The following is a 44004-nucleotide window of genomic DNA, read 5'->3' on the forward strand; positions in this document are numbered from 1 at the left end:
AATCCTCCGATATGGGCGAAGAACGCAACTCCGCCTCCCGACGAAGTGTTTACGCCGATGGAAAAAATGCCGTTGAAAAGCTGCAGCACGAACCACAACGCCAGCACCGACCACGCCGGCCATTCAGAAAGCCGCGAAAACAAACCCAAAGGAACGATGCCCTGCACTCTTACGCCAGGGAACAACACCAGATAACTTCCCAATACGCCAGCGATCGCACCGCTTGCGCCAACGAGAGGAACAGTCGATGAGGGACTGGCCAGAATCTGCGCAATCGCCGCTGTGAATCCGCTGGCGAAATACAAGAACAGGTACATGATTTTTCCCAACCGGTCTTCGACGTTATCCCCAAATAACCAGAGGTAGAGCATGTTACCGATCAGATGCGCCCAACCGCCGTGGAAAAACATGCTGCGCAGGATGTCCAACAATGATTCGGTACTGAACGGCGCAGCCGCAACTTGAGCCGGCACGACGGACAAGTTCATGAACATCGATTGCAGTTGGCCCTTGGGGAGACTGTCCTCCCACAAGAAAATCAAGACGTTCATGGCGATCAAGGTATAAGTGAGGATGGGAAAACGACGGGTGGGATTTATGTCTCGCAATGGGAGCATCTACAACCTCGCATCAGTCTTCGATCACGTGATGCCTGAAATCCGAAATGCGCAGCGGAATCACATTCCTCTTAATCCATTCTAACCGACGCCCAGCTGCGCATACAAGCTCTCGCACTTCGATTGCGGCGAAACTACACGAGATGGCACACCAGACCCTTCAGGTAGCGGCCTTCCGGAAAATGAAGCAATACGGGATGATCCTCTGGCTGATTCAACCATTTTACGATTTGCGCCGAGATCGCCGCATCGATTGCTGCACCTGCGACGATTTTTTCGAACAACGCCGGAGATACGCCGCCGGAACACGAAAAGGTGATCAGCGTCCCGTGCTGCCGCAGAAGCTTGAAGGCCAACAAGTTGATGTCCTTGTAGGCGCGCGCTGCCCTCTGTTTCGTCGAAGCCGTCGGCGCAAAGCGCGGCGGGTCGAGAATGATGGCGTCGAACGATGCCCCTCGATCCCGGAACGCACGCAATTCGGTGAACACATCAGCCTGTATCCAATCCCATTCACCCGTGGAATATCCGTTCAGTGAAACGTTCCGCCGAGCCAACGCCAGTGCATTTTCCGAAGAATCGACCGAAATCACGTGCTTTGCCTCTCCCGCCAACGCGGACACCGTGAAACCACCCGTGTAGCAAAAACAATCGAGCACCTCCTTCCCGCGTACGAGTGAGCGAACGATGCGTCGATTTTCACGCTGGTCCAGGTAAAATCCCGTTTTTTGCCCTTGGCGCACATCGACGAGAAATTGCAGGCCATTTTCCAGGATGACCGTTTCTTCGACCGGTTCATCCCCGAACGCCGCGAGTGTCCGCTGCAGCAGTCCTTCCTTCTCACGCGCCTCGCTGTCTGAGCGTTCGTAAATGCCGGCGCACTTGCCGTTGGAGGCCAATATCGAAACGATCGCATCCCGCCAAGCCTCGACGCCGGCCGTCAAGAACTGCACAACGCGAAGATCAGCGTAGCGATCGACGATCAGACCCGGCAGCCCATCCGATTCAGCATGGATTTCTCGATAGGCGTTCACGTCGGAGTCGTCGCGAAGGGCGCTGCGTGCATTAACGGCCGCATCGATCCGATGTTTGAAAAACCCTTCGTCGATACGCTCATCTGCATTCCAGGTCCAGATTCGAGTCCGAATGCTTGAAACAGGAGAATATGCGCCCCTTGCCAACCACGCGCCCGCGTGATCGAACACTTCGACCGTATCGCCGGATTGCGGATCCCCTTCGACGCGATCGATCGCTCCGGAAAATATCCACGGATGCCTGCGCATTACAGAACGTTCTCGGCCGCGCTTCAATCTAATTCTTTTCATCAGCGTATACACAGGGAGACAGGTTGGATCCTACTGCGCGGAGGGCATTCTTGCAGCAACCATTCCTCCTCGAAAACAGGAAACCTGCATGCTCCGGGCGCTTAGAATGCTGTATCAATCCTCTTTCAGCAAGGCTTTCAATCCATCTTCATCGATGGTGGGAATTGCTAACGTTTCCGCTTTCTGGAGTTTCGATCCCGGCGATTCGCCCACGACCACGTAGGACGTTCGTTTGCTGACGCTGCTGGTGACTTTTCCGCCCTGGCTTTCGATCAACGCCTTTGCTTCCTGCCGCGTCAACGACGGCAGTGTTCCGGTTAAGACGAAGGTCATCCCCTCCAACGGTGTCGGGCCGGATGGTGCGCCGGTCTCGGTCATCTCCGGCCAAACGCCTGCACGCCGGAATTTTGCGAGCAGTTTCTGGTTGGATGGTTCATGCATCCAATCGACGATCGCCGTGCCGATGTTGGGGCCTATGCCTTCGATCCGCTCGAGTTCATCGACCGTCGTTTCGGCGAGCGCATCAACGTTCCGGTAACGCCGGGCGAGATCCGCAGCGACGACCTCTCCAACACCGCGGATTCCTAAAGCGTTGATCAAGCGATCGAGTGATTGGTCCTTCGAAGCTTCGATGGCATCGAGCAGGTTATCGACTCGTTTTTCGCCAAATCCCTCGAGCGCCAGCAATGCATCTCGATCCAACGTGTAAAGATCTGCCACGTCGCCGACGAAACCTTTTTCAACCAACAACGCCGCGACTTTGATTCCCATGCCCTCGATGTCCATCGCGCTTCGGGAGACGAAGTGCTCCAGGTTGCGGATTAATTGCTCCGGACAGGCTGCGTTGACGCAGTAGACTCCAACTTCTCCCTCGACGCGTTCCAGCATCGCTCCGCAAGATGGGCAACGCTTGGGAATCGAATAGGGAACCTCATCCCCGCTGCGTACATCGGTCATCGGTCCAATCACGTAGGGAATGACGTCCCCGGCACGTTTCAGCAATACCCGATCACCGATGCGAATGTCCTTCTCTTCGATGAAATCGAAATTATGCAGCGTGGCCTGGCGCACAGTAACTCCCCCAACCACCACAGGCTTGAGAATGGCATACGGTGTGATCACCCCGGTTCGCCCAACGTTGATTCCGATGTCCTCCAGGCGCGTGGTAACGACCTGAGCCGGGAATTTGAAGGCGATCGCGCCGCGTGGATCTTTGCCTACCACACCCAGACTTTCGGACAGCTGCAGGTCATCCAATTTGATCACAGCGCCGTCCGCCTCGTAGGGCAATGTGTTGCGAATCTGCGCCAGATGTTCGGCGGCCGCAACGGCTTCCTCGATGTCGTCGCAATGCGAGATGTTCACCGCCACGGGGAATCCCAGTTCGCGCAGCATTTTGAGGGCTTCCCATTGGGAATTCGGAACCGGACCGTCCGCCTCCACCACGGCATAACAACGTAAACTGATCGGCCGTTTTGCGGTGAGACTCGAATCCAACTGACGTAAGGCGCCGGAAACCGTGTTTCTCGGATTCACGTACGTCCGTTCTCCCGCTTGTTCCAGACGTCGATTGAGTTCCTCGAAATCGGAAACCAGGATAATCGCCTCGCCGCGGACGACCAGGTTCCCAGGAACGTTTCCATCGTAACCCTGGACGGGTATACGCAGCGGCAGACTGCGGACGGTTCTCAGATTGGCAGTGATATCCTCGCCAATCTCACCGTCGCCGCGTGTGGCACCGAGTGTGAAGAGACCATCGCGGTAGTGCAGGACGACGGTCAAGCCGTCGAATTTCGGTTCGACGGTATAGGCTGCATCCTGCACCCGCGCGTCCAGTTTACGTATTCGCTCGTACCAGGCACGAACCTCGTCCGCATCAAACGCGTTCGCCAGACTGAGGATGGGCCGCGGATGCGGAACCCGCCGAAAGCCTTCCGCCGGCGTTCCGCCGACGCGTTGGGTCGGGGAATCCGGAGATTTCAGCTCTGGGTGCTGCGCCTCGAGATCCTCCAATTCACGTATGAGCTTGTCGAATTCGGCGTCACTGATGATGGGCGAGTTGAGCACGTAGTAGCGATAATTGTGCATGCGTATTTCTTCTTTAAGCTTCGCTACCCGCTTGCGAATGGTTTCGTCTGCCATCGATGTATTCCTTATTCCAATACTATCAAGACACAGTCAACGGGGGAACTTCGTCCGGCCAGATTGGTAGAAACATGAGCCATTCTCCGGGCCGCTCCCGGATGTAATCCTCGATGAGATCGATGTATCGCTGCGCCAGATGGAGGACATCCCGTTCGCGATCCCCGGTAATTACGGGCTCGATCGGCGGGGTTGCCACCGCGCGATATTTATTCGAGCCCATCGTCTGGATCATCCCGACGAGAACCCGGGATCCGGTGGCAACGGCAAGACGCGCCGGACCGATTGGTAAGATAGCCTTCCGCCCGAAGAAAACCAGCTCGTCGCCGCCCACGTCGGGGCGATCCGCCGCAGTCATGACCAGTCCACCGTTATTTAAACGCCGGATGGCTTCTTTGAGCGACTTCGGAGAGATGGGAGTCAGATTCAAGCCAAAACGCCGCCGGACGGCATTGTCGACGTGTACCCCGCCTTGCACGTTGGCGTAGGAAAGCGCCTGGATCGGATAGCCAAAAGCGCCCAATGCCAGGAGCATAATATTGAAGCTGCTCATATGCGCGCCGACGATCATCAAGCCGCGCTTTTCGATTTGGGCTTGATTAAAATATTCAACGAGTTGGGGATCGATGTCGATGGACGCTTTCACCGCCTCCGGACCCCCGTGCGTGGCCCGATACCAATCTGCGTAACCGCGGGCCGCATTTCGTATGACCTCATATACGGCATCGTCAAGTTCAGGCGCATCGAAAGGCAGCCCACGGATCACGGCCTGATTCGAACGGACGGCACGGATCATGCTCGAATCCCTTTGCGATACCAGCCGGCGGGCTACCCAGTCGGCGAAGCGATAACTCTGTTCCTGATTGAGGATTTTAACTATCAACAGCCCCAAAACGGGAGCCATCCTCGTACTTAAAAACGATATCAAGTTCATGGGCAATCCATCCGAATCGTCAATAAAATCTTGTTGTAAATCATGGCGCAGTAACAATTATACGTGCAATTAAGCCGGTTTCACCCCGCCGCTGTTTCGGCGCATGCGGTATGCGAATCCGACCATCTTCAAGAAGCGCAGCGAATCGTGCCATGGATGGAAATAGCTCTTTTTCCCAGTACCATAAATCGTGCGGATATCGACCCAGTCCAATTGGAATCCTTTGCAGACCGCCGTAACGAGCAGTTCCACTTCAAGTTCGAATCCCGTCGCCTGCAGATCCAGGGACTGCAGCAGTCGCCGGGTGTGCAGGCGGAATCCACTCTGATTGTCGAATATCCGCTGGTGCAGGGCCAGTGAAAGTAGAAATGAGCCGATACGGTTGGCGAAATTGTTGGGAAATGGCATGCGGCGGAAGTCACGCCGCCCGATGATCAAATCCGCACCGTGAAGCTCGTACCTGTCGATGAAATTAGGGATTTCCCGGGGATCGTGCTGGCCATCGGCGTCCAGGGTAATGACCAGATCGTATCCGTTGTCGATGGCCCACTTGAATCCGGTGACCAGGGCAGTGCCCTTGCCCATGTTCTTCTCGTGACTGACCACCGTTGCGCCCAATTCTTCCGCGACTTGCGCCGTAGCGTCCGACGAACCGTCGTCCACGACGAGCAACGGGAAATTTGATACTGTCGCGGAAACGATGGGTGCGATAAAATCCACCTCGTTCCATGCTGGAATTAGGGCCAATACTTGCAAGTTTGCCAAGGGGAAACCACCTGTCGTTGAAACGCCTGCATCGGGAGAAATCTTTACAAGCTGTATCATTCTAGCGTAGTCGGGCTGGACGTCAAGCCTGCCGTCGAGTGGGTATCATGACAAACCCAGACAAACGTCTATTGTCTCGGAACGCATGATTTGCTAGACTGAGGCAGGTCATCCGAAAGAGGGAGGCAGCATGTCTTCAGGAAAAATCATAGCGTACATCGCGGCAGCGATACTGATCTTCTTCGGCGTTCTTTTTCTCCTGGGTTCCGGCGCCAGTTCTCAAGGCGTACTCTGGATCATCATCGGCGTAATTCTCGTCGCCAGCGGCTTCGGCCTGATCTGGTTTGCCGGCCGGGCAGATAAACAAAAAACCGAATTGATTCAAAAAATCGAACTCTCGGGGGACATCAATTTGGAAACACTCACATGCCGAAGCTGCGGCGGTACGCTCACGGCCGACAACGTGAAATTGCTCGCCGGCGCTCCGGTCGTCACCTGCCCGTACTGCGGCGCGAGCTACCAGTTGAGTGAAGAACCAAAATGGTAAGCACCCTGTCCTTTTCCCGATTGTGAGGTAAATCGTATGCGACGTCTTCATAAGATTCTCCGACTTGCGCTGCTAACTGCCGTTCTTCTCGTTCCCCTATCTGCATATGCGCAGACCTACTCCTTTAGTCTGGACAAAATGGACGTTGACGTTTTTTGGGAAGATGACGGTAGTATGCGCCTCGAATATCTAATGGTATTTACGAACGATGCCAATGCTTCCCCGATCGACTACGTCGATATCGGGTTGCCGACGCAGTATTACAATCTCTCCAGCGCAGAGGCCAGCGTGGATGGACATCCGATCGGACACATCGCGCCTTCTGCTTACGTTGATTACGGCGTCGAACTGGGCCTTGGTGAGAATGCAATCCGGCCAGGCGACACCGGCACGGTTCATTTCACGATATCCGGCATACAGGACGTTCTATATTACGACGATGATGACAGCGAATACGTCAGCGCAGTTTTTTCGCCGCATTATTACGACCGTGACGTTGTACACGGCACTACGGATCTGCTCGTCGTGTTCCATCTACCACCCGGCGTTCAACCGGATGAGCCGCGTTGGCACAAATCACCTTCGGGATGGCCATACGATAGCCCCTACACCGACATCGACTCTCAAGGGCGAGTTGTATACGCCTGGGAAAACAAAGACGCCAACGGGTATACCCAATACAAATTTGGCGCTTCGTTCCCCCGCAAATACGTCCCCCAGGACGCGATTCTCACACCGAGTATCAGCTATCAATTGGGAATTTCCGAGGAGACACTCTACGGCGGTTTGTGCTGCGGCGGCTTCGTTCTCGTTTTCGGCGGCTTCATCGCACTCGCTACGGTCTTCGCCCGCCGGCGAAAGCTCGCCTACCTGCCGCCCAAGATCGCCATCGAGGGCCACGGTATCAAACGCGGCCTCACGGCCATAGAAGCGGCTGTTTTGCTCGAAACACCACTGGATCGAGTACTCACCATGATCCTGTTTGCCACCATCAAAAAGAACGCCGTGCGCGTCGTTAAAGAGGATCCCCTTGAACTAGAACGCTTGACGCCGAAACCGGAAGGTTTGCGTCCCTACGAGGAAGAATTCTTGAAAGCCATGATCGACGAAAAACCTCGCAAACGAAAATCGGCGCTCCAGAAATTGATGATCGATCTGGTCCAGGCCGTTCAGAAGAAGATGAAGGGTTTCAGCCTGAAGGAAACCCGCGATTATTACAAATCGATCATGGAAAAAGCCTGGAAACAGGTCGAGCAGGCCGAGACTCCCGAAGTTCGATCGCAGCGTTTCGACGATGGGTTGGAATGGACGATGCTCGATCGCGACTTCGACGACCATACACGCCGCACCTTCCGTACGGGGCCCGTATTCGTACCTATCTGGTGGGGCAATTACCGTCCATCATACCGGCCTGCAGGAACGAGCGTCCCCAGCACTGGACGCGTGCCGAGTGCGGCACCTGGCCGAGGGATGACCTTGCCCAAGCTGCCGGGTTCGGAATTCGCAGCCTCGATCGTAAACGGCGTACAGAATACGGCGAAAAACCTGGTTTCCAACGTCACCTCGTTCACGGACGGTGTCACCAAGACGACGAATCCACCGCCGCCGCCTTCCCGCTCCACCCGCAGCTGGTCCTCCGGCGGTGGCGGGGGAGGCAGCAGCTGTGCCTGTGCCTGCGCATGCGCCTGCGCGGGCTGCGCTTGTGCGTGCGCCGGTGGTGGCCGATGATGTTGTTCCGACGCGCGGCTTCCGGAATCGGAAACAACGACCCGAAACCGGACCTCTATGACTATACGAATAGGCGTGGTCGGGATCGAGTCCGCATTCACCTGCGCGTGCACCCAGACGGCAGCGGTCTGCTGCTCATCAACGCCCAACGCGCTTTTCATCTCAACCCCACCGCAGCATTCATGGCGTGGCTGCAGCTCGAGGGCTTCTCACAAGACGACGCTCTCCACGCCCTGCGTAAACGCTACCGGGTTGGCCCACGACAGGCGCTGCAAGATTTCTGCGACGTACGCGCCATGATCGACCAGATCATCGATCCAAACGGCGCCTGCCCGGTCTGCGATCTCGAACTCGATCTGCTGCCGCCTTTCTCCGAAATACCCTCCGCCCCATACCGCATGGACCTGGCGGTCACGTACCGCTGCAACGCCAACTGCGCCCACTGCTACAACGCAAGGCCGCGCAACTATCCCGAGATCGATACGCAAGCCTGGTTCTCCATCATCGACCGCATCCACGAGATCGGGATTCCCCACATCTGCTTCACGGGCGGCGAGGCCACGCTGCGCGAAGACCTGCCGCAGCTCATCCACCGCGTGCAATCCCACGGCCAGATTGCAGGTTTGCTCACGAACGGCCGCCGTCTGGCAGACATGGCCTTTCTCGATCGACTCATCGACGCCGGCCTCGACCACGTCCAGATCACGCTCGAATCACACATTCCGGAAATTCACGATCGCATGGTGCGTGCACCGGGCGCCTGGAACGACACAGTTCGAGGCATACGCAACGCCGTGGATCGGGATCTCTACATCATGACCAACACGACGCTGCTGCTGGATAACGCCCCACGGATCGGCGAGACCATCGCTTTTTTGTCCGAATTGGGCGTACCGACCGTTGGATGCAACGCCTTGATCTTGTCCGGCCGCGGGAAACAGGTCGGTACGGGAATCCCGGAAGACCAACTCGTACCCTTGCTGGAGGAAGCCCGCGAACGTACGCAGCGCTACGGGCAGCGGCTCATCTGGTACACACCGACACAGTATTGTCATTTCGACCCCATCCAGATGGAACTCGGCGTCAAAGCATGCACGGCGGCGATGTACAACATGTGTGTCGAACCGGACGGCGCGGTGATCCCCTGCCAGTCCTTCTACCAATCACTCGGCAATATGCTCGACGACTCCTGGGAAAGCATCTGGGAGCACGAACTTGCCGTGTGGCTGCGCGAACGGCGCTATGCGCCGGATAAATGCCAGGTCTGCGACGTATTCAACGAATGCGGCGGGGGCTGCCCTTTGACGCTGCTGCACGAGGAACAAACCCCCATGCCTCAGAATCTCGAGGCACCCTTCGTGCTGCTGAAAAATGAGTCTTGACGGAAAGGAACACGCCGATGAATTCGATTCTTGAGCGTTTCTTTGCACCCGCTGCAATCCCCGAACCATTAAAACCCGGGCTTTATCAATGGAAAACGCCCGACGACGCACCCGTTCAGTATCGCCTTCACCTGCGCATCGAAGATGAGGGAATGGGCGTTTTGATCGTCAATGCGGCGACGGTCCTGCACCTGAACCAGACGGCCACCGAACACGCATACCTGCTCGTTCAAGGCGTCAGCGAAGAGGAAGCCGCCCGGGTTATATCCGAGCGCTACCGCGTCAGCTACAAGCAAGCACTCAAGGACCACCGCGAGTTCCGGGATCAAATCGAAACCCTGGCGACCAATCCCGAAGTCGATCCGGTGATGTTCCTCGATTTCGACCGTAAAGAGCCGCTCGACGTAACGCCCTCCGCACCGTACCGCATGGACCTTGCGTTAACCTACCGCTGTGACGCCAGCGGCAAAATCGATCCCCTTGCCAAACACCGTGTGGATCGAGAGTTGACGACGGAAGAATGGGAGTCGATCCTGGATAAAATCTGGGATGCCGGCGTGCCCCACGTCACCTTCACGGGTGGAGAACCCACGTTGCGGGATGACCTGCGCGAATTGATCGCCCACGCTGAAAAACTCGGTCAAGTCACCGGGCTGCTGACCGATGGGAAACGTCTGGCCCAGGCGGCGTATCTGGAAGACCTCGCGCAGGCCGGCCTGGATCACATTCTCGTGGCCATCGATCTTTCCGATTCAAAGAGCGAAGCGGGACTGCGAAACGCCGTCGCTTCGGATGTCTACACGGCCGCACACCTGACGATCACGCCCGAAAATTCCGCATCTATCAACGACAATCTCAAACACCTGGCCGATCTCGGCGTGCCGGCGGTTTCTCTCTCGGCATCGGATCGAAGCAAGGAGCTGGCCAATGCATTGTCCAGAGCGCGCGATCATGTCGCCATGTTGGGATTGGATTTGATCTGGGATCTGCCTGCGCCGCATTCCGCCACGAACCCGCTCGCACTCGAACTGGAAGCCCCGCCGGAAACCGCCGGACATGCATATCTATACGTCGAACCGGACGGGGACGTCCTTCCCGCGCAAGGTTACGAAAAAACCATCGGCAATTTACTGACGGATTCCTTCGACAAGATTTGGGCGCACGAAGCATAGATCGAACGGCATGAAGCACGATCCCGATCTCATCGAAATCCACAACCGCTACCTGATTCAAGCGAGGTGGACGGCCGCGATTCGCACGCAGTGGCTCGAGCGATTGGCGCCGCGGGCCTCGCAGCGCGTGCTGGAAGTTGGATCCGGAACCGGTGCGATCATTTTCGAAATCGCAGATGGATACAACTGTTCCACCTTCGGTTTGGATATTGATCCGCACGCTTCCCACTTCGCCCAGGCACACGATGCCAAAACCCGTTATACGATCGGCGACGGTATGGAATTGCCTTTCCCCGAAGCAACTTTCGACTTCACGATTTGCCACTTCCTTCTCTTGTGGCTCGAATCGCCCGTCCAGGCTTTAGCGGAGATGAGACGCGTGACCCGTCCCGGTGGTTGGGTGCTTGCCCTGGCCGAGCCGGATTACGGTGGGCGTATCGATTATCCCGATTCGCTTGCCGAAGTCGGCGCGCTTCAGGAACAAGCGCTGCAGCAGCAGGGATGCGACACACGCATCGGCCGGAAACTGAGGCGCTTGTTCCACGAACTTGATTTGACGGATATCTGCGTCGGCGTTCTCGGCGGCGAATGGCGTGCGTCGACGATAGCCGAGATGTTCGAATCCGAACGCCAGACGCTGGTCCACGATCTCGAGCCGATCCTTCCTCCCCATGAGATCGAAAGGCTTCAGCGGATCGATCAGCGTGCATGGCACGATGGCCAACGCCTGCTTTTCGTCCCAACGTTTTATGCCGGAAGCCAGGTTCCGAAACCGGAACTGTGACCGTATTCTTCCAGGCGATCTGGTGAGAGAAACAAAAAAACATCCCGGTGGCGGATCGTCACCGGGATGTTTCGTGATACGTGAGTTCCGCTTTTAGAACAAACCGACGATCTTGCCGTCATCCAGATCGAGGTCGATCGCCATGTACGCCGGGTAGGTAGTAAGACCGGACCTCGCGAATGGGCACGGTAAAACCGGTCGGTACGCCCTTTAGCGTTGGATCGTGGCTGAAGCTCAAGTGGGTCTTCGCCATACACATCGGCAGTTTCCCGAATCCCGCCTTCTCGTACGATTCGATTTGCTCTTCCGCCAAAGGCTCGTAGCTGACGCCGTCCGCGCCGTAGAATTCCTTGCAGATGTATTCGATCTTCTGCTTGATCGACCAATCCAGCGGATACAGAAACTGGAAGTTGCTCGACTGTTCGCATGCGTCGACGACCGCCTGGGCGAGTTCTTTCGATCCGGCGCCGCCGTCCATCCAGTGCGTGCTCTTCACGGCTGCGAAGGCGCCTTTCTCTTCGGAGTATTTACGCACCATTTCCATTTCAGCGGCCGTGTCGTCCTTGAAACCATTGACCGCGACGACCACCGGAATTCCGAATCGCAGGGCGTTCTCGATGTGCTTGCCGAGATTGGGCAGCCCGGCCTCGAGCAGCTCGAGATTTTCTTCCGTGTAGGCGCGATCGAGCGGCGCTCCGGGCGTCACTTTAGGGCCGCCGCCGTGCATCTTCAGAGCCCGCACGGTCGCCACCAGGACGACCGCATTGGGAATGAGTCCCGAATAACGGCACTTGATGTCGAAGAACTTTTCCATGCCGATGTCGGCGCCAAATCCGCTTTCCGTGACGACGTAATCCGCGAGTTTCAAGGCAATCTGATCGGCGATGATCGACGAGTTGCCGTGGGCAATGTTGGCAAAGGGTCCGGCGTGCACGAAGGCAGGTTGGCCTTCGAGTGTCTGCATCAGATTCGGCATGAGCGCATCCTTCAGCAGCACCGTCACTGCGCCGGCCACACCGATGTCTTCCAGATTCACCGGATCGCCCTGCTTGTTCAGACCCACCACGACCCGGCCAACGCGCTCGCGCAAATCCCTCAAGCTGGTGGCCAGAGCCAGGATGGCCATTAATTCGGATGCGACGGTGATATCTTCGCCGGTCGCACGCGGGAAAACCGGACTGGGCGAACCATCTTTCAATTTGGCGTCGTTGAAGCCGATTTTGATGCTGCGCATGCTGCGGTCGCAGACGTCGACGACGCGGTTCCAGGTAATCGTTTCGGGATCGACGTCGAGACGCGCGAAACGAGTGATCTCGTCGTCCGTCAACGAGTCGGGATCCGTCTTCTTGATTCCCAATTTCTCCAGGCGGCGCAATTGGGTCGGAAGGAATTCACGCTTGCCGTCTTTTTCTGGGACCAATCGCTTGTAAAGACCGTGATCCGATTGGCGGGTTTCATGATACATGCGGGTATCCAGCGCTGCGGCGACGAGGTTGTGCGCCACGCTGATGGCGTGAATATCGCCGGTGAGGTGCAGGTTGAAATCCTCCATCGGAATGACCTGACTGTAACCGCCGCCTGCGGCGCCGCCCTTGATGTTGAAGGTCGGTCCCATACTGGGTTGGCGGATACAGACGATCACATTCTTATTTAAGTGCGTACCAAGCGCCTGAGTTAAACCGAGGGACGTCGTTGTTTTTCCCTCTCCCAGCGGTGTGGGCGTGATCGCGGTGACATCGATGTACTTTCCCTGTGGGCGATCCCCCAGGCGCTCGAGCACATCCAGGTGTACTTTGGCCTTGTATTTTCCAAACAGATCCAGATCGTCTTCAGTGAGGCCGATTTTGGCAGCGATCTCCTTTATCGGGCGAATATCTGCTTCCTGAGCGATCTCGATATCCGATGGAACGGGCCGCTTCGGTTTAAGCACCATAACGCATCCTCCTATGAGTCTTATCACGACAGTACGATTGTGAAGGTTCGTACTAAATAGTGTGCATCGGTTGACGAGAAAAGGCAAGCGACATTTTTCACAAACGCCTATGTCATCCATAACAATCACATTGGATGCGGTGAAACGCAGTCTTCAATATAAAGACATCAACGCGGATAAAATCTGCAGATTGAGATCAAATGAAAACTGGGGTAGATTCGTACGTAGTCGAACCCATAGAATAATGCCAGCGCCTCATCGTATTGTGGCGCACGATTTCTAACCAAGCTGCTCACCTGGGGTATACAACGATGAAACGTATGAAACTGAATCTCTCCGCTCAATTGGTACTTGGTTTTGTGGTCCTGGCATTGCTTACAACCGTTGCTATCGGAATACCCGCAATCCAATTACTCGACGAACGCCTGGAGCAACAAGCCTGGGCCCAGGTCGACCAGGGAGCGAGGGCGTCCAAAGCCTTATTATCGGCCACGGAAAACGACGTTCAAAATCTGGCCAGATTGACAGCACAACGCCCCACCCTATTGGAACTCCTCGCAGAATCGGAGCAAGCAGCTTTATCCGAATACCTCAACACGTTACGGCTTACGACCGGCCTGGACATGATTCTCCTTTGCGACAACGAGAATCGCTTGCTAACGATGAATGAGGACTTCGCCCTTTTTCCCCAATGCGAGGACATCATCCTGCCGGGTTACCACGTTCTAACGAGCACTGGAAATCCAGATGTGATGCTGACGGACACGAGCGTCGTATATTCAGGAGAGCATGTAATCGCCAGGGTGGTCGTGGGAATGCAGATGGATACCGCATTCATGGCAAGGATGAAATCCCAAACGGATATGGAACACTTGCTCTGGGTGAACGGCGTGTTGGCCGCGACCAATTTCCGGGTGGTGGACGAACGATCTGAGTTTAACAGCCCGAGGCAAGACGATGGTATTGCCCAGGATGGTTTTCGAACCAGCTTTTCATTAATGGACAATCTCTACTACGCCACTTCCTATACCATCCAGCAGACTCAATTGGAAATGGAAGTCGCCCTCGATGTAACCGACATCCTCACCACCCGCCGGCAGTTGGTGTGGAGTTTAATCGGCATTATTTTCGTCATCGCGGCGATAGGTTCAACATTGGGAACGATTCTGGCCAGAGGCATAGGAAAATCGTTTCAAAATCTTGCCGCTGCTGCCGCAAGGATCAGTGAGGGCGATCTTTCAACCCCCGTGCGCTTCGAATCTCACGTGCGGGAGGCGGCACTCGTTGCACAAACGCTGGAAAAAGCTCGTCTGGATCTAAATCGAACCGTGACGGAATTGCGTGCCGAAAAAGCCTGGGGCGACCATCTTCTGGAAGCGATCGTGGAAGGGATCGTCACGCTGGATTCGGACAACAACATCACCTTCTTCAGTTCGGGCGCGGAGAAGATCTCGGGCTGGTCTGCAGGAGAAGTACTCGATCGCCAATGCGACATGTTCTTCAAACCCATCGATCACGATCAGACCTTCACGGAACTCATCCCATCTCCCGGTCAACGTCGCCGGTTTCGCGTCGAAATGGCAGCCAACAAGACTGCCATGCTGGCGATTTCAGGCGCCAGGCTCGCTCCTTCGGAGGCGCACGGCGCCGAGGTCGTCTTCGTGTTTCGGGACATCAGTGAGGAGGATTCGGTTCATCGTTTGATGGGGCACTTCATGGCCAACATATCTCACGAATTTCGTACGCCCCTCACAGCCGTAGCGGCTTCGGTCGAACTCCTTTTAGAAGAAGCTGACGATCTTAGTCCGGGCGAGCTGCAGCAGTTGCTGAATTCCCTTCACCTGGGCCTGTTGAGTCTGCAAACTCTGGTCGACAATCTCATCGAAAGCGCAAGCATCGAGACCGGACATTTCCGTGTGTCACCCCGTGCTGCAGAACTCTCGAATATCATCGGGGAAGCCGTGGCGATAATGCGACCCCTTCTCGAGAAGTACGAACAGAGTCTTGACGTTCAACTTCCTCCCGATCTGCCACTGGTGAGAGCCGACCCACGGCGGTCTACGCAGGTCATCGTCAACTTGCTGTCGAATGCCAATAAATACGCGCCGACCGGATCGCATATCGATCTGCGGGCGACCGAGGAGGGAAACCACATCAAAGTCGAAATTGCCGATCGCGGCCCCGGCATTCCGGATAAATATCGAGATGGAATTTTCCGACGATTTGCCTACCTCGTCCAGGACGATCAGGCTTCAGCGCAATACGGAGCTGGCCTGGGCTTATCCGTGGTGAAGGCGATCGTCGAAGCACAAAGCGGCGCCACCGGCGTCGCAGACAATCCCGAGGGAGGTTCGATCTTTTGGTTTACGCTGCCGATCCAGGAGGCGATTTGAACGTGCCGATTTTCGACCACGATCGTGAGACAGCCGAAGTGAAACCCTTGATCCTGCGGTGGGAAAACACATAAACCGTTCGAGTCTAAACCGGCAAATTGACATTGATGCAAGAATAGAAGCACCATTCGGTCCCATCATTTGAGATAAAATCCCATTCATTTTTGTTACCGCGTCGTTACAACTTCGTAACGCTTCTTATCACCACCTTCGCCAACAATTCTTAAAAAGGTACAACGGTGGTGATATGACGAAATCGCAAGCGTTAGATTTCCCCAACATCACCCTTGACGATTTTGAAGTGGATCTGCAATTGGTCCGCAGATACCCTGCCGATCTCGCTTACCGTTTCCACAGCATCCCGATTGCAGAGACGGAAGATCATTTCACCGTCGTCATGGCGGAACCCGAAAATCGAGCTGCACGCGCCGCGATCCAAAAAGCTTACCGCAAGCGTGCACATCTGCTGCGCGGCGATCCGGAAATCGTCGATGCATTGATCCACAAGTACATCCCCAAAACCCGGAATGGTCGAATCCTAATTTGCTGTGGTGCGGATCGAACGCCCAGCTTGGACGAATACGCACACACATTCGACCCGATAATCGAGGCCGAGATCGTCGACCATTGTCAAATCGAATCTACGGCCGGCCTGACGGATGAATTCATTGACAACGCCAACGGTTACCAACTCGTCTTTCTTTCCACACCGCCATCGTCGTTATCCGAAAGGATCGTGCACGGATCGTGGGAACTGCGTGCAATAGAACGTCTGAACACTTCCTGCCTGATTCCACGCTCGCCGCGCCTGCCCATACGATCGCTCATGGTCTTGCTGCACTGCGGTGACGACGTGGTCGCGACTGCGGATCTCGTCGGACGTATCGCCTCCTCGACAAACGCCGGGGTCGTCATTCTCGTCGTGCTGCCGCAGGTGCCGCTGATGTATCGGGGCTTGAGCAAAATGAGATTGTCCCTGTCGGACATCCTGCAATCGCAGTCCACACTCGGCTGCCAACTGCGGGAGATTTCAAGAATACTGTGCCAGGAGCCGATCCGTGGAGAGATACGCCTGCACCAAGGACTGCCCGATCACGCAATTCAGGAGGAAATTTCGGAGTCGAAAATTGATCTCATCGTCACGGCCAAACCCAGGAAACGCCGTTGGTCATTCATGCACGAGGACGACACCGTCGGCCGTTTGCTGCGCTGGATCGAACGGCCCGTGCTGCTTACGGCGTAAAACCGGCCCCAATCGTATTGGATTGAAAGACCATGCACATCATCTTTCCCATCCTTCCCCTCGCCTTCATTTGCGAGTTGGTCGATTCCTCGTTGGGCATGGGATACGGGACCACGCTTACGCCGGCCCTTCTACTTCTCGGATACGAACCGGTGGTGATCGTGCCCTCGGTGCTGTTTTCCGAATTCATCACAGGCCTGTTGTCGGGGATATTTCATCAGGAATTCGGAAACACCAATCTCCGTCCCGGAACACGCGATTTTAAAATCACACTCATCCTCAGTCTGCTCAGCATCTTCGGCGTCGTCGCCGCAGTTTTCATCACATTGAACATACCCGCCTGGGTCGTCAAAGCCTACATCGGCATCATCGTGACGGGAATCGGCATCATCATCCTGGTGCGCCGTTCCAAGGACGCAAGATTTTCCTGGAATCGACTTGCCTGGCTGGGAACGCTTGCGGCTTTCAACAAGGGCTTAAGCGGTGGGGGTTATGGACCAGTCGTGACCGGAGGCCAACTGCTCGTCGGAGTCGAAGGCCGCAACGCAATTGCAATCTCGGGCGTCGCAGAAGGGGTAACGAGTGCGGTAGGTGTGCTTATCTTCATACTCAATGGAGTAGCGCTTGATCCAAGTTTGACGCCGAGTTTAACCATCGGTGCGGTACTTTCGGTTCCGGCCGCCGCATACATCGTCAGTAAACTGTCCGTAAAGAGAATCACGTCCGCAATCGGAGGCACGATGCTTGCGCTGGGCGGCTACACACTGATACGAATTTTGATCTGATCCGTGATACGCCATGTTCAAAACCAAGAAATCCAAACGGTCCGTAGAAACATCGACGCCCATAAAAATGTGGCTCGAGAACCTCATCCAGGGTTCAGCGGAGAACGTGATTCACCTCGACGCTAACGGCAGGATCACTTCACTCAACCCAAATGCGAGGCATACCACAGGATGGGGAAGAGATCGGATTTTAAACATCACTTCCGACGAGATGGTTTTTCCCCTCAAGGTTGAAGACGAACGGCATACGCAAGCCGGAACGGCAGCAACTGAGAGGACGCCGGAAACCATCTCGCAGATGCAAGAAATAGAACTGGCCATCATCGAAATTGCAAAGGCTTACGTGCCTCCCGCCGGCGAGGGCGAAGAAAAGGTATTCTTCATCCTGCGCGACATCACGGAGGAAAAAGCCGCCGACAGCCTGCGTTCCTACTTTTTAGGCAACATCACCCACGAATTTCGGACCCCGCTTTCTGCGATCAACGCTTCGGTCGAAGTTCTCCTGGAAGAGATCGAAAACCTCTCGAAAGAAGATTTGAGCGGACTACTCGGCTCGATCCATTTAAGCGTTTCCGGATTGCAGACCCTGATCGACAACCTGCTCGAGAGCATCAGCATCGAAGCCGGTCATTTCCGCATTCACAAGCGGCCGACCAGATTGGATGCCGTTCTCGTCGATGCGATGCGCGTAATGCAGCCGCTGCTCACACGCCGCCGGCAGCAAGTCCTCATCCGCAAACCGAAGCGTTTGCCAACCATACTGGCGGACCCAACCCGCCTGACGCAGGTTCTGGTCAATTTGATATCGAACGCCAGTAAATACAGTCCGATTGGAACCCAGATCGAGCTCACGCTGGAAAAAATCGATGGCAAGATGATGCGCGTTACGATTGCCGACCGAGGCGATGGAATTCTGGGGAAGGATAAAGAGCAGGTTTTTCATCGCTTTATCAGACTTGGCAACAGCGATGGAACGCAGTATGGTATTGGTTTAGGATTATCCGTCGTGAAAGCCATTATCGAAGAACACTGCGGAGAAATTGGCGTGGAAGACAGGCGAGATGGTGGATCGATCTTCTGGTTCAAACTCCCCATCAACGGACGGCAGACGTGAAGGCTCTGATTGTCGACGATGATCTTGCTCTAGCTGACGTGGTTTCATTCACCATGCGGAGAGCCGGATTCGAAGTCATCGTCGCCCACGACGGTCAAACCGCTTTGGATCGTTGGCGTGAGGCCGAACCCGACCTGATCATTCTCGACATCAACCTGCCGAAACTCAATGGGCTAGCCGTTTGCCAGCGTATTCGTTCCGAAGCTTCGACCCCCATCATCATCCTCAGCGTGCGCGGCGAAGAAGACGACGTCGTTAAGGGACTTGAATTGGGTGCAGATGATTACATCGTAAAACCATTCAGTCCCCGGCAGCTCGTTGCCAGATCTGAAGCCGTGCTGCGCAGATCAGAAACGAAACCGATTTCAAACGCCCCGCTGACGGCCGGAGATCTCACTCTGGATCTGACCCGCAACGAAATCAAGTCTAGTGATAAGGCGCCTATCAGACTGACAAAACTCGAGACTCGCCTGATGGAAATCATGATGATCAATCCCGGTCAGGTTCTCCATTTCGACATGTTGATCGACTCGATATGGGGCCCGGCCTCCGGCGATCGAGTGATGCTCAAGCAGCTCGTCTACCGGCTGCGCCGCAAGGTCGAGCCTGACCCGGCAAAACCGTGTCTTCTCATCACGATCAGCGGCATCGGATATTCGTTGGAAGTTACCAAATAACCGAACAGAAATCCGAGACTCCTCACAGCGATTCGTCAATCCCGTTCATAAATCCGCCTAAAGTTACGCTCTGTTACTGAATTGTTACCCAGGCACAACCGGGCCTGTTACCGCGAGTGCCTACACTGCGTTTGACGAAACGAACCCATCTTGACCGCATATCTGCGTATGAGGAAAACCATCCTGCAGTAGATATTGCAAGGAATTAACGATGCCCAACGAACGAAAAGCGTCGCGCCGCCGAGAACATTTCCTTTCGACTAATATCTTCGCTGTTGATTCGAAGGATTTCTCATGGAGATGATTTCAATACACGCGGTGCTGATATTTGCCGCATTGCTGTGCGCGCTGCAGGCCATCCGCTCGGTACGTCTCCTGACCTCAGCACTATGGCTCGCCGGCCTCAGCGCATTACTTTCCATTCTCTTCTACATTCTTGGCGCCGAACGAGTCGCCGTGATTGAACTCAGCGTCGGCGCCGGGTTGGTTACGGTCCTGTTTGTGTTCGCCATTAACGTTGCCGGCGATCAAGAACTCAAAGGTCGAGAGATCATCCCCATCCCCTTCGCTGTGGGGCTCGTACTGATCGGCATCGTGCTCTTGATCCGCTTCATCGTTCCTTTAGAACCCCCGCTGCGTACTTCTCGACCTGAATCGTTCGTCGAAACCCTATGGGGATTGAGAGGCTTGGACACGCTGGTGCAAATCGTGCTGATCTTCTCCGGCGTACTGGGCTTGTTGGGGATCCTGGCCGAGGCAAAAGCGCCTCTCGATGGTGCCGCCACGGAGGAAGTGGCTGCACTGCGGGAACGTGACCTGCAGGCGCTCGCTCACCAATCCACTGCAGCTACCGAGAGAATTTCGCAGACGACACCCGAGTCATTGTAAGGAGCTAGCGTGAAGGAACAATCGAAGGAGACGTCATGGAACTTTCCTCGTTGAACGTCTTATTTATCGGGGTAGCAGCCTTGCTGGGGATTGGGTTGTACGGCATGTTGGTCAGCCACAACCTGATCAAAATCGTGGTCGCGCTTCAAATTCTGGTGAAGTCCGCTTTGCTGGCGCTGATCAGCGCCGGCTTGGCGCGTGACGAAATCCAACTCTCACAAAGTCTCGCGCTGACCGTCATCGTCGCCGACACGATCGTTGCCGTGATCGGCATCGCCCTCGCCGTTCAAGTACGCCGCCGAATCGGTTCGCTCGACGTGCGGGACATGAGCCAGTTGAAGGGATAATCCATGGCCGTCGTCTTCGTCTCGCTCTGTATTGTTCTACCCTGGATTGGCTCGATCACCGTCTGGCGCTGCGGCAACGATCGACCTGGGTTGCAGCATGCATTGGCCTCTGTTTTCGCCGTCGCAGCAGGAGTAGTGTCGCTCCTGATGCTGCTCGGACCAACGGAGGCCCCCGTGGTACGCATTCCCATGGGAGACTTTTTCGGCGAACTCACTCTCGTACCTGACGGCCTGGGAATCATCCTGGCGATCATCGCATCGGTCGTAGGCAGTCTGGCGGTCGTTTTTTCAATCGATTACATGCGCGGCGATGCACAGCTCGGTCGCTACTACGCCTTGATCCTTTTCTTCATCGGCGCCATGTCGGGACTAGGCCTTTCCGGCAGTATGTTGTTGATGTTCTTCTTCTGGGAAATTACGGCATTCTGCTCTTACGCCCTGATTTCATTCCACAACGACGACCCCAAAGCTGTCGCCGGCGGCGTGAAAGCGCTGATCGTCACACAGTTTGGCGGGATCGGCCTTCTCATCGGCGCGCTGATCATTCGTTCCCACACCGGCAGCTATCAAATCCGCGATTTTCTCGAAACCGCTCCGGCGTTCGAATCGGGTCTACTTAGTGCCATCGGATTTGGGTTCCTGCTTGCAGCCATGGCGAAATCCGCGCAGTTCCCGCTGCATACCTGGCTGCCGGATGCCATGGAAGCGCCCACACCCGTCACGGCGCTCATTCACGCCGCCACGATGGTTAACGCCGGCGTCTATCTGCTGGCGCGCTTCTACCCGGCGTTCGAAGACGTAGCCGGTTGGAAAACGAGCGTGATGATCGTAGGACTGCTGTCTGCCCTCCTGGCAGCGTTGATGGCGACGAGAGCCAACGATATCAAGCGGGCTCTGGCGTATTCGACCATCAGTCAATTGGGCTACATGATCTATGCAATTGGAGTCGGGGGGATCTTCGCCAGCATGTTTCACCTGCTCAGCCACGCCGTATTCAAGGCGCTGCTGTTCCTGGGCGCCGGTGCGGTCATCCACGCCGCCGGTACGCGTGACATGCGGCGTATGGGCAATTTATCCAAGAAAATGCCCGTCGTCCATGCAGCTTTCATAATTGGAGGGCTGGCGCTCGCCGGTCTACCCTTCACCAACGGATTCTTCAGCAAAGAATTGATTTTGGAAAACGGGCTTCTGCGTGGCCCGCAGTGGGCTTTTTTATGCATGCTCGCCGGCGTCGGTTTGACCGCGTGGTACACACTGCGTATCTACGCCATGACATTTCGCGGTCAATCTGACGAAACTCGCCTCGTTCACGCTGCGCCGCGCGCCATGAAAACCTCGCTCATGATTCTCGCCGCAGGCGCGCTTACGACCTGGCTGTTTGCTGCCGGTTTCAGCTCGCTGCTGGCGGAGTCCCTGCCCTATCACGGCATTCACGCAACGAGCAATATCTCGCTCATACGTGAAATCATAAGTGCCCCCTTGACCTACGTCGCGCTGCTTGTGATCATCGCCGGTGGCGCAATCTGGCAGTTCCGCGAGCGCGTGGCAAAGGTATTCCGTATACCCGCACCGGTGACGCAGTTCGTCGATTCGGGCTACGGAATTGAAATACCTTACACGGCCTTCGTGCGTATCACGCAGCAGGCGTCCAGGTTTCTGCGCGCAACGCACAGCGGGCAGCTCAATTTGAATGTTGCGGGTATCAGCGCCGCACTGTGCATCCTGCTGGCACTCCTTCTGGCCGGAGTTTGAGATGGCTTCGATTGCATTTCGTTGGCTCGTCGCAATTCCCCTGATCGCCTCGCCTTGTATCTACCTGGCAGGTCGTGTCGGATTGCGTATGAAGTGGAACAAAGTCGCGCAAGTTGTAGGCTTTGGTTTACTCACCGCGGCCTGGATCCCGTTTCTGTTGTCGGCGAACGACTACGCCGCCTCGGGAACACTCTCACTCCGCATCGGAAGCATCTCACTCCAAATGGACGGTTTGAGCCTGCTCTTTATCGGAATCACTCTGATTCTGGGAACCCTCGTGGCTCTTTTCTCACAATCGTACATAGCGAGGGAAGAAGGACGAGATAAATTCTTCGCCATGCTCGCGGCCATGATCGGCGTGATGATCGGCCTCGCCTGCGCCGCCGATCTGTTCAACCTGTGGATCTGGTTCGAGGCGATGGCCGTCACCTCGTATCTACTTGTCGCCTTCTACCGCGAAATGCCTCATTCTCTGGAAGCCGGCGTGAAGTATCTCGTGCAAAGCGCCGTAGGCTCGACGCTGGTATTGATCGGCATCAGCCTCGTCTTCTCGCAATACGGCGACCTCAATCTTGCTGTGATCCGTCAGAATGCGGCGACCTCCCCCATCCTTCTCGCGGCCGGCGGTCTTTTCATTATCGGCTTCGGAGTGAAGACGGCGCTCGTGCCGCTTCACACCTGGCTGCCCGACGCGCACTCCCAGGCGCCGAGCGGGATCAGTGCCATGCTCTCTGGAGTGGTCATCGAAGCAGGTTTGATTGCACTACTTCGATGTCTGAGTTCACTGTCCGACATTTCATCGACGTGGGGCGCGCTGCTGATGGGCTTTGGCTGCTTGAACATGCTCGCCGGGAATCTTCTCGCACTGGGGCAGAAGCAGGTCAAGCGTATGTTTGCCTATTCTTCCGTCGCGCACATGGGCTACATGCTCCTCGGCCTGGGAATTTCGTATTACACCAACGATCCCAATGGAGCACAGGGAAGCCTCTTTCATCTGATCAACCACGGAATTATGAAAGGTCTGGCTTTTCTGGCTGCCGGATCACTACTCTATGCGCTGCATATCGTGATGGATCGGCATTCGCCCCTGCATATCGAAGACCTGGCTGGCGCCGCCCGGCTTTACCCCATTCCGGCCCTGGCACTCAGCGTCGCCGTACTCAGCCTGGGCGGTCTCCCACCACTGGCGGGTTTCACGTCGAAGTGGCAAATTTTCGTTGCCGGATTCGAGACGAAAAACACGCTCATCATCCTGCTGATCGGCTTTGCGGCATTGAACAGCGTCCTGTCCCTGGCGTACTACGTGCCGCTGGTGAACATGCTCTACAGGAACAGACCTTCGAAAGGAGTGCTTGTCGGCGGTCGCATCCCGTGGAGCATGAACTTGCCGTTGATCGCCCTTACGTTATTGATCCTCCTGCTGGGTGTATGGCCGACGCTCGCCGACGGCGTCACCATTCCGGCTGGACAAGCAGTCATGCGAGGCGTCATCGATGTATCGACCGTTGCACTTCCGTAGTGTTTCGAAGACATCCATGATTCCCGGAACACGGAGCGAACGATGGTTACCCTGATCGTCTATCCAGTCGTTTCTTTCTTGATCTACCTTGGTCTTACTTCGCTTGTATATTTGATTGGCCGTCACCTGGCCGGCGCGGCGGTGAAAACAAACATGAAGTCGAGCACGTATGCCAGCGGCGAGGTCGCGCCGACGAAGATCGCGGCACCCGGATATCGACCTTTTTTCATCGTAGCATTGTTCTTCGCCATTTTGCACCTGGGCACACTCATGCTGGGAAGCGGCGGGACGAACTCGATCACCAGTATCTATCTCGCAGGCTTGATTCTGGCCTTACTGGCTTTGATCCTGGGTTGAAAGGTAGATCGACATGGATACGGACGGCAGATTGCGATGGCTGAATCTCGCCACGATGAAGATGTGGGCGCGGATCAATTCGCCCTGGGTTTTGCATTTCAACTCGGGTTCCTGTAACGGATGCGACATCGAAATACTGGCTACGCTGACGCCCAGATACGATCTGGAACGCTTCGGCGTAAAGCTGCAGGGCAGTCCACGCCACGCCGATGTCCTCCTGGCCACGGGAGCCGTTTCGAGACAGGCGCGCGACCGTTTGCTGCGTATCTACGAACAGATGCACACGCCCAAATTCGTCGTTGCCATCGGTGCCTGTGCGCTGACCGGCGGCGTCTTCCAGGGCTGTTACAACACGCTTGGCGGTATCGATAAACTGCTCCCTGTCGATGCGTACATTCCCGGCTGTCCGCCTCGTCCGGAAGCAATCATCGACGGCGTCGTCAAATTGTTGAACAACCTGTGGGCACCTAAATTGGAGCAGGCGCGCAGCCACACATCCGTTTATGGAGCGCGGGACGATGAAAGATACTGAAAAAATACTGCAGCCCGCTTCTCAACTGCTAGAGCAGTGGATGTGGAAGACCGAGGTGGCGCATCCTGAAACGAACCGCCTGGATGTGCGCCTCAGTACGGTAGATGATTTGATTCCCATCGTCGCCGGTCTCCGCGTCCTTCGGCTGGGTTATCTGAGTGCCATTACGGGCTTGGATCCCGGTATCGAAATTCCCGACTTGGAAGTGCTCTACCACTTCTGTATCGGCGAAGCCATCATTACGCTGCGCCTGAACGTACCGCGATCCGAAGGTCATCTACCCAGCCTGTACGAGATCATTCCCAGCGCAGAATCCTTCGAACGCGAACTGCAGGAGATGTTTGGGATACGTATCGATGGTCTGCGAAATCCATCGCGCCTCTATCTACCGGATGATTGGCCGGAAGACGTTTATCCGCTGCGTAAAGATCTCGATCAAAACAAACTCAGATCATCCATGACTTTGAGAGAAATTTGATGGAAAAACAAACGACAAGGCAAAGCTTCACCGTGCCCATCGGACCGCAACATCCGGCGCTCAAAGAACCGTCCCACTTTCGCATCAGCGTCGACGGAGAGATCGTTACTGACGCCTCCGTACGACTTGGCTATGCGCATCGCGGCATCGAGAAAGCCACCGAAAGCAGGACCTGGATACAGAATCTGTACCTGCTGGAACGCATCTGTGGTATCTGCTCCCACATCCACGGCATGACATACTGCCTCGCCGTCGAGCGCCTCGCCCAGACCAAAGCACCCGCCCGAGCTCAGGCAATCCGCGTCCTCTTTGCCGAACTCGAGCGCATCCACAGCCATCTGCTCTGGCTTGGCGTCACCGCGCACGAAGCCGGCTTCGACACGCTTTTCATGTATAGCTGGCGAGATCGCGAAACGGTCATGGATATCCTGGAGCAGCTTTCCGGCAACCGGGTCAATTATTCCGCCAACGTACTCGGCGGCGTGAAATTCGATGTGGAAGACGCGCATATCGAGCCCATCTTGAAGGGGATCGACTTCCTGGACGAACGAACGCGGTTCTATCTCGAAGTCGTCTCTACAGACGCCTTGTTCCTGCAGCGTACGCGGAACATCGGAACCATGAGCCGGCTGTACGCAGAAGTTCTGGGAACCGTAGGGCCGACCGCTCGCGCCTCCGGCGTCGATCGAGACATTCGCACCGAAGCGCCCTATGCGGCCTACGATCGCTTCCCCATCCAAATCACCCTGGACGATAAGGGCGATCTGGAAGCGCGCGTCCTGGTCCGCCTCAGAGAGCTGTTCGAAAGCTACCGGGTCATCCGGCAGATACTGGCAAACCTGCCTCCTGGCGAACTGACCGTCCGCATGCCGCGGCGCATCCAGCCAGGAGAAACGGTCATTCGAACGGAAGCGCCGCGCGGTGAATTGTTCTACTTCATCCGCAGCAACGGCAGCGACATGCCGGAGCGGGTTAAAGTGCGTACACCGACGATCTGCAATCTGCTTTCGGTCGTTAAGCTTGCCGTGGGGCATCAATTGGCCGACGTGCCGATGATCCTGGCCGGGATCGATCCCTGTTTCTCGTGCAACGATCGTATGGTGGTCATCGATCAGGCGAACCAAATCAGCCGGCGGTGGCAGTGGAAGGATTTGCGACAGCATGGAATTGAACACTATCAGCAGTGAACTGCGCAATCTGTTCGCGTTGGCCGTTTTCCCGGGAGGCTGCTTTCTCATCCTGCTCGGTCTGTCCTACGAGTGGGTGGATCGAAAGCTGTTGGCGCGTTTTCAGAACCGCATTGGCCCGCGTTGGTTTCAGCCGTTTGCCGACACGCTCAAATTGCTGGCGAAAGAAGAGGTGATCCCGGAGAACGTCGATCGGCGCCTGTTCGTCGGCCTCCCGATCGTCGCCCTGACCGGCGCGCTCACGGCCGGCCTTTACATTCCCGTCCTCGGCATGAAAACCACATTCGGTTTTCCCGGAGATCTGATCGTCACACTGTACATGCTGAGTCTGCTCACGCTTTGCATGGGTCTCGCCGGCGCAAATACGCTGGATCGCTTTTCTCTGATCGGAGCCACACGCACCCTGAATCAACTCTTCTCGTACGAATCGCCGTTCCTGCTGGCGCTCCTGGGTCCGGCGTTATTCAGCGGGAGCTGGCAGATCTCCGAGATCATCGCCTCGGCCGGAGGCCGTTGGCTGCTGCTGTCACAACCCGTTGGTTTTCTCGCGGCCATGATCGCCCTGATGGGAAAATTGGAACTCCCGCCCTTCGACGCGCCCGAAGCAGAAACGGAGATCGTCGCCGGAGCCCTGACGGAATATTCCGGCCGCGGATTGGCGCTCTTCCGCCTCGGGAAAGGCGTCGAACTGGTCGTTGGCCTGACGCTCGTCTCCGCACTCTATCTCGGAGGGATTGACGATCCGCTCACATTCTTTATCAAGACGCTGGCACTGCTCGTAATCATCGTCGTGATACAAGCGCTGCTTACCCGCCTGCGCATCGATCAAACCGTCGGACTTTGGTGGCGTTACGGAGCGCTGCTGGTCTTACTGCAGTGGTTCGTCTTGATTTTGCTGCAAGGGAGTGCAACATGAAACTCGCCGCAATGATCGGGGACATCGCCTCCGCTTTCGTCCGTCCTCCGATTACCGAACGATACCCATTCAAACGTCGTGAGATCCCGCTGCGGTTGCGCGGCATGCTTCGTTGGGATTCGGAAAACTGCATCGGCTGCGGACTTTGCGCCAAGGACTGTCCAGCTGCGGCAATCGAATTGATCGTCCTCGACAAGAAAGCGAAGCGCTTCGTCATGCGCTACCACCCCGACCGCTGTACGTTCTGCGCGCAGTGCGTCTTCAGCTGTCGCCAGGAATGCCTGTCGCTGTCGAACACGGAGTGGGAACTGGCGGTCACGCAGAAAGCTGAGCTTATCCGTAACTATGGTGACGAACAAGATGTCGAAGAAGTGTTGGCTGGAGACCTTGCGCGGGATTCTGGCTGATCTCGAAGCACACGGTCGTGAAACGCGATTGGCGATCATCGGGATCGGCCACGAGCTGTGTGGCGATGATGGCCTCGGCGTGGCGATCTCTCAAGCATTGGAAATCGTCTTTCAGAATCACGGCCACGTACAGGTATTCACTGCAGGTCCGGCGCCGGAGAATCTTTGCGGACCGCTGCGGTGGTTTGCTCCCGATCTCGTCGTGTTGATCGACGCCGCGGACGTCGCGCAGAAACCCGGGGATATCCGCTGGCTCGATCTGCAGAAGACCGACGGCGTGAGTGCTTCGACGCACACTCTCCCCCTGCGAATTTTGGCGGATTATCTGATCGCCGAAATCGGCTGCAAGATCGTCCTGCTGGGCGTTCAGCCGGCGAAACTTGCCTACGGGCCGATCTCCGAGGCCGTCGAAGAAAGCGTCCGGACGATCATCCAGGGCTTTCGCGGGCTGCTCACTTTCGAGCCATTCCTTTCCCGCCAAACGCATCGTTCAACGATTAACCGGTGAAGGAGTTTGAATTTCATGTGTCTATACACGGTGGCTAAAAAATCGTTTTCGTCATGGATCGGATCTCTCATCGGCCGCTACCGTTTCGTGGGTCCGACCGCTCGCCGGGATGACTTCGTGTTTGCCGAGATGACCGACGCTGCGCTTCTGGCTCTCGATTACACGACCACGGTACTTCCACCCAAAAAAATCTTGCTGCCCCCAAGAGAGACGCTGCTCGAATTCGAAAAAGGCACGCAGGGCACACGGGTCACGCCGATTTTTGACGATCGAACGACCATCATCTTTGGCATGCACACCTGTGACCTGCACGCCGTTCGACTCGTCGATCGTTTCTTCGAACAGGGTGCTGCGGATCAAACCTACCTGCGTAGAAGAGCGGCCACAACGATCGTCAGCATCGAATGTCTGCAACCGTGTTCGCCGTACTCTTTTTGTAAGAGCATGGGTACGTACACCATTCAGGAAGAATACGACCTGCACCTCACGGACATCGGAAACGCATATGTATGCGAGGTGGGTTCCGATAAAGGATCTGCGCTGATCGATCTGTGTCCGGACGCACGCCAGACCAGGGGGAGCGAAATCATCGAAATGAACCGTACGCTCAGCGAAAAATGGAGTCGCTTTCCCGATCACCTGGAAGCGGATCTCAACACGCTGCCCAGTATCATGACACTCTGCTACGAGAACCCCCTCTGGCGGGAGCTTGGCGAGCGGTGTTTGGGATGCGGTGTGTGCAACATCGTTTGCCCGACCTGCTACTGTTTCGACGTGGTCGACGAGGTCGCGCTCGACCTGCAGCACGGCGAACGCTATCGTATTTGGGATTCCTGCCAAATCGACGCTTTCGCGGCTGTCGCAGGGGGGCACAATTTCCGCCGCGAGCGCTCCGATCGTCTGCGGCATCGCTTCATGCACAAGGCGAAATATCAATACGAAGCTTTGGGATACCCCGGCTGCGTTGGTTGCGGAAGGTGCGCGCAATCATGTTTGGCGGAAATTTCGCCCCTCGACGTGTTCAACCGCCTGCATCACGCCGTCATTCCCGGCGCCGCCATTCATGAGGAGCTGGTCCGATGACGATACCGCTCACTAAAGACGTAAGCAGCGAGGCGCTGTATCTGCCGACGATGATGCCGATCCGCAGCGTCCGCTCCCTTACGCCCCAGGAGAAATTGTTCCAAATTGAGACGCCGGCCGCCGAAACGCTGGGACACACGCCGGGCCAATTCGTCAAGGTTTCCGTCCTGGGAATCGGCGAGGCGCCGATCAGCATTTCCTCCTCACCCAGCCGAAGCACATCGACGTTCGAACTCTGCATCCGCCGTGCAGGATCGGTGACCAACGCCTTGCACGGATTGGGCGCCGGCGACGAAATCGGCGTTCGCGGCCCATTCGGGCAAGGTTTTCCGGTCGATCTCTTTCGCGGGCACGACATGCTCTTCATCCCCGGCGGCCTCGGCCTCGCACCGCTGCGTTCTCTGATCAACGAGGTTTTGGATCACCGCGATCAGTTCGAGCGCGTGATCGTGCTGTACGGCGCCCGGCGGCCTGCCGAACTTCTTTTTCGAGATGAATTGGACGAATGGCAGGCACGCGAAGACGTCGAACTGCATCTGACGGTCGATCAAGCGGAAGACGATTGGCGAGGCAACGTCGGTGTGATCACCACCTTGATCCCCGGCATTCGGCTGCATTCCAGGAACACCATCGCCGTGACATGCGGGCCGCCCGTAATGTACCGCTTCGTGTTGATGGAATTACTGGGCAAAGGCCTGTCGGAATGGAACATCTGGCTCAGCCTCGAACGCCGCATGAAATGCGGCGTCGGCAAATGCGGCCACTGTCAGCTCGATCACCTGTACACCTGCCAGGACGGTCCTGCCTTCCCTTATGCAAAAATCAAATACCTCAAGGAGGCTTTCTGATGATGAAATCCGCTCCGACAGTCGCCTTCTTCGATTTCGCCGGATGCGAAGGTTGTCAGCTTACGGTTCTCGACGCACTGCAAACCCACCCCGACCTGCTTTCGGCTATTGAGATCGTTGAATTTCGAGAGGCGATGAGCGAAAAGGCCGATTCCTATGACGTGGCCTTCGTCGAAGGCTCGTGCACTCGCGAGAGTGACGAAACGAGGTTGAGGCGAATCCGTGACCAGGCGACCATCGTCGTCGCCTTGGGCGCCTGTGCACACACAGGCGGCGTGAACGCCATGCGCAACGATCATGAAATTGACAATTTGAAACGAGTCGTCTACGCCGACGCGTTCGATCATTTCGAAGCGCATCAAACACGTCCGATATCGGAAGTCATCCGCATCGATGCCTTCCTACCCGGTTGTCCGATCGATCGTGAGGAATTCATCCGAGCGGTAAAGGCGCTTTGCCTTGGACGCATGCCTGTGATTCCTGAGGTCCCCGTCTGCATGGAATGCAAACTCAGTGAAAACGCATGCCTGCTTCAGCAGGGAAAACCCTGCCTCGGTCCCATAACGCGTGCTGGCTGCGGAGCCCTCTGCCCCAGTCTTGGCGTCGGCTGCGAAGGGTGCCGCGGAATGATTCCCAATCCCAACCTCGAAGCTTTGGAAACGATATTCTCCCAGAAACGATGCAGCCCACGTGAGCTGCGTTCTATGCTGAGCCTGTTCCTGACGCATCCACTTCAATCCGAAGAGGTCACGGCCTATGAAAGCAGTTAAAACGAAAGCCATCCAGATCGACATTCAGCATCTGACTCGTGCCGAAGGACACGGGAACATCGTCGTCGACTTCGACAACGGGGAACTCAACAAATGCGCACTCGAAATCGTCGAAGCGCCGCGCTTCTTCGAGGCGCTGATGCGCGGAAAGCCCTATCGGCAGGCCTCGCACATCGCCTCCCGCATCTGCGGGATCTGCGCGGTGACGCACGCAACTGCCTCGCTACGCGCCAGCGAAAAGGCACTGGGGATCGTGCCCAGCCCGCAAACCACGCGGCTGCGGAAACTCAACATTCTCGGTGAAATGCTAGACAGTCACATCCTGCACGTCTACATGCTCGTGGCTCCCGATTTGTTGGAAGTAGGGAGCGTCATCCCGCTGGCCAGCTCTGCACCCGAGCTCGTGCTGCGTGCGTTGAAAATGAAAAAAGTTGCCGGAGACCTATGCCAGCTCATCGGTGGACGCCACACCCATCCCATTTCGATGGTTACGGGCGGCTTCACGCATTATCCGTCAAGAGAAAGCCTGGTCGAACTCTATGATCGCCTGGTAGACCTGCGTCATGAGATGGATGCCACCGTCGACACGTTTCAAGACCTCCATTTCCCCGAATTCGAAAACGAGACGGAATACTTGGCCCTCCACACCGAGGGAGAATACTGCCTTATCGATGGAGAGATTATCAGCAGCGACGGTGGTTCCTGGCCGGTCGAGGAATACCTTGAGGTGACAAACGAAACCGTCGTTCACCACTCCACTGCAAAACACTCACGCAACCAACGCCGCTCCTACCTGGTCGGCGCGCTGGCAAGGTTCAACATCAATTTCGCCGACCTCCATCCGAAAGCCCGCTCTGCGGCTTCTGCGCTGGATTTGAAGCCGAAATGCGTCAATCCTTATCTCAACACCGTCGCGCAGATCGTAGAGATGGTCCATTGCGTGGAAGAAGCGATCGCCATTCTTACCCGGATCACGAGAGAAGGCCTGTCAGTCGAACTGCCCGTCGTACAGAAACGTCCTTCGGGCGAGGGTGTCGGCGCCTGCGAAGCCCCGCGCGGTACGCTCTACCACCACTACGCCATCCAGGACGAAACGATATCGTTTGCGAATTGCATCACGCCCACCGCACAGAATCTGGCCAACATCGAAGCGGACATGCGCGCCCTCGTACCGCAGTTCTGCGGACAAGGTAAAGAAACACTCAGCAGGCATTTGGAGATGCTGGTCAGAGCCTACGATCCGTGCATCTCTTGCTCGACACACGCTCTGGAGGTCCGTTTTATATAGAGGAGCCTATCCCGTGGGAGACACAGGATTCGATTCCATGCGACTACTTCAGTATGAAAGTTATCCCATCCAGCAAGCATTTAACACCCCTGGAAACCTTGTGCTTTCGCTGGGCAATCCGATGCGTGGCGACGACGGGATAGGCTCCCGAATCATCGAGTGCTTGAAAGACCATCCGCAATTACCCGAGCACGTGACATTAATGGACGCCTCGATATTACGACCGGAGTACCTGCTCAGCTTGAATTCTTACGGACGAATCTTGATCGTAGATGCGGCAGAAATCGGCCGGCGTGTAGGAGACTGGATGAAGGTCGAAATCAAGACCGACGAGGCAAATCCACATCTTCTCAACAAGATGACTTCCTGCCACGACCTGTATTTGACGGACATGATCCGCATGGGTCTTATCCTCGGTCTCTGGCCTGCGTTCGTTGAACTGTATGCTGTTCAACCCGCTCAATACGATTGGGGCGCTGGTTTAAGCCGGCAAGTTCGAGAGGCCGTCCCACTCCTGTGCAGCGAGATCATTCGCCAGCTCAATTCGCCGTTGTGCAAAGCCGCTCCGGACAAGATCATATGATCCAGAGCCTCTGTTACCGGAATGATACCGAATCGAGACTGCAGTTGTTACTACCCGGGCTTAGATTGAAAAAGAACCACGATACCGAACGGAAATCGATTCACCACGCTACACCCGGATCGGTCCAAACGGAGTAACAAGGAGGCAGTCATGAGCACGGTGATGCAGTTGATTCGGAAATTACGAAACCCGGAGAATAAAATCGTTTTGCAAGCTGTTGCGGAATTGCGGGCCAGGGGCTGGCTCGAAGACGGTTCCCTGAAAGGAATCCCACTCTGCTACGCCCATCTGCAGAATGCGGATCTGTTCAAGGCAAACCTGACCAAAGTCGATTTGCATCAAGCGAATCTGGAATCCGCCGACTTGAGTCTGGCAAATCTGCAAGACGCCAAATTGGCCAGGGCCAAGATGTGTAACGCCAATTTCGATGAAGCCTTCCTCCAGGGCGCCGATTTCTTCAAGGCCAATCTACACGGAGCCCACAACTTGAATGAACGGCAGCTCACTCAGGTAAAACGCCTTTGGGGTGCTATTATGCCGGATGGTGCGTCTTACGATGGACGCTACAACTTGTCCGGCGATTTGGAATTCGCCAGGTGGGGCAAAATCGATATCGCCGATCCGGAGGCAATGGCGGATTTCCTCGGCGTACCGTTGGAAGTCTACTTACGCGGCCAGGAACGAACCCGGCTCGTCGTCGAGGAGACTTCAGAACTGTTCATAGATCTCAGCGAAGAGATGCTGTAATCCTTCAGAAAGGAATTGCGACCATGTCCAAGATTCTGATTATCGATGACGATCCCGATATTGTAACCGCCGTTCACATGGTTCTCGAAAATGCGGGCTACCAGGTGCTCGACGCCGCAAACGGAAAAGAAGGCGTCAAGGTCATCAAGGAGGACCGGCCCAATCTGATCATTCTCGACGTGATGATGGACACGGCCACCGAGGGTTTTCAGTTTGCGCTCAAACTCCGCAATCCTGATCCGGCGTCGGATTATGCGGAATTCAAAGACATCCCCATTCTCATGTTGACGGCTATCCACAGCACGACCCCCTTGAAGTTCGAGCCCGACATCGAATATCTGCCCGTCGAGCTCTTCGTCGATAAACCGATCGATCCGGATGACCTTCTCGGAAAGGTGGAATGGCTGCTGGAGGCGCAGCAGGTATCAACAGCAGAGTAGGAACGGATCTTCCTGGATGTACCGATTCACGAGGGTCGAGAGTGGCGAATCATCCAGAGGGAACGCAGACAGCGAAGGGCTACATTGAGATTGCCGTCGACCGTTCCCTCTCTTCATTTTCCGAATCGGCATCCGAGCCATTGAAGCGGACGAGGGATCGAGATTGCGATGTCTGTGCTAGCTTTCATGCTTTTCCAGAGACGGCGGGGTGACTGAGATGAGTCATTTTCTTCTGCGTTTGCTGGCAGGCAGAATGCAGGTCGTTTTGATCGGATCTATCGTGCTCATGGTCGCATTGACCTTGGGACTCAATGCACTGGCGATCTCTACGGTGATCGATGATTATCTGAAATCCGCCGAAGCCGAACGCATCGATCGCGACATGGATTTGGCGAGCCAATTCTATCGCCTCAAGGCGGAGGACATCACGGACGTCGGCCAACGCATGTCGAAAGACCCTCGAGTGGTACAGGCTCTTCCCGATGCTCTGGAGGGCTTAGCAGAAGCGCTGGCGATACTGGATGAAGAAATGAGCAGGAAGATCACCGTTCCCAATCTCAGCGGCACACACTTTATTGGACTACTGGACGATCGGGGCAGCATCGTCCTGGGACGGGTACTTTGGTCCAACGATCAACTCTCGGATCGGATCACAGGCGGAAATTGGGGGGAACTTCCCATCGTTGAACACGTGATGACCCAAAACACGGCAATTACCGCTACCGAGATCATCCCGGAAGAATTCCTCTCTCAAGTGGGGCTTGCAGGGCAGGCTTTCATCCCGTTGAAAGAAACCCCAAAAGCCGCTTCGACGCCGTATGACCTGCGGGAGGGAACGGCCGGTCTGGCACTCACGAGCGTTATTCCCATCGATCTCGAGGGCACAGCGAAGCGCGTAGCCGTGATCGTTGTCTATCTGTTCAACAATGATTTTACGCTCGTGGATCAAATCCGGGAGACTGCCGGCGTCGACACCGCCACCGTTTTTTACGGCGACCTGCGCGTATCGACGAACGTGCCCGACGAAAGCGGGGAGCGAGCCGTCGGAACACGTGTGTCCCAGGAAGTCTTTGACGTCGTACTCGCCGAGGGCCGGCGATACGAAGGGGAAGCCTTCGTCGTCAACGAATGGTACATTACGCGTTATGAACCTCTGATCGACCACCTCGATCAAGTAGTGGGTATCCTATACGTTGGCGCCAGGAAATTGTCCTTCGATAGCCTGATAGACGCCTTCAACCAACGCGTGATCGTGATTGCCTTCATCTGCATCCTGTGCGCGGCGGTCTTCACCATGCCGATCTCGCGTTTCATCACCCGTCCGATTGCGGAACTCGTCGATGCAAACAAGCGTTTGTCCCGCGGGGACATGAGCGTGCGCGTGCAAACCCACGGCAGAGGTGAATTGAGCCTTCTGGGAGATTCCTTCAACGACATGGTGGAAAAGCTGGACGAGACGCAGAAGAAATTATTCCACCAGGAGAAACTCGCTTCCGTGGGCCAACTCGCCGCCGGCGTGGCGCATGAGATCAACAACCCACTCGGTACGATCCTTCTCCTGACAGACGTGATGTACAAGGAAACACCGGAAGATGACCCACATCACGAAGACCTTGCGGTGGTCATCGAGGAAGCGACTCGTTGTAAAACAATCGTTGCGGATCTGCTCAATTTCTCGCGCCAACAAGATATTCTCACAACGAATACTGACATCCACGCCCTGCTGGAGAGAGTCGTATCGGACGCACGCCGGAAACCGGGTCTCGATCAAATAGAGATCGTGACGCACCTCGATGGGGACGTTCCCAAAATTCAGGCCGATCAGGATCAAATGCAGCAAGTCTTTACCAACCTGTTGAACAACGCGGCCGAAGCAATCGAAGGCAGGGGCAGAATCACGATATCGACGCAAGTGGAAAATGGCCAATGGCTGATCATCAAACTGGCCGATACGGGTTGCGGCATTCCGGAAGCGGACATGGGCAAGCTCTTCACGCCATTTTTCACCAAGAAAGCTTCCGGCAAAGGCACCGGGCTGGGTTTATCGATCGTATATGGCATCGTCAAAATGCATCGCGGCCAAATCCAGGTTCAAAGTAAAATGGGTGAAGGGACCAGCGTTTTCGTATCGCTTCCTATCCAGCACGCGCCCGATAGCGGAAGATAAGTGGAACCGTCCATACAGCACAAATTGAGGTGACGATCTTTGTATGACAGGTAAAGGAAGGATCCTCGTTCTCGACGATGAAGCGGGCATCCGCAGAGCCTGTCGCCGGGCTCTCGAGCCCCAGGGTTATCGTATCGAAACGGTAGGCACGATCGAAGAATTTTCTCGCAGGCTCGATGAAGAATCTTTCGATCTTGTCCTGCTTGACCTCATGCTGCCGGATGGCCGTGGAATCGATTTGCTTCCGCTGCTGAAGGAAAGGGACGAAGATATCGTCTGCGTCATTATTACAGGCTATGCAACCGTAGAATTGGCGGTAGACGCCATCAAACAGGGCGCTTACGACTTCATTTCAAAGCCGTTTACTACCGATCAACTTCTCATGACCGTCGAACAGGGATTGGAGAAGCGGCATCTCTCCCTCGAGGCGAAGCGATTACAGAACATCGAGAAGAAAGCCGAAGGATTACTGCGTGCCAAACAAGACATGGAACGACTCGACGAGATGAAATCGACCTTCATGTTGACGGTGGCACACGAACTGCGCGCTCCCGTAAGCAGCGCACTTAGTCTGCTGCGTACCCTGCTTCATGGTTTGTCCGGCGATATGAACGAGAATCAGTCTGAAATCATGGATCGGATTGAGATACGCCTGGAGATGCTGCTTGATTTGATCAACGATCTGATCGAACTCTCAGCAAGTAAAACGCCGGCGCTGATGGAAGCGCAGGAGTCGATCGCCGTTCAGCCTGTACTGGAAAAGATAATCAATCATTTTTCAACAGAAGCCGAAAGTAAATCGATCTCGTTGAGTCTGCAAGCGCCCACGGATACGGCTTACGTAGAGGCCACAAAAAACGGACTTGAAAAAATCTTTGCCAACCTGATTCACAATGCCATTAAATACACACCCGCCTATGGGCGCGTCGAAATCGCGCTCGAAGATACGGGCGGCAGAGTAAAAATTACCGTGGCAGACAGCGGCATCGGTATCCCGGAAGACGACATTCCGCGCTTATGGAACGAGTTCTTCCGCGCTCATAATGCCCGTGCTTCGGGAATTTCAGGCACCGGCCTGGGGTTGAGCATCGTCAAACAGTACGTCGAGGAGTTCGCTGGTATCGTAGGGGTTGAAAGCGTCGAGAACGAAGGCTCGACGTTCACCGTCGAACTCCCAAAATCGGAATCACCTCCCAATGACCATCTTTAATACGCAGCAAACCAAAAAACGCAGCTCCTAGCATTCGAAACCACCCATTTTCACGCCTGAAAAGCACATAGATAATTTCTATAATTAGTCATTGAATTTTTCTCTGACATTCGTCGGTTGAACGTATGCCCTCTATCACTTCGATCTACGTGAGAAATTTCACATACTTATTTATGAAATTCACAATGTTTCCGGGGTGTTATGCAAGTCGAGCAGATGGTAAATCTAGCTCTGATCCATTTTGCCTGTCTGCTTTCCCATTGCATGACGGGCTATATCCATTTCAGTAAAGAGGTGCCTTATGAGTGTAGGCCAAACCAAGAATGACTTTCTTGCGGAAGTTATCGCCAAGACCCCAGGTGGTGAAACCCTAAAGACCTGCTTGCAGTGCGGTACGTGTGGCGGGTCCTGTCCTTCCGGGCCGGATATGGATCACACGCCGCGTAAGCTATTTGCCATGATTCAGGCCGGCATGAAGGAAGAGGTCCTGCAGAGTAACACACCCTGGTACTGCGTTTCGTGCTATTACTGCATGGCGCGCTGCCCGAAAGATATCCCCATAACCGACATTATGTACACGCTGAAGAACATGGCCGTCGAAGCGAAGTACTACGACAGCAGCGATGCACCGGATTTCTCGGAGAGCTTTATCGGCTACGTCGAAAAATACGGCCGCAGTTTCGAGTTGGGCCTGGCAACTCGCTATCACCTGACCCATAAGCCCCTTTCGAAATTCTCCTACGGTCCATTCGCTTTGGGAATGTTGATGAAGAATCGCGTTTCGCTGACTCCGGAACGGATTGAAAACATCGATCAGCTTCGTGCCATTCTGAATAAAGCAAAGTCACTGGAGGTCGTCTGATGCGATACGGCTACTACCCAGGATGTTCATTAGGCAGCACAGCCGCTGCATATGATCAATCTACAAAAGCAATTGCCAAGCCACTGGGTCTTGAGCTCGAAGAAATTCACGATTGGAACTGCTGCGGCGCTACAGAGTATTTCTCGATTCAAAAGACGGCCGCCTACGCCCTGGTCGCCCGCAACCTCGCGCTTGCCGCCAACCAGGGCGGCTTGACCCAAATTACCGCGCCGTGCAGCGCATGTTATCTGAACTTGCGCAAGACGGACAACTACATGGGCAAGTATCCCGAGATCAACGAACACACGAACGAGGCGCTCGCCGCAGGCGGGCTGTCCTATAAACCTGGCAGCTTGAAGGTGCGTCACTTGCTCGACGTGGTCGTCAATGACGTTGGCCTGGATGCCATCCAGGAGAAAGTGACCAGCCCGCTCAAGGGTTTGCGTCTGGCGCCGTATTACGGCTGTCTGCTCGTGCGCCCGACTCTCGGGGAGCAAGTGGACGACCCCGAGTATCCCACCCATCTCGATGAGTTGCTGGACGTGGTCGGTGCGACGGTGGTCGATTTTCCGCTCAAAGCGCACTGTTGCGGCGGGCACATGACGCAGATCAGCGCCGACACGGCATACGAGCTGATCCGCAGAATCCTGCAGAACGCCGCCGAATACGAAGCGGACGCCATCGTGACGGTCTGTCCCATGTGCCAGTTGAATCTCGATGCGTATCAATCGCAGGTCAACGGACATTTCGGAACATCCTTCAACCTGCCTATTCTCTACTTCACTCAAATCATCGGTCTTGCGTTTGGTATGAAACCAAAAGAACTTGGAATCGGTAAGGAAATCGTCTCGGCTTCCCCACTCCTGTCGAAAATCGGCGCAGAAGTAGAAGAGCCCGAGGCGCGGCCAGCGCGCAGACGACGTGATGACAAATCATTGCCGATGCCAAAGATCTAGGAGGGCAGATGACAGAAAAAGTTGGTGTATACATTTGCCACTGCGGGAGTAACATCGCCGGTGAGATCGACGTTGAAGGTCTCGCAAAGTGGGCAAAAGAAAACCTCGATGGTGTCGTCGTTGCGCGTGATTATAAATTCATGTGCTCGTCGCTGGGTCAAGAGCTGATCGAGGATGACATCAAGAACGAAGGCCTGACGCGTGTCGTGGTGGGCGCTTGTTCGCCGCACCTGCATGGAAAGACCTTCCGCCGTGCCTGCGCCAACGCCGGCTTGAACCCCTACCTCTGCCAGATGGCGAGCCTGCGGGAGCAGGTCTCCTGGGTCACCGAGGACAAGGAATTGGCCAACACGAAAGCCAAGGCACTCATCTCGGGCGCCGTTCATCGCGTTCAATACCAGAAAGAACTTACAGCGACGGAGGTGCCGGTCAACCCCAATACCCTGGTCGTGGGTGGCGGGATTGCGGGCATCCAGGCTTCGCTCGAACTGGCGGACGCCGGTTATCAGGTCTATCTGGTGGAGCGAGAACCTTCCATCGGCGGACACATGGCGCAGTTCGACAAGACCTTCCCGACCCTGGACTGCGCGGCCTGCATTCTCACGCCGCGCATGTCGGACGTCGGTGCCCATCCGAACATCAACCTGCTGAGCTACTCGGAAGTGGAGGAAGTCAGCGGCTACGTCGGCAACTTCGACGTCCGTCTGCGGAAGAGAGCGCGCTACGTCAACGAAGACGATTGTACGGGCTGCGGGATTTGCATCGATAAATGCCCCAAGAAAGTCATCGACGACGTTTTTGAAGCCGGGCTCGGCTACCGCAAGGCGGTCTACCGCCCGTTCCCGCAGGCCGTCCCCAAGTTCCCTGTGATCGATACGGAATCCTGTATCTACTTCGAGCGCGGCACATGCAAGGCCTGCGAGAAGTTCTGCCCCACGGGCGCCATCGACTTCGAGCAAGAAGATACGCTTCTCGACATCAAAGTCGGGAACATCATCCTCGCCACGGGTTTCGATCTCTTCGACACGCGGCGGATACCGCAGTACGGCTACGGCCGGCTGGCGAACGTCTTCACCAGCCTCGAATTCGAACGGCTATGCAACGCTGCCGGCCCCACGGAAGGCAAGGTCGTAATGCGAGACGGGGTCACGCAGCCGAAATCGGTGGCCATCATCCACTGCGTCGGCAGCCGTGACGTACGCTACAATCCGTACTGCTCCGCGATCTGCTGTATGGCCTCCTTGAAATTCGGCCATCTGGTGATGGAGAAAACCGGCGCCGAAGTCTATTCCTTCTACATCGACTTGCGTACCAACCAGAAAGGTTATGAGGAGTTCTACAACCGCCTGCTCGAAGAAGGCATGCACTTCATTCGAGGCCGCGTCGCAGAGGTGACAGACGCCGCCCGGATGCCCGGTGAAGAAGGCAAATTAATCGTCCAGGCTGAGGACACGCTCCTCGGCACGCAGCGTCGCGTCCCGGTCGACATGGTGATCCTCATGGCCGGGCTCGAATCGCGCGCTGACGCACACGACGTGGCTTTGAAATTCGGGATCTCCTGCAGCATGGCAGGTTGGTTTACCGAACGCCATCCCAAACTGGCTCCCGTAGCTACGATGACCGACGGCATCTTTATCGCGGGTACCTGCCAGGGGCCGAAAGACATCCCGGCCACCGTCGCACAAGGCGCAGCCGCCTCAGCGAGTGTGCAATCGATGATCACTCGCGGAAAGGTGGAGATCGAACCGATCGTGGCCACCATTCACGAAGAGAATTGCTCCGGCTGTCGGATTTGCAATGACTTGTGCCCCTTCAACGCCATCGACTTCGACGAAGAAAAGAAGGTCAGTGTGATCAACCAGGCGCTGTGTAAAGGCTGCGGCACTTGCGTCGCCGCCTGCCCCGCCCAAGCCATCTCGGGTGCACACTTCAGCAACGATGAAATCATTGCCGAGATCGAAGGTCTGCTCTTCGATACGGTAAGCGGCAACGGTGCAAAAGCCGCTGAGCCGGCCAAAGACTCGGTGCCAGCTTGAGTGTGAGGAGTATGAATTCTATGAACACAGAAACGTTTGAACCCAAAATCGTGGGCTTTTTGTGCAATTGGTGTTCGTATCGCGCCATGGATTTGGCCGGGACCTCCCGCGTTAAATACGAACCGAATATACGCGTAATCCGGGTGATGTGCACAGGACGTGTCGATCCCACCTTCGTGCTCAAAGCGCTCGCCCTGGGCGCGGACGGGGTCATGATCGCCGGCTGCCATCCGGGAGAATGCCACTACCTGGAGCAGAACTACAAAGCCATGCGGCGCTTTCAGATGCTCAAGCATACGCTGCAACAATTCGGCGTGGAAGATGACCGCGTGCGCCTGCAGTGGGCGTCCGCCGCAGAAGGTGTGCAATTGGCTGCAGCGATCGACGACATGATCGAAAAGGTCCGTGCACTTGGCCCACTGAACTGGTCCGAGAATTATTCTCAAAACGGTAAAGTGGAAGCTGCCATCCAGCAGCTTGCCAAAGAGCACGCCGAAGCCATGGAGGTGCCCGCATGAGTGAAAAAGGAAAACTTGCACTGTATTGGGCCGCTTCCTGCGGCGGCTGCGAAATCGCAGTACTGGGGATCAACGAAAAGATCCTCGACGTAGCTAACGCCTTCGATATCGTTCTCTGGCCTGTAGCCGTGGATGCCAAAGTGCGCAGCATCGAAAAAATGGCCGACAAGAGCATCGACCTGTGTCTCTTCAACGGCGCCATTCGCACGAGCGAACAGGAGTATATGGCTCGCTTGCTGCGCCAGAAATCGAAAGCCCTCGTGGCCTTCGGTTCCTGCGCACATGAAGGATGCATTCCCGGGCTGGGAAACGTTGCCAATCGCGAGGAAATTTTCCAGGTCGCCTACCAAGATACACCGAGTACGGACAACCCGGACGGTGTCCGTCCGCAGACCGAGACCCAGGTCGAAGAAGGCACGCTCTACCTCCCGCTCTTCTACGACACGGTCAAGACCCTCGATCAATGTGTGGACGTCGATTACTACTTGCCGGGATGCCCTCCCGAGCCGGAACGTATCTGGGACGCCATCGTGGCGATCCTGGAAAACAAACTGCCGGCGCCCGGTTCCGTGATCGGCGCGGAAACCACCGTTTGCCACGAGTGTCCTCGGACGCGGTCGGAGAAGAAGATCACGGAATTCAAGCGAACCTGGGAGATCATTCCCGACCCGGATGTGTGTTTGCTCGAACAGGGTCTGGTTTGCTGCGGTATCGCCACGCGTGCCGGCTGTGGCGCTCTCTGCCCGACGGTCGGTTCACCCTGCATCGGCTGCTATGGTCCCAATGAAGATGTGATCGACTTCGGCGCTCGTATGATGACCGCGCTGGCTTCGGTGATCGACTCGGAAGATCCGGAAGAGATCGACCGCATCATCAAAGAAGGCATTCCCGATCCAATCGGAACGTTCTATCGTTTCAGCTTGGCGCACGGCCAACTTCGACGCAGCGCCCTCAGTGGAAACGGTAAATCCGTTCAGGCCTGAGAGGAGAAGTAAACATGAAGCGAATTTCAATTGATCCCATTACCCGACTCGAGGGCCACGGAAAAATCGACATTTTCCTCACCGACGAAGGGGAAGTGGCGAACGCATATTTGCAGGTTCCAGAACTGCGCGGTTTCGAACGTTTTTGCGTCGGCCGCCTGGCCGAGGACATGCCCAACATCACCGACCGCATCTGCGGCGTGTGCCCCGAGGCGCATCACATGGCCTCCACCAAGGCTCTCGACGCGCTGTTTCACGTCGATCCCCCACCGACGGCCAAGAAGCTGCGCGAGTTGTTCTACAGCATCTTCTACGCCACCGATCACACGACCCACTTCTACGCGCTCGGGGGTCCGGATTTCGTGATGGGACCCGATGCCCCCGTCGCTGAACGAAACATCCTGGGCATCATCAAGAAAGTCGGCATGGATATCGCCGGTAAAGTGCTCAAGATGCGCCACGACGGCCACTATCTGATCAAGATGATCGGCGGCCGACCGGTCCATCCGAACTGGGGCCTTCCCGGTGGAGTCAGCCGCGGCATCACCGAAGAACAACGTGATGAGATCGAAAAGCTGGGAAAGGACGCCATCGAGTTCGCCAAGTTCTCGATCCAGCTTTTCAACGACATCGTGCTGGGTAACACGGCTTACGTCGACCTGATCAAAAACGACGCCTTCGTTCACCGCACGTACAACATGGGCACGGTGGACGAGAACAACCACGTGAACTTCTACGATGGCAAGATCCGTGTCGTTGGTCCGGACGGCAAGGAACACGCCAAATACGATCCCAAAGATTACCAGGACTACGTCGCTGAACACGTCGAGCCCTGGTCGTATCTCAAATTCCCTTACCTGAAGAAAGTCGGCTGGAAGGGATTTGTGGACGGTGAAGATTCGGGCGTTTACAAAGCCACCCCGCTGTCACGTCTCAACGCGTCGGACGGCATGGCCACGCCGCTGGCGCAGGCGGAGTTCGAGCGCATGTACGAAACGCTCGGCGGCAGTCCGGTCAACCACACCCAGTGCTCCGTTGCGTAGAGCAGCTCGATCAAACGCGCCCAGTGTGTCGCCAGGGTGTG

At 55.9% G+C, this 44004-nt stretch carries 42 protein-coding genes; 36 read left to right on the forward strand and 6 right to left on the reverse strand.

Features of this window, described 5'->3' with window-relative positions:
* The 5 genes from P8Z34_06890 to P8Z34_06910 form a co-directional block, all read right to left on the reverse strand.
* The coding region (locus P8Z34_06890) for a rhomboid family intramembrane serine protease (protein MEJ2550389.1) at nt 1-617 on the reverse strand (617 nt) is incomplete at its 3' end.
* Nucleotides 618-751: 134 nt separating this feature from the next.
* Complete coding sequence (locus tag P8Z34_06895) at nt 752-1939, reverse strand: class I SAM-dependent rRNA methyltransferase (GenBank protein MEJ2550390.1); 1188 nt, start codon at nt 1937-1939, stop codon at nt 752-754.
* Between the two features lie 114 nt (nt 1940-2053).
* Nucleotides 2054-4081, reverse strand: coding sequence for an NAD-dependent DNA ligase LigA (gene ligA / locus P8Z34_06900; GenBank protein MEJ2550391.1), 2028 nt, complete (start codon nt 4079-4081; stop codon nt 2054-2056).
* 25 nt (nt 4082-4106) lie between these two features.
* Nucleotides 4107-4973, reverse strand: a complete 867-nt coding sequence (locus P8Z34_06905) for a lysophospholipid acyltransferase family protein (protein ID MEJ2550392.1) — start codon at nt 4971-4973, stop codon at nt 4107-4109.
* A 111-nt stretch (nt 4974-5084) separates the two neighbouring features.
* Nucleotides 5085-5780, reverse strand: coding sequence for a glycosyltransferase family 2 protein (locus tag P8Z34_06910; GenBank protein MEJ2550393.1), 696 nt, complete (start codon nt 5778-5780; stop codon nt 5085-5087).
* Nucleotides 5781-5970: 190 nt separating this feature from the next.
* On the opposite strand from P8Z34_06910, the gene P8Z34_06915 reads away from it, so the two are divergent.
* From P8Z34_06915 to P8Z34_06935, 5 genes are read left to right on the forward strand one after another with little or no spacing between them, the layout of a single operon-like run.
* Nucleotides 5971-6327: a hypothetical protein gene (locus tag P8Z34_06915; GenBank protein ID MEJ2550394.1), complete on the forward strand. Its 357-nt coding sequence runs from the start codon at nt 5971-5973 to the stop codon at nt 6325-6327.
* Between the two features lie 36 nt (nt 6328-6363).
* Complete coding sequence (locus tag P8Z34_06920) at nt 6364-8055, forward strand: hypothetical protein (GenBank protein MEJ2550395.1); 1692 nt, start codon at nt 6364-6366, stop codon at nt 8053-8055.
* Entirely contained in the window at nt 8052-9437 is a 1386-nt protein-coding gene (locus tag P8Z34_06925) for a radical SAM protein (protein ID MEJ2550396.1), read from the forward strand. The genes P8Z34_06920 and P8Z34_06925 overlap by 4 nt, the downstream gene beginning before the upstream one ends.
* A gap of 17 nt (nt 9438-9454) precedes the next feature.
* On the forward strand, nt 9455-10609 hold the full coding sequence (locus tag P8Z34_06930; GenBank protein ID MEJ2550397.1) for a radical SAM protein: 1155 nt from the start codon (nt 9455-9457) through the stop codon (nt 10607-10609).
* A 10-nt stretch (nt 10610-10619) separates the two neighbouring features.
* Complete coding sequence (locus tag P8Z34_06935; GenBank protein ID MEJ2550398.1) at nt 10620-11393, forward strand: methyltransferase domain-containing protein; 774 nt, start codon at nt 10620-10622, stop codon at nt 11391-11393.
* A gap of 118 nt (nt 11394-11511) precedes the next feature.
* Here P8Z34_06935 and P8Z34_06940 read toward each other — a convergent pair whose 3' ends face one another.
* Nucleotides 11512-13326 (reverse strand): formate--tetrahydrofolate ligase, encoded by a 1815-nt coding sequence (locus P8Z34_06940; GenBank protein MEJ2550399.1) that lies wholly within the window; start codon nt 13324-13326, stop codon nt 11512-11514.
* Between the two features lie 311 nt (nt 13327-13637).
* Between P8Z34_06940 and P8Z34_06945 the strand changes: the two genes are divergently transcribed.
* The 31 genes from P8Z34_06945 (at nt 13638) to P8Z34_07095 (ending at nt 43963) form a co-directional block, all read left to right on the forward strand.
* Nucleotides 13638-15719, forward strand: a complete 2082-nt coding sequence (locus P8Z34_06945; protein ID MEJ2550400.1) for an ATP-binding protein — start codon at nt 13638-13640, stop codon at nt 15717-15719.
* Nucleotides 15720-15966: 247 nt separating this feature from the next.
* Entirely contained in the window at nt 15967-16962 is a 996-nt protein-coding gene (locus P8Z34_06950) for a hypothetical protein (GenBank protein MEJ2550401.1), read from the forward strand.
* Nucleotides 16963-16994: 32 nt separating this feature from the next.
* A complete protein-coding gene (locus P8Z34_06955) occupies nt 16995-17747 on the forward strand; it encodes a sulfite exporter TauE/SafE family protein (GenBank protein MEJ2550402.1) in 753 nt (250 codons plus the stop codon).
* A 13-nt stretch (nt 17748-17760) separates the two neighbouring features.
* Nucleotides 17761-18861 carry an ATP-binding protein gene (locus tag P8Z34_06960; protein MEJ2550403.1) on the forward strand — a complete coding sequence of 367 codons (1101 nt, stop codon included), beginning with the start codon at nt 17761-17763 and terminating at the stop codon, nt 18859-18861.
* Entirely contained in the window at nt 18858-19538 is a 681-nt protein-coding gene (locus P8Z34_06965; protein MEJ2550404.1) for a response regulator transcription factor, read from the forward strand. Before P8Z34_06960 ends, P8Z34_06965 begins: the two co-directional genes overlap by 4 nt.
* Nucleotides 19539-19838: 300 nt before the next feature.
* Nucleotides 19839-20426 (forward strand): NADH-quinone oxidoreductase subunit J, encoded by a 588-nt coding sequence (locus P8Z34_06970; protein ID MEJ2550405.1) that lies wholly within the window; start codon nt 19839-19841, stop codon nt 20424-20426.
* 35 nt (nt 20427-20461) lie between these two features.
* Nucleotides 20462-20773 (forward strand): NADH-quinone oxidoreductase subunit K, encoded by a 312-nt coding sequence (locus P8Z34_06975; GenBank protein MEJ2550406.1) that lies wholly within the window; start codon nt 20462-20464, stop codon nt 20771-20773.
* A gap of 3 nt (nt 20774-20776) precedes the next feature.
* A complete protein-coding gene (locus P8Z34_06980) occupies nt 20777-22525 on the forward strand; it encodes an NADH-quinone oxidoreductase subunit L (protein ID MEJ2550407.1) in 1749 nt (582 codons plus the stop codon).
* A gap of 1 nt (nt 22526) precedes the next feature.
* Entirely contained in the window at nt 22527-24044 is a 1518-nt protein-coding gene (locus tag P8Z34_06985; protein MEJ2550408.1) for a proton-conducting transporter membrane subunit, read from the forward strand.
* A gap of 42 nt (nt 24045-24086) precedes the next feature.
* Entirely contained in the window at nt 24087-24401 is a 315-nt protein-coding gene (locus P8Z34_06990) for a hypothetical protein (GenBank protein MEJ2550409.1), read from the forward strand.
* Nucleotides 24402-24414: 13 nt separating this feature from the next.
* Nucleotides 24415-24933: an NADH-quinone oxidoreductase subunit B family protein gene (locus tag P8Z34_06995; protein MEJ2550410.1), complete on the forward strand. Its 519-nt coding sequence runs from the start codon at nt 24415-24417 to the stop codon at nt 24931-24933.
* Entirely contained in the window at nt 24920-25411 is a 492-nt protein-coding gene (locus P8Z34_07000) for an NADH-quinone oxidoreductase subunit C (GenBank protein ID MEJ2550411.1), read from the forward strand. The genes P8Z34_06995 and P8Z34_07000 overlap by 14 nt, the downstream gene beginning before the upstream one ends.
* Nucleotides 25411-26598 (forward strand): nickel-dependent hydrogenase large subunit, encoded by a 1188-nt coding sequence (locus tag P8Z34_07005; GenBank protein MEJ2550412.1) that lies wholly within the window; start codon nt 25411-25413, stop codon nt 26596-26598. The genes P8Z34_07000 and P8Z34_07005 overlap by 1 nt, the downstream gene beginning before the upstream one ends.
* Nucleotides 26573-27514 (forward strand): NADH-quinone oxidoreductase subunit H, encoded by a 942-nt coding sequence (locus P8Z34_07010; protein MEJ2550413.1) that lies wholly within the window; start codon nt 26573-26575, stop codon nt 27512-27514. The genes P8Z34_07005 and P8Z34_07010 overlap by 26 nt, the downstream gene beginning before the upstream one ends.
* Complete coding sequence (locus P8Z34_07015) at nt 27511-27921, forward strand: 4Fe-4S binding protein (protein ID MEJ2550414.1); 411 nt, start codon at nt 27511-27513, stop codon at nt 27919-27921. Before P8Z34_07010 ends, P8Z34_07015 begins: the two co-directional genes overlap by 4 nt.
* Nucleotides 27875-28429: a hydrogenase maturation protease gene (locus P8Z34_07020; protein MEJ2550415.1), complete on the forward strand. Its 555-nt coding sequence runs from the start codon at nt 27875-27877 to the stop codon at nt 28427-28429. Before P8Z34_07015 ends, P8Z34_07020 begins: the two co-directional genes overlap by 47 nt.
* 15 nt (nt 28430-28444) lie before the next feature.
* A complete protein-coding gene (locus P8Z34_07025; protein ID MEJ2550416.1) occupies nt 28445-29512 on the forward strand; it encodes a 4Fe-4S dicluster domain-containing protein in 1068 nt (355 codons plus the stop codon).
* On the forward strand, nt 29509-30360 hold the full coding sequence (locus tag P8Z34_07030; GenBank protein ID MEJ2550417.1) for an FAD/NAD(P)-binding protein: 852 nt from the start codon (nt 29509-29511) through the stop codon (nt 30358-30360). The genes P8Z34_07025 and P8Z34_07030 overlap by 4 nt, the downstream gene beginning before the upstream one ends.
* Nucleotides 30360-31130: a hypothetical protein gene (locus P8Z34_07035; GenBank protein MEJ2550418.1), complete on the forward strand. Its 771-nt coding sequence runs from the start codon at nt 30360-30362 to the stop codon at nt 31128-31130. The genes P8Z34_07030 and P8Z34_07035 overlap by 1 nt, the downstream gene beginning before the upstream one ends.
* Nucleotides 31117-32418 carry a Ni/Fe hydrogenase subunit alpha gene (locus P8Z34_07040; GenBank protein MEJ2550419.1) on the forward strand — a complete coding sequence of 434 codons (1302 nt, stop codon included), beginning with the start codon at nt 31117-31119 and terminating at the stop codon, nt 32416-32418. The genes P8Z34_07035 and P8Z34_07040 overlap by 14 nt, the downstream gene beginning before the upstream one ends.
* A 37-nt stretch (nt 32419-32455) precedes the next feature.
* On the forward strand, nt 32456-33001 hold the full coding sequence (locus tag P8Z34_07045; protein MEJ2550420.1) for a hydrogenase maturation protease: 546 nt from the start codon (nt 32456-32458) through the stop codon (nt 32999-33001).
* Between the two features lie 150 nt (nt 33002-33151).
* A complete protein-coding gene (locus P8Z34_07050) occupies nt 33152-33748 on the forward strand; it encodes a pentapeptide repeat-containing protein (GenBank protein MEJ2550421.1) in 597 nt (198 codons plus the stop codon).
* Nucleotides 33749-33771: 23 nt separating this feature from the next.
* Nucleotides 33772-34188 carry a response regulator gene (locus P8Z34_07055; protein MEJ2550422.1) on the forward strand — a complete coding sequence of 139 codons (417 nt, stop codon included), beginning with the start codon at nt 33772-33774 and terminating at the stop codon, nt 34186-34188.
* 217 nt (nt 34189-34405) lie between these two features.
* A complete protein-coding gene (locus P8Z34_07060; protein ID MEJ2550423.1) occupies nt 34406-36355 on the forward strand; it encodes a cache domain-containing protein in 1950 nt (649 codons plus the stop codon).
* Nucleotides 36356-36398: 43 nt separating this feature from the next.
* A complete protein-coding gene (locus tag P8Z34_07065; GenBank protein MEJ2550424.1) occupies nt 36399-37565 on the forward strand; it encodes a response regulator in 1167 nt (388 codons plus the stop codon).
* A 301-nt stretch (nt 37566-37866) separates the two neighbouring features.
* Entirely contained in the window at nt 37867-38427 is a 561-nt protein-coding gene (locus P8Z34_07070) for a 4Fe-4S dicluster domain-containing protein (protein MEJ2550425.1), read from the forward strand.
* Nucleotides 38427-39383, forward strand: a complete 957-nt coding sequence (locus P8Z34_07075; GenBank protein ID MEJ2550426.1) for a CoB--CoM heterodisulfide reductase iron-sulfur subunit B family protein — start codon at nt 38427-38429, stop codon at nt 39381-39383. Before P8Z34_07070 ends, P8Z34_07075 begins: the two co-directional genes overlap by 1 nt.
* An 8-nt stretch (nt 39384-39391) precedes the next feature.
* On the forward strand, nt 39392-41419 hold the full coding sequence (locus P8Z34_07080) for a CoB--CoM heterodisulfide reductase iron-sulfur subunit A family protein (protein MEJ2550427.1): 2028 nt from the start codon (nt 39392-39394) through the stop codon (nt 41417-41419).
* A 20-nt stretch (nt 41420-41439) separates the two neighbouring features.
* Entirely contained in the window at nt 41440-41937 is a 498-nt protein-coding gene (locus P8Z34_07085) for a hydrogenase iron-sulfur subunit (GenBank protein ID MEJ2550428.1), read from the forward strand.
* Nucleotides 41934-42920 carry a F420-nonreducing hydrogenase gene (locus P8Z34_07090; GenBank protein ID MEJ2550429.1) on the forward strand — a complete coding sequence of 329 codons (987 nt, stop codon included), beginning with the start codon at nt 41934-41936 and terminating at the stop codon, nt 42918-42920. The genes P8Z34_07085 and P8Z34_07090 overlap by 4 nt, the downstream gene beginning before the upstream one ends.
* A gap of 14 nt (nt 42921-42934) precedes the next feature.
* Nucleotides 42935-43963, forward strand: a complete 1029-nt coding sequence (locus P8Z34_07095; GenBank protein ID MEJ2550430.1) for a nickel-dependent hydrogenase large subunit — start codon at nt 42935-42937, stop codon at nt 43961-43963.
* Nucleotides 43964-44004 lie beyond the last annotated feature (41 nt).

This window comes from Anaerolineales bacterium (genome assembly GCA_037382465.1).
Taxonomy (GTDB): domain Bacteria; phylum Chloroflexota; class Anaerolineae; order Anaerolineales; family E44-bin32; genus WVZH01.

Bases quoted from the DNA above. Each gene is read 5' to 3' on its own strand.
- P8Z34_06895 (MEJ2550390.1), bottom strand. From the start codon at position 1,939: ATGAAAAGAATTAGATTGAAGCGCGGCCGAGAACGTTCTGTAATGCGC.
- ligA (MEJ2550391.1), bottom strand. From the start codon at position 4,081: ATGGCAGACGAAACCATTCGCAAGCGGGTAGCGAAGCTTAAAGAAGAA.
- P8Z34_06915 (MEJ2550394.1), top strand. From the start codon at position 5,971: ATGTCTTCAGGAAAAATCATAGCGTACATCGCGGCAGCGATACTGATC.
- P8Z34_06920 (MEJ2550395.1), top strand. From the start codon at position 6,364: ATGCGACGTCTTCATAAGATTCTCCGACTTGCGCTGCTAACTGCCGTT.
- P8Z34_06925 (MEJ2550396.1), top strand. From the start codon at position 8,052: ATGATGTTGTTCCGACGCGCGGCTTCCGGAATCGGAAACAACGACCCG.
- P8Z34_06930 (MEJ2550397.1), top strand. From the start codon at position 9,455: ATGAATTCGATTCTTGAGCGTTTCTTTGCACCCGCTGCAATCCCCGAA.
- P8Z34_06935 (MEJ2550398.1), top strand. From the start codon at position 10,620: ATGAAGCACGATCCCGATCTCATCGAAATCCACAACCGCTACCTGATT.
- P8Z34_06940 (MEJ2550399.1), bottom strand. From the start codon at position 13,326: ATGGTGCTTAAACCGAAGCGGCCCGTTCCATCGGATATCGAGATCGCT.
- P8Z34_06945 (MEJ2550400.1), top strand. From the start codon at position 13,638: ATGAAACGTATGAAACTGAATCTCTCCGCTCAATTGGTACTTGGTTTT.
- P8Z34_06950 (MEJ2550401.1), top strand. From the start codon at position 15,967: ATGACGAAATCGCAAGCGTTAGATTTCCCCAACATCACCCTTGACGAT.
- P8Z34_06955 (MEJ2550402.1), top strand. From the start codon at position 16,995: ATGCACATCATCTTTCCCATCCTTCCCCTCGCCTTCATTTGCGAGTTG.
- P8Z34_06960 (MEJ2550403.1), top strand. From the start codon at position 17,761: ATGTTCAAAACCAAGAAATCCAAACGGTCCGTAGAAACATCGACGCCC.
- P8Z34_06970 (MEJ2550405.1), top strand. From the start codon at position 19,839: ATGATTTCAATACACGCGGTGCTGATATTTGCCGCATTGCTGTGCGCG.
- P8Z34_06975 (MEJ2550406.1), top strand. From the start codon at position 20,462: ATGGAACTTTCCTCGTTGAACGTCTTATTTATCGGGGTAGCAGCCTTG.
- P8Z34_06980 (MEJ2550407.1), top strand. From the start codon at position 20,777: ATGGCCGTCGTCTTCGTCTCGCTCTGTATTGTTCTACCCTGGATTGGC.
- P8Z34_06985 (MEJ2550408.1), top strand. From the start codon at position 22,527: ATGGCTTCGATTGCATTTCGTTGGCTCGTCGCAATTCCCCTGATCGCC.
- P8Z34_06990 (MEJ2550409.1), top strand. From the start codon at position 24,087: ATGGTTACCCTGATCGTCTATCCAGTCGTTTCTTTCTTGATCTACCTT.
- P8Z34_06995 (MEJ2550410.1), top strand. From the start codon at position 24,415: ATGGATACGGACGGCAGATTGCGATGGCTGAATCTCGCCACGATGAAG.
- P8Z34_07000 (MEJ2550411.1), top strand. From the start codon at position 24,920: ATGAAAGATACTGAAAAAATACTGCAGCCCGCTTCTCAACTGCTAGAG.
- P8Z34_07005 (MEJ2550412.1), top strand. From the start codon at position 25,411: ATGGAAAAACAAACGACAAGGCAAAGCTTCACCGTGCCCATCGGACCG.
- P8Z34_07010 (MEJ2550413.1), top strand. From the start codon at position 26,573: ATGGAATTGAACACTATCAGCAGTGAACTGCGCAATCTGTTCGCGTTG.
- P8Z34_07015 (MEJ2550414.1), top strand. From the start codon at position 27,511: ATGAAACTCGCCGCAATGATCGGGGACATCGCCTCCGCTTTCGTCCGT.
- P8Z34_07020 (MEJ2550415.1), top strand. From the start codon at position 27,875: ATGTCGAAGAAGTGTTGGCTGGAGACCTTGCGCGGGATTCTGGCTGAT.
- P8Z34_07025 (MEJ2550416.1), top strand. From the start codon at position 28,445: ATGTGTCTATACACGGTGGCTAAAAAATCGTTTTCGTCATGGATCGGA.
- P8Z34_07030 (MEJ2550417.1), top strand. From the start codon at position 29,509: ATGACGATACCGCTCACTAAAGACGTAAGCAGCGAGGCGCTGTATCTG.
- P8Z34_07035 (MEJ2550418.1), top strand. From the start codon at position 30,360: ATGATGAAATCCGCTCCGACAGTCGCCTTCTTCGATTTCGCCGGATGC.
- P8Z34_07040 (MEJ2550419.1), top strand. From the start codon at position 31,117: ATGAAAGCAGTTAAAACGAAAGCCATCCAGATCGACATTCAGCATCTG.
- P8Z34_07045 (MEJ2550420.1), top strand. From the start codon at position 32,456: ATGCGACTACTTCAGTATGAAAGTTATCCCATCCAGCAAGCATTTAAC.
- P8Z34_07050 (MEJ2550421.1), top strand. From the start codon at position 33,152: ATGAGCACGGTGATGCAGTTGATTCGGAAATTACGAAACCCGGAGAAT.
- P8Z34_07055 (MEJ2550422.1), top strand. From the start codon at position 33,772: ATGTCCAAGATTCTGATTATCGATGACGATCCCGATATTGTAACCGCC.
- P8Z34_07060 (MEJ2550423.1), top strand. From the start codon at position 34,406: ATGAGTCATTTTCTTCTGCGTTTGCTGGCAGGCAGAATGCAGGTCGTT.
- P8Z34_07065 (MEJ2550424.1), top strand. From the start codon at position 36,399: ATGACAGGTAAAGGAAGGATCCTCGTTCTCGACGATGAAGCGGGCATC.
- P8Z34_07070 (MEJ2550425.1), top strand. From the start codon at position 37,867: ATGAGTGTAGGCCAAACCAAGAATGACTTTCTTGCGGAAGTTATCGCC.
- P8Z34_07075 (MEJ2550426.1), top strand. From the start codon at position 38,427: ATGCGATACGGCTACTACCCAGGATGTTCATTAGGCAGCACAGCCGCT.
- P8Z34_07080 (MEJ2550427.1), top strand. From the start codon at position 39,392: ATGACAGAAAAAGTTGGTGTATACATTTGCCACTGCGGGAGTAACATC.
- P8Z34_07085 (MEJ2550428.1), top strand. From the start codon at position 41,440: ATGAACACAGAAACGTTTGAACCCAAAATCGTGGGCTTTTTGTGCAAT.
- P8Z34_07090 (MEJ2550429.1), top strand. From the start codon at position 41,934: ATGAGTGAAAAAGGAAAACTTGCACTGTATTGGGCCGCTTCCTGCGGC.
- P8Z34_07095 (MEJ2550430.1), top strand. From the start codon at position 42,935: ATGAAGCGAATTTCAATTGATCCCATTACCCGACTCGAGGGCCACGGA.